A 56,321-nucleotide genomic window follows, 5' to 3' on the forward strand; every position below is an offset into this window, starting at 1 on the left:
TGGATGCACTACGCTTATCCATTCTACAAAAAATTATAAGATATTGTTTTGTTTAATTTATCCCTAAAGCTAAACGAACTGTCGCAACAAGGCTTGTACCGTTCAAGGCGTATCGTCGAATCCCCGCAAGGCATTAACCTGATTTGTGACGGCAAGCCCGTCATCAATTTTTGCAGTAATGATTACTTGGGCTTGGCTAACCATCCTGATGTCATTAATGCTTTCAAATCAGCGGTGGACAAATACGGCGTAGGTAGCGGTTCGGCGCATTTGATTTGCGGTCATAGCAAAGCGCATCATGCTTTGGAAGAAGAGCTCGCGGCCTTTACCGGACGTGACCGGGCGCTGCTGTTTTCCACGGGTTATATGGCGAATATGGGTGCGATTTCGGCCTTGGTCGGTCGTGGCGACACGGTATTTGAAGACCGATTGAATCACGCATCCTTATTGGATGGTGGCTTGTTGTCCGGCGCAAAATTTAAGCGTTATGCCCATGCCGATACCGATCACTTGGATGCGCTCTTAGGTGATAAGGTGGTCTTTAAAAATTCAACAAGCTCCTTCTCCCTGGGGGAGAAGGCTGGGATGAGGGAATTAAAACCAAGCATTTATCCCCCTCACCCTCTCCCTAGGGGAGAGGGGACATTCAAGGATTCCCATAAGCTGATTGTTACCGATGGCGTATTCAGCATGGATGGCGATATTGCGCCTTTGCAAGCCTTATCTGCTGTCGCCAAAAAACATTCGGCTTGGTTGCTGGTGGACGATGCCCACGGGCTAGGTGTTTTGGGCGATAACGGCGGCGGAATTTTGGAGCAAACGGGCTTAAAACAAGACGATGTTCAGGTGTTGGTAGGTACGTTAGGCAAGGCATTCGGCACGTTCGGCGCGTTTGTTGCGGGTTCTGAAGAGCTGATCGAAACCTTAATCCAAAAAGCTCGACCTTACATTTATACCACCGCCTTACCGCCAGCTATCGCAGAAGCCACGCGCACCAGCTTAAAAATTATCCAGACGGAAAGCTGGCGACGGGAAAAACTCAGGAAACTAACCGAGTATTTTAGGGCAGGGGCTGGGCAGTTGAATTTGCCTTTAATGGCATCCACTTCGCCGATCCAGCCGTTATTGCTAGGGCAAACCGAAAAAGCAGTTTCTGTTAGTAACTTCCTGTTAAAACAAGGCTTTCTCGTCAGTGCAATCAGGCCACCAACAGTGCCTGCCAATGCGGCAAGACTGCGGGTGACTTTTTCCGCACTGCATGAAGAACAGCAAATTGACCAATTGCTGGATGCCCTTGCCAGAGCCTTAGCATGAGCCTTATCCATACTGAAACCTTTGGGCATGGCAAGCCCATCGTACTCGTCCACGGTTGGGCAATGCACAGCGCCCTTTGGCGCGTATTTGCCCAGGAATTGGCAAAATATTATCGAGTGACCTTAATTGATTTGCCCGGGCATGGACGTAGTAAGGCGGTAATGCCTTTTACGCTTGAAACAGTTAGTGACGCACTGGTTGATGCTGTGACGGATGAGCGCTGTTGTTGGTTAGGTTGGTCGTTAGGCGCTGCTTTTGTGTTGGAGATTGCCCGTCGCTTTCCTGAGCGTGTTGATAAATTGGTTTTGTTAGCCGGAACGCCCTGTTTTGTTAAGAAACTCGACTGGTCAGGTATGGACGAGCAAGTACTCGATAGTTTCGCGGAAAGTTTACAACAAGATAGTCAAGCGACATTACTGCGTTTCTTATCGCTTCAGATTAAGGGCTTGGTTGACCAGAAAGAAGTTTTGAAAGAATTAAAAACCGTCGTCGCTGAAAGCCAAGCTCCCGATCAAAAAGTATTGCAAGAAGGTTTAATTGTCCTTAAAAAAACTGATTTAAGGGTAGAATTTACCCGCTTGAAAATACCTGTTGCCGCTATTTTGGGGCAACTAGATACCTTGGTTCCGGTCGCAGTAGGGAAAAAGATGCAGGCGTTATTGCCCAGAGTTGATCTGACAGTGATTGACAGGGCAGGGCATGTGCCGTTTTTGTCGCATCAAGAGGCTGTGGTGGAAGCAGTCAGCCGTTTTATGGGAATGAAATAATGCTGGCAAAAACTAGGATAAAACAATCGTTTGCTACTGCCTCAAAATCTTATGACAGCGCGGCGCTTTTGCAGCGAAATGTTGGGAAGGCTTTATTACAATGTTTAGGCGTAATCGGTCAAATTGATACAATTGTCGATCTAGGGTGTGGCACAGGCTTTTTAATGAATGAGCTTTTAGAGCAAAAACTCTATACATCAGGACAGATTGTGGCGCTAGACATTGCTATGCCTATGTTACAAACAAGCCGTAATAAGCTGAAAAATAATAACTCAATCACTTATCTTTGCGCGGATGCGGAGTATTTGCCATTGAAATCACAATCGGTAGATCTAGTTATATCAAATCTTGCCGTGCAGTGGTGTAATCTTGAGAAAGTTTTGAGTGAAGTGAAACGGATATTAAAACCGGACGGTCAGTTTTTTTTTACTACCTTTGGGGTAAGTACCTTGTACGAGTTAAAGAGGGCATGGCAGGAAGTCGACGATTACAATCATGTGAATATTTTTTATAGTGCAACACAAGTAACCGATTTTCTTCAACAAGCGGATTTTCAAGGGTTTGAGCTAGAAAGCCGTTCATACACTTCATCTTACGAATCAGTTTGGGATTTGATGGCTGAATTAAAACAGCTAGGTGCACATACGGTTATGGCTGGGTGCAATAAACAGTTTACCAGCAGGTCTGCCATGCAGCGCATGACTCGCGCCTATCAACAAGATAAAGCTGGCCTGATTCCATCGACTTTTGAGGTAATTATGGTTGCGGTCAGGGCGTAAGCCAATATGGAACAAGGCTATTTTATTACCGGAACGGATACCAACGTAGGCAAAACCTGGGCTACGGTTGCTTTGATGCGGTATTTTAAAGGTAAAGAGAAGTCAGTTATTGGCATGAAACCAGTGGCCTCTGGTTGCACTGTTAACAACGGCAGGCTTGTGAATGCTGATGCGCTCTTGCTACAAGGAAATTCTACTGTCAAGCTAGATTATAGTTTGATTAACCCTTACGCCTTTGCGCTTCCGGTTTCTCCCCATATTGCAGGCAAGGATAACCCTGTCAACATGGATAAGATTGTTGCGGCGTTTAATTCCTTAAAAGAAGCAACCCAGATAATCCTGGTTGAAGGTGCGGGTGGTTGGTATTCCCCGCTTAATGAAAATCAGGATAACAGTCATCTTGCAATCGCATTAGAGCTGCCTGTGCTAATGGTGGTTTCTATTAAGCTTGGCTGTATTAATCATGCAAAACTAACGTATCAGGCGATAAGGGCTAGTGGTGCTAACTGTATTGGCTGGACAGCCGTATTTACGGATGCTAATGCGATGTATTCTAACGAGACAGTCGCCACAATAAAAAAACTGTTGGACGTGCCTTTGCTAGGCGTGTTGCCGTATATGAATATTCCCGATTTTGACGCGTTAGCCAGGAATTATTTCTTTGATTCAGTAAATTATTGAATTCAAATCGTTCTGCGCATCAAACAATCATTGATTGTTTTGTTGTTCATGATATGAATATAGATAAGTAACTAGAAGTAACTAATGCTTGCAAAGCCCTTGATATATAGAGTAAGCGTCGGTTTCAGTCAAAACTAAATCACTGGAGCTTCTGGCGCGGAAAGGCTTGATAGGTTAGAATCTACTCAACTAATTGAATTGCTGGTTACTATCAAATTTGTGCATGGATGCTGATGAATGCCGTGTTTTTTGAAGCCATGCAGACCATCCAAGAATTTATAATTTATTACAGAGGAGTTTTCTCAGTGAAGAAAACAAAGCAACTATTCGCAGGTCTGATCTTATTGATGTCAGGTTTGGGGACTGTGCAGGCGGTCGAGGAGTGTCCATCGAAGTTGATGGAGGGTAGCGTTTGCTTGCCTAAAGGCTTTCCCGTTGAAGCGACACCTGGCGGATATACGCTCAATTTGACGGAAGGCCATACCCAGGTCAGTCATGACGTTTATGACCTGCACATGCTGATCTTATGGATCTGCGTATTCGTTGGTATTGGTGTGTTTGGCACCATGTTTTACTCCATCTACCACCATCGAAAATCAAAAGGTCATGTTGCTGAGCAGTTCCACGAAAATACCACGGTCGAAATCATCTGGACTATTATCCCCGCATTGATATTGCTGGCGATGGCGATCCCCGCCACCAAAACTATGATGGAAATGGATGATGTGAAAGAGTCTGACATGACTGTCAAAGTTACTGGCTGGCAATGGAAATGGGAATACGAATATTTAGGCGACGACATTCATTTTTTTAGCAGCCTCGATCATGCCAGCAATATGGCAAGGCAATTAGATTCTAATACTGATCCACGATCTGTTTCTCATTACTTATTGCGAGTTGATGAGCCTTTAGTTATTCCTGTTAACAAAAAAATTCGCTTTGTATTCACAGCGGCCGATGTTCTTCATTCTTGGTGGGTGCCCGATCTAGGCTGGAAAAAAGATGCAATACCAGGGTTTATAAATGAAGCTTGGGCTTCGGTGGATGAGCCAGGTATCTACAGGGGGCAATGTACTGAGCTATGTGGTCGAGACCACGCCTTTATGCCTGTGGTTGTGATAGCAATGGAGCAAGCAGATTACGATGCTTGGGCAACACAAAAGCACGAGCAAGAATGCAAGGCTAAAGGCAGTGCCGATATGTCGCATGATGACTTAGTCGCCAAAGGTGCTGAAATCTATGAAAAAAATTGCAGTACTTGTCACATGCCTGACGGTGGCGGTATTGCTGGTGCGTTCCCAGCATTAAGGGGCAGTGCTGTAGTCAATGGTGATATTAATGCCCAGGCTACCTTGATATTGAATGGTAAAAATGCCATGCCAGCCTTTGGTAAACAGCTTTCCGCAACGGAACTAGCTTCCGTCATTACTTATACGCGTAATGCTTTGGGGAATACTAAAGGTGACGAAATTCAACCTAAAGCAATCAAGGCCAAACTGCCGAAATCAGATGATGAAGATGATAATTGTGCCGCTAAACCTGCAAAGGTTACTGTTGATAAGTCAGGGAAAGAAGAAGCGGCAAAAGCAGATGAGTCTAAGGCTGAAGATGTTGCAAAAACCGATGCAGATGAAACCAAAATAACAGCAAATGCTGATAAGGAGCCAGCTGCTACTGCTACAGCAAACCAACCTGATAAGAAAGCTAAGGCATCAGACAGCGATAAACCTGCTGAAAAAACTTTAGATGAATTGGTGGCTCAAGGTGAATCGGTATATGAAAAAAATTGTCAATCTTGCCATCAGCCAGAAGGCGTTGGTATGCCGCCCGTGTTTCCTGCCTTAAAGGGAAGTGCGGTAGTCACTGGGCCAATTGATACGCAGATTGAAATTATGCTCAAAGGTAAAGGTATGATGCCTGCTTTCGGCGGCACATTGAGTGCAGGTGATTTCGCGTCCGTACTCGCGTTTACGCGGAATAAGCTGGGCAATTCAACAGGTGATTTTAAGCAGCCTTCCGAAATTGAGGCTTTACAGTCGGCCAATAAATAGATTTTAAGATGTGTACGATTTTTGTTTTGCTGCCTAGTGCGAATCACTAGCGGTGATTAATTTAGGATAAAAGAGGAAATAATATGTCTGCCGTTGTAGCTGAACATGATGAACACCACGACCATGATCATGAAGATCATGATCACGGCCCAGCTAAAGGTATCCTAAGATGGATTATTACGACTAACCACAAGGATATTGGGACGCTTTACCTGTTATTTGCCTTAGCAATGTTTTTCGTGGGCGGGGTAATGGCTTTGATTATCCGTGCGGAATTGTTCCAGCCCGGCTTGTCATTTGTTGAGCCTCAGTTCTTCAACTCTATGACCACCATGCATGCGCTGGTTATGATTTTTGGTGGCGTAATGCCAGCCTTTGTCGGTTTGGCAAACTGGATGATCCCAATGATGATCGGTGCGCCGGATATGGCGTTGCCACGCATGAACAATATGAGTTTCTGGATGCTGGTTGCCGGTATCGTGTTATTGTCCAGCACTTTGTTCATGGAAGGCGGGGCTCCTGCGGCTGGTTGGACAATGTATCCACCTTTAGTTTTACAAACCGGTAAGGCATTACCGTTTGCCATTTTCTCGGTGCATTTGCTGGGGATTTCATCAATTATGGGTGCGATTAATATCATTGCAACCATCTTCAACATGCGTGCTCCCGGCATGACTTTGATGCGGATGCCGATGTTCGTGTGGACTTGGGTCATAACTGCTTTTCTACTAATTGCCGTGATGCCGGTTTTTGCCGGTGCAGTCACCATGCTGTTAACCGACAAGTTTTTTGATACTAGCTTTTTTGATGCCGCAGGTGGTGGTGATCCGGTGCTTTACCAGCATATTTTCTGGTTTTTTGGACATCCTGAAGTGTACATCCTGATTTTGCCGACTTTTGGTATCGCTTCGACTATTATCCCTGTTTTTGCCAGGAAACCGCTATTTGGTTATAGCTCAATGGTTTATGCGACGGCGGCTATTGCTTTCCTATCGTTTATCGTGTGGGCGCATCACATGTTCACGGTCGGAATGCCGCTGGCTGGCGAGTTATATTTCATGTATTCGACCATGATTATCGCCATACCTACCGCCGTTAAAGTGTTCAATTGGACGGCAACCATGTGGAAAGGGGCGATGACCTTTGAAACGCCAATGCTGTTTGCCATCTCTTTCGTAGTGTTGTTTACGATGGGCGGTTTTACTGGTTTGATGATGGCGATTGCACCTTCGGATTTGCAATATCACGATACTTATTTTATCGTCGCACACTTTCATTATGTATTGGTACCTTCGGCCGTGTTTATGATTATGGCGGCTGCTTATTACTGGTTGCCCAAGTGGACGGGCAATATGTACAACGAAAAAATCGGCCAGTTACATTTCTGGTTGTCAGCTATTTCCGTCAATATTCTGTTTTTTCCGCAGCACTTTTTAGGTTTGGCAGGTATGCCACGCAGGATTCCCGATTATGCCGTGCAATTTACTGATTGGAATATGATTTCAAGCATTGGCGGATTTATTTTCGGCTTTAGCCAGTTGTTGTTCCTCTACATTGTCGTTGACACAATTCGCGGTGGAACAGGTGAAAAAGCGACGAATCAAGTCTGGGAAGGCGCACTGCAATACGGTGGTGGCGGCACACAAGGCTTGGAATGGACGTTACCATCTCCACCTCCTTATCATACGTTTACTGAGCCACCAGTTATTGTAGTTACTGAGTACAATCATGATGCCGCACAGTAATGATTCTAATTTAGAGACTGGGTTTTTGATGGATATTAAAACAAAAAACTGGCTAACTGCATTAATATTGGGGTTGTTGGCATTAAGTTTCTATGTGTATGCGATGCCGCAAGCAGTAAGGGATCTTGTTGTCAAAGCAGTAAAGTCTATTTTTTAATGAATGAAAATTTAAGTCTAAAGCAAAAAAACACCAAGATCGTTAAGATTTTGGTGTTAGTTGTGATAGGGATGTTTGGTTTCGGCTATGCCTTGGTGCCACTTTACGATGTTTTATGCGATTTGACTGGACTTAATGGCAAAGCGGAATCAGTTGCAGCAAAAGAAATACCTTATCAGGTTGATATGACGAGGGAGGTAAATGTTGAATTTATAACATCACTCAACGAATCAACGCCGATTGTGTTTCGTGCAGAAACCAAGCAGCTAAAAGTACACCCAGGGCAATACCAAACTGTGTATTTTTATGCGAAAAACATGACCGATAAGGTCATGAATGCTACGGCAATACCCAGTTTTTCGCCTGGCATAGTTGGTGAATACTTTAAGAAAGTCGAGTGTTTTTGTTTTAATCAACAAACATTTAAGGCAGGTGAATCAAAACGTATGCCCATGCGTTTTGCGGTTAAGCCGGATTTACCGAAAGACTTAAAAACTATTACGCTTTCATATACATTTTTTGATAACACCAAAGCCGCAGTGCAAAATTAGAAGAGGAAATTATGTCTACATCGCATGGTTATTACATTCCACATAAAGCAACATGGCCGGTTATGGTTACCGCCGGTTTGTTTTGCATGTTGGCTGGTTTTGCTAGCTACCTAAATGGCTCATCATCTGGCGCAACCTTCATGTTTGTGGGGTTTGCAATTTTCATCGCCATGGTAGCGGGATGGTTTACCCTGCAAGCAAACGAAAGCGAATCAGGTACATACAATACCCAGGTCGGCATTTCCTTCCGCATGGGTATGATGTGGTTTATTTTCTCGGAAGTGATGTTTTTTGCCGTTTTCTTCGGTGCGCTCTGGTATACGCGCAACTTGTCCGTTCCCTGGTTAGGTGGTGAAGGCACGGGTGAGGCGACCAAGGCATTGCTTTGGCCGGATTATGAATCGGCGTGGCCTACCAATGGCCCCAAACATCTAGGTGGCAAACTGGTAGACGGTAAACCATCCGGCGAATTTGAACCAATGGGAGCTTTTGGTTTGCCGTTGCTAAATACCTTATTGTTATTATCCAGTGGCGTTACCTGTACTTGGGCGCATCATGGCTTGTTGGCAAAAAACCGTGACCAACTTATCAAAGGCTTGATTGCGACGGTTACCTTAGGATTTTTGTTCGTCCTTTGCCAAGCCACAGAATATCACGAAGCCTATACAGACATGGGCTTGACTTTGGGTTCAGGTATTTACGGCTCTACTTTTTTCATGCTGACTGGCTTCCACGGCTTTCACGTCTGCGTGGGTGCGATTATATTGAGCGTGGTGTTATTTCGCAGCTGGAAAGGTCATTTTAAACCGGAAAACCATTTTGCCTTTGAAGCGGCTGCTTGGTATTGGCACTTTGTTGACGTGGTGTGGTTAGGCTTGTTTATCTTTGTTTACATCATGTAGCACCTTATTGAAGCAACACTAAAAAGCGCTGCCAATTGCTGGGACAGCGCTTTTTTTACGCATGAATATTTGAAGCAATTTTTTAAGAAGGCTATGAGAAATTTATCGCAAGAATGAACGGGCAAACTGCTTGCAGAGACGATTGTCATTTCGTACTTTCACTAGCCGTGGATTTCTGCGGATGTATTTTACTACCAATACCGTGAGGCTTAATAACTCCAGTCGCCACTAAGATAAGCAAGAAAACAAATAACACGACAGACAAGCCAATCCGAATAGTTAACGCCTTGGCTGTCTTTTGGGAAGAACCGTCTTCTTTATGCCTGACGAGATGATACAGTGCTGAACCTAGGCTGAAAATTATCATCAGGAAAACAACTATAAGAATAATTTTGATCATTTTGAAAGGTACAGATTAGCCAGCATTGATCGCTATTCTCGGTTATTCAAACCGGATTTCCAATAGCTACCGATAAATAGACGGCAAATAAGAGGCGCATATACGGCAAATCAGGCTCTTTGTCGTGACTTTATAGGATATTCATAGCACAACAACCAGCGGTTGATGACTATCGCTAAGACCAGCATGATTGCCACATTCAAGCCTACTGACAGAAGCACATAACCTAATGATGTTATTGAACTTCCTGACATGATCGGTGCGAGTGCGGATGCGGCACCGGGCGGATGAAAACAACGTAACAGTAACATGGCAAGCAAGCTGCCGCTGACAGCAAAAGCCGATGCGAAAGTCGTATCAGAAACCATTTGTGAGCAAGCGATACCGATGAGTATCGATACCAATTGTCCACCGACCAGCGGCCAAGGTTGTGCAAGCGGACTGTTGGGGGTAACAAACACAATAACGGCTGAAGCTCCCATAGAAGCGGTGAGCATTGGATAGGCACTGAATAAGCTAAATTGCTGCGACACCCAAGCAATAATGAGTATTACACTGAAACACGAAACCACAGAAAGTAGCTTTCCTTTAAGACTTAAATTGACCGGATCAACCGGAATGAGGTTCATCGGGGTTGTTGTTTAATGAACAGAAATCAGGAAAGCATCGGCATAAATATCTGCGATTGCTGCACCCTTTAGAAAGGCTTGTTTTTTCATCTGGTTAACCATTTCTGGATGACCGCAGAGAAATACTCGCCAATCTTTTAGGTCAGGAATGTCGGATAAAGCGATTTCATTGACCCGACCAGCCGCAAAACCTTCAGGAACGTGACTGCCCGATAAGCACGGAGTGTAATGGAGGTTGGGATGCTGTTCGGCAAGCTGGTGCATTTCGTCAATCCGGTACAGGTCTTCTACCTCACGGCTACCGTGGAAAAGATGGATAGGGCCGGTATGCCCATTAGCCAACGCGTCGGTCAGGATACCTGCCAATGGTGCCAAGCCAGTACCCGTCCCAACCAGCAGTAGACCTTGTTCACGCCGTTCTGGCAGATAAAAGCAATGCCCGCGCGGTTCCGAAACAGCAATTGAATCACCTACGTTGATTTCATCATGCAGCCATGCGCTGAATATGCCACCGGGCAAACGTCGGATATGGAATTCCAGCGTATTCGATTGTTCCGGGATGTTGGCGGTTGAATAGCTTCGGGTCAGGCCATCGCTACGCTGCAAATTAACAAACTGTCCAGCATTAAATTCAAAGGCATCCTCAAACGCTATGATTAATAGAATAGTATTCCTGTTCAGCATTTTATTGACTACCACTGTACCCATTCGATAAAACTCCGACTGGTCGGGAAGCCTTATCTGCATGTCCTGCTCTGGGTAGCATTGACAAGCCAGAAAATAATTCTGTTTTATCAGGGTATTTTTTAAACCGGACTGGGCAGACGACGGCGGTGTTACATCGGTGCTGCGTACCATGCAGCTATGGCAGGTGCCTTTTTTACAGGCGAAGGACAGATTAATATTTTCCCGCAACAGTGCATCGAGAACAGTCTCGTCAGGCTGGCAAGGGTAATCGTTTTGGTCGATGGTTAACGTATACATAGTGAACACCTTATTATGCAAGACTCAAGGACGACCGACTGATCGCCCTTGCGACTGACTAAAGTTGTTTTACTTATCTCCCCAACACGTCATTCCGTGTGCTTTCAGCGATGGCAGCAGCCTCAGCAATAAGGTCTCCCGGCACATTCAATTCAGTCAGGGTTGCACCTAAATGTTCCATCACGGCATTAAAATGCTCTTCATTCAGCCCAGTTCTGACCATACCTGCATGGGCATTTCGCATATCTTGACCGGTATAGCTGTTAGGGCCGCCGAAAGCCATAGTAAAGAACGCTTTTTGCTTGGCAATTTGCTTATCTATGTCGGTGTTGTCAAAAAAATGGCTAACACGTTGATCGGTCAATACTTTGCGGTAAAAAATAGTAACGGCTGCATCCACGGCTGGTTCTCCGCCAATTCTTTCATAAAGTGTTTTACTCATAAGTATCTCCTGATTGGTAAGTAGGATTATCATTGCAATTGATTTAGCAACAACCATTTGTGACCAAATGATTTGGTAACGGCAAAAGGATAACGAATAAACGTAAAATATACAATATAGATATGTTAAAAGTTATTTATAAGTGGTAACTTTTCACAGACTGTGCTTTGTTATCCTGCTATGCTAGAAAGCGACATCAAATGGAGAATTTATGGCTGATCAAATCGGCTCGCGCCAACGCCAACTATTAGAACTGCTGCTTGAGCATAAAGAAGGCTTGTGCATTGATGACATTGCCAAAACCTTAAGCATTTCACGCAATGCAGTGCAGCAACATATTTCTGTTCTGGAATTAGAAGGCTACCTGCAAGCGGGAGAACTCAATAAAACAGCAGGCCGTCCGGTGCGAAGTTATGTGTTGACCGAAGCCGGCATCAATAGTTTTCCTAAGCAATATGCCTGGTTTTCTAAACTCATGCTGACTGATCTGAAAAACGAAATAGGCCACGAAGCTTTTCAACGTTATATGTATAAGCTAGGTGATAGCCTGTCACAAAGTTACAAGTATCGGTTTACGGGAAAGAAGCCTGACGAGCGCCACGAAGAATTATTGAAAATAATGGATGAGTTGGGTTTTAAGACCGGCAGCAAGACCGATTCAAATGGCAAGGATCCGACAACCATTAAAGCTTACAATTGCATATTCCATGATTTAGCGCAAAAGCATAATGAGATCTGTAAGTTTGACATCGCCCTGATGACTGCTTTATTGGACAAAGACGTGGAACTGACGGAATGTATGGCAAGAGGCAGCGGTGCTTGCTGCTTTAAAATTATCGACAAATGAAACAGTTATAAAATTCTATTGATTTTCTACGGCCATACTAAACTATCCATACTGCCTGTTAAAATCTGAACCTATTTTTTCGCAACTAGGTTTTGTTGACGTTTCGCCAATCAGGTAGAACTGGCCGACTTGGATGGCATGAACCGGATAGACACAGCGATGAGGAGTGGGGGTCGTATATTGGCAAGGTAGTTGTGCCGGGTATTCATATTGGCCTGCCGGACACCTGTAGGCAATTCATTAGTGCTTGCTTGTGGATATTACGTTCGGGTTCGCAGTGGCGGGTTTTGCCGCCGGAGCATGGCAAGTGGAACAGCATCTTCAAGCGTTTTTCACGTTGGTACGCCAATGGTACATGGGAGAAGCCCCACAACCGTTTTACTTAAAATGCTGATTTTCAAAATGTTTCTATGGATGGTGCTGTCATTAGGGCGCATGCCTGTGCGGCTGGGGCGGCCAACAGCAGCACCGAGAATGAAGCGCTGGGAAATTCAAAGGTGGATTTAGTTGTAAGTCCACGCGCTTTGCGATGCGTTGGGAATGCCGATTAAATTCATCCTGACCGATGGACAGGAGGCTGAATGCAAGCAAGCGATAGCCTTGTTGGAAAACATCAAGACTTCAGCCGTTTTAGCGGACAAGGGTTACGACACCAACGAGTTGCGGGAGTGGTTAAAAGGACAAGGCATAAAGGCCGTCATCCCGCCAAAATCGAACCGGAAAGAAGCGATTGACTGCGATTATTGGCATTATAAGGAACGGCATGCGGTCGAATGCCTGTTCGGCAAGCTCAAGCACTATCGCAGGATTGCCACGCGTTATGAGAAAAAAGCCATGTGTACATGGGGATGCTATCATTTTCCTCGTCGCTTTTATGGCTAAGATAAACCTCAACAGAACCTAGGCAAAATGCAGATTTTTACTGATTAATGAAATACAAACTCGCACTCCTATAGCTTATCTATGTTTGCTGCCTCTCCTGCTTTCACGTCTGCGTTTGGCGCAATTATCCTAAGTATGGTGTTATTCCGTACCTGGAAAGGCCATTTTAAACCAGAAAACCATTTCACCACCTGCGTATAAAGTCGGTTACGGTGGAGTAGCAACCTGTATAACCTTGTTTCTGAATGGCTTCAAATAACAACATCAAGCCAGTGCGCCGATCCCGCTTGGGGCGACGCGCATCCGCTTCTAATGCCATCAGTAGCATAGGTTCATAGGCATCAGTTTGCCACTGGTCTTGGCTCTTTAAGCCATTTCTTGATGGTGTTGCGCGACATACTTGACCGCCGCTTAATTTCACTGATTGTCAGATGTTCCCGAAAAAACATCCGGCATATTTTTGCGTACATGACCATGGTAATCACTCCAGTTTGCCCCTGCCAAAAAAAATAGGCAGGATACGTGAAATTACCTGGTCAAAATTCAATCGGTACAGACCTTTCTAAATCGCCAATATTAAACTAGCACTAACACAGAAACAGTAATAATTGGCTGCTACTGTAAATGTTACCGGATAAAATGTCTACGTTATGGTACTACGTTGGGTATAAAAAAAACCCGCTATGCCTAGTAAACATGCGGGTTTAGATTTTTTCTGGTACTTCTTGAAACGGTGTAATGGTGGAGGCGGGGGGAATTGAACCCCCGTCCGCAAGCACTCCGCCACAAGGTCTACATGCTTATCCCGAGCTTTGATTTAGCTGATGGCTACCCGTCGAGCCAAGAAAATCACCAGCGATTTCGATTGGGTTTAGCACTTTAGGCTCCGAACAAAGCCCTGGCGCGATCTTATGTAAGATGATCCCTGAGCGTCCGTTGTACCCCGAAGGATACGTCAAACTCTGGCTGCATAAGCACCACCAGTCAGAGAGGTGGTGCAGGGTTTAAGCTGCTAAAGCCACCGAGTAGTTTTCGTCATTTGCGAATACTTTTTTTCTGTAGATTTTACGAGGTGTACAGTCCTCGGCATGCACTCAAGGTTTTGCTACCCACGTCGAAGCCATGTCGCCCCCGTGAATGGTTATTCTAGTTGGTTTGACTAGGCATTGCCATGTTAATTCAAATTATTTTGCAACTTATCACCACAGGCACTGGATACGAGATTGACGACTAAAAATCGAAAACATCAGAAACCATGCTTTGTGCCTAATATTTTAATTTATCAACATCCGCGTCAATGGATTATCACTACCTGTTTTCTCTGGCTTATAGTTTTCGCCTACACTACATTCCTCGGTAATCTGGATTATCTGACGTAATTGCGCGGTATGTTGCTCTGTTACGGTTTCTACAATTTGTAATACTTCGCCGTCGATCATGTTGATAGCATTTTCCAAGCCTTTGTTAAGTCCTCTTAAGGCGCTTTTTTCCAGCGACGGCTTCAGTTTTTTCAGGATAAACCAGGGGATGAGCCAACTGATGAGGATTAACAGGCTGCTATGGATAGCGAAATCAATGCCGAGATAGTGGTCGCGTGTAGTGTTGCTGTCATAGTATCCGACGAACACTTGATAGCCTACCCAGCCGATTGCGGCTAACGGCAGGGCAATTTCACAAAACCGGACAAACTTTAAGAATGTCCGATGCAACACATTGCCGGGATGGGCTAACGCCTGCCTTACGTGTAATTCACTTTGTGCTTGAATGATTTTGGGCGCTTTGGTTCGCACGAAAGTTAACTGATTTTTCAGCGGCGCAACGGGTAAACCCAGTTCATCAACTTTTACGATAAACTCGTCCAAGGCATCGCCAAAGCGCGCTTGCGCCCAATCGTCCCATAATACCGTTACCGTTTGGTCAGTTCCCGTCGTAGGTTTAGCGATTAGATCAGCAGCATGGTCGGCATAGTATGCAGCCAGCTTCTGGATGGGCCATATAAAACCTTGTTGTAATTGACTAGACGTTGATTGCCATTGGTTTTCCCAGCGATCTTCGATCTGATTTGCGGCGGTCTTTGAGCCTAATAACTGGAGTGTGTCTTGAAGTTTTTGCCTTAATTCATCTTTACGAACTTGAGTGCCTCGTTGCTCCAGTTCTGCGACGACATGTTTGTTTGCCAAAGACAAAATAGTCGATTGTAAAGCCGTAAATTCATCCGCATAAGTGCTTTCGGCGCACACGGTTTTGAAGATGATAGGTTCAACGAACCCTGCTTTACCAAGCTGCTGTTTAAAGTCTTCAAATTGCGCTTGTTGCCCTCTATCCCATTGATTTAGGACAAATAACCAAGCATGACGATTGCCTTCCGACAACAGTAGCCGCCAGGCTTTTTCATCGCGGTAACGTTCTGGGCTGACGACGTAAATCAATACGTCGATGTGTGGCAACCACTCAAACACCAACACTTTGTTGCTTTGCTCTGTGCTGTCAAAATCGGGCATATCAATCCAGACGATATTTTTTTTGGTTTCGTCATCGTGTTGTGCAATTTTAATTTTCTCGATAGGCAATTTTTCCGGCAAGTGCTGGATAGCAATGTCTTTATGATGAAAAAGGGTGACTTCCCGTGAAGTTGGCCTTTCTATACCGGCTTTAGCAACGGCTTTACCTGCCAAACGATTCAGCAGGGAGCTTTTTCCCACGCCCGTGCCGCCCATAAAGGCGACGATAAGCGGTCTTGAGCCGTTATGGTTAAACAAGGATTCCGGCGTTCTGGCATCAAAATCGGACAATGTTTTTGCCGCTTCGGTATTTATCCATCCGGCTGACAACGCTTGCTCAGCCCAACGCTTGGTTTTTTCTACAAGTTCAGAGTAATCGTAGGCCATGACGTTTTTCTGTAAGTTGTGATTCCGCTTGCTGTAGCTGCTCAGGAGAAATATTGAAATGAGTGACGGAGGATAAATGTCCAGACAATTCCAGAAGTTTTCTCCTCATACTCTCAGTAAATAAAGTCTGTTTAACCGCTGCCAATTGGCGTTGTTTTAGTTCTTTTTCCATGCGTCCCATGTAGCTGCCTACAGCACTTTCTGCCAGCAATGATGTGACGGTCAACATGGCTGGCGCAATAATTAAATCGTGCATACCGATACCACCGGTGTGCAGTGCCAACGCAATAACGGCAGCATCGGCAGTGACCCGAGTAGCCCGTAAGCTATTGAGGATAATCGGTTGTTCTTGTAATTTATGGTAGAGCTGGTTCGCCGTATTCTCGACTTCTTCCTGAAATGCCAGATGATACCGTTGTGAGGCAGCACTAAAATCCCGAAGAATATCAGGGCGTTGCGTACGCAGCAAACTACTGAATTCCTTCCACCATTGGCTTTGCCGATTTTGCTCGGCTTGGTTTAACAACTTATCCGCCATTTGAATGAGGACATGTTCGGCAATTTGATTGAGCAAGGTGATTTCCTGGCTGCTATCGGCGATATGTAGGCGCTTTTTGCCGATGCTCATCATTTTTCTGACAGGCCAAGTGAGCATTCGGCGCGTATTCGCCAATATCCCAGCTAAACCGGGAATTTCCAGCAAATTCAACAACTCAGCAAGGGCAAGTTGGAAAGTTTCGTAATGATGCGGATGGTTGAGGTAGTCACGCTGATAACTATCCAAACCTTGTTGGATGACTTGATCGACTAAGCCGCTCCAGTCTTTCAACGATGAATGTTCGGCAAGCACGGGTTTCAGCCAAAGCTGCCAATACTTTTGCAGCAAATCTTGTTCTAATCTGGGCTGTATTTTGCGGTTGACTCGCCTTGCCAACCTTTGTAGTTGCTGGTTATCCGGCCATTGCGGTTTTCCGGTCTGCTTTTGGTAATACAAGGGTACGACTTCAGGGAAGCCATCCTTTCTGACTTGCTGCCACTTATCTTGTAAGGAATTGATTAATAGAGTTTCGGAACCCTCACTCAGCTTGTTCAAACAAATGATAGTCGGCTGTTGCATGACTTCAATATCAGCCATGATGTCCCAAACCGATTGGTCGGCGTACTTCTCTTTACTGACGACTAATATCACCAAATCAGCCAGCGCGACCGTTCGGATAACACCTTCGCGGTAACTCGCAGAATCTATGGAATCAAAATCGGGGGTATCCCACAGCACACCTTTGGGCAAAAACGCGGAATCGGTGGTGTTTTCGGTTAAGGAATAGCAATCATGCCGGTCTTTGGGTAACTGGCTTTGCAGCATTTGTTGGAATCGACCGAAATACCATTGCAATCCGCTACAAGCCGCAAGGCTTACGCCATCACAAAAACCCTGCGGGTGCATGGTATAACCCGCTAACGGGCTTACGCTGGCGACACTGCTATTCAGCAAGGCATTCACTAACGAGCTTTTACCCGCTTGCGTTGGCCCTACGACGGCAATCTGCAAGGGATAATCCGGCGTATTCGTTAGCATTTGCCCTTTCCGCAGAAACGCTTCCGCCAGAATCAAATCATCTATACGCTGTTGATAGATGGAATTATTTGACTCATCACGCTGTTGGCTTAATACTGACTGGTATCGCTGTTTTAGTAATTGTATAAATTCCAGCATAAGGCGTTTGCTTAAGTTTATAATTGACTTACATTTTAGTCGGTTTAGCGGTTTAGTGTTACCCGCAAGACCGTATTAACAGCAGCTTGATGCACCAGAACACCGCTTGGGTAGTGGCTGTTCTGATAAAAAAAACGGTGCATAGCGTCATATAATATACAGTAATAATAACCATGAATACCCTAATCATGGACAGAACCACCACACGAGGTCACACTATGAAACGAAATCCCCTGCTTTTTCTTGCCATCTTATGTTTGGCATTAACTGCCTGCGGTAAAGGTCAGCAAGTTAATGGACATACGACAAAAACCGCTTATCGATCAGTCAAAATGATAAAAGAAAAACTGCCCCTCGATAATAAAGTGGAATTTGAAGTCTCATTTTGGACGATACGCGACTCCAAAAAATCTGACGATGAATTCCTGGATACCGTTGACGGCAAAGACCCTTGGGAAATTATCGATATGGCCAAGGAAGTTTATCAACAACGCAAGGCTAGCGGGTTTAAAGGTTACGAGAAGTATAATAGCTGGGAACAAATGATTGCCCAATTTGGCAAGGAAAGAATCGATCAGGAAAAAAAACCGGGTAGCACAAAAAGAGAAGAAAACAAGAAAAATGGGACGATTTTGTACGATATGAGAGCACCTGATAAGTAAGGCTTTTAAGGGAGTCTCTAAAAATCCCCTCCCCCTCTGGGAGAGGGCTAGGGTTGTACAATGCTTGATTTTAAATCCCTCATCCCAACCTTCTCCCAGAGAGAGAAGGAGTTTTTTGAATTTTTAGAGATCCCCTTCAGTCGTCCACCTCATGCTGGGATGAAGTGGTGCTTCAATTTGGTTTACTATCACATTGAAGCTAAGCTGATAAAGGAGAAAATAATTAACAACCTCATAGCCTTCTGCGTCGCAGAGTGTTAAGTGTTGGCAATAGGTTGATTTTCCCACAGAAGCAAAAAAGCAATACCAAATGTTCAGAAAAAACTTAAGCCTAGCCGCGAATAACAAGCCTATTGCCTTTCAATAACAGTTAATTTGTCTGCCTGAATTCCAAATAACAGCTCCCCTTTCAGTAAGCCGACCAATTCTTTTCCTGCCATCGAATAACGCCAGCCATGAAGCAAGGGACAGTCATCCTCATCGTTTAACAGCAACACTTCGAGGTCTTTTCGGCTCGCCAATATGGTCGGATTGAGGGAATTTTCTTCGGCGCGGATACGCACCAAAGCCGTCAATATGTCCAGGATGGCTTCATGTTGTTGATTTTTCTTGATGGACCGCTCTTTTTCTTTAAGTGGAATCGGTTCATTATTCTTTGCGACGGCAATTAATTCGCACAGACTTTTGCCGTAACGGTGAACGGTACGTTCGTTAATGCCACGGATGTTGACCAAATCCGTCACCGTTTCCGGTTGCTGCTTGGCCATATCGAATATCAATTCATCGCGTAATAGCCAGGTTTTAGGGCGATTTTCAACTTGCGCGGTGGTTTCCCGCCACTCCGCCAAGACTTGCACAATGGATAATTGTTTGCCCGTCAGTTTGTTTTTTCCCCTGATTTTAAGCCATGCCCTTTCTGGGGATACTTGGTAAGTATTGGGATTTTCAAGTTCTTTGAAATCCTGTTTCAGCCAGTCCGCACGACCTAATGCTGCTAGTTTTTGTAGCATGATCTGATATATTTGGCATAAATAAATAACATCGTCTGCCGCGTACTGTATTTCTTCTTCGGACAATGGCCGTTTACTCCAATCGGCACGGGTGTGGGCTTTATTTAGATTGATATTCAATAAGCTGGAAACCAGCATGGCATAACCGGGATTGTCCTGATAACCGAGTAATGGCGCAGCAACTTGGGTATCAAATATTGGCCCAGGCACTTTTCCGGTCATCTGATAAAAGATTTCTAAATCTTGATGGCAGGAATGAAATACTTTGACGATAGCTGGGTTATAGATGACTTCAAAAAGGGTGCTTAAATCAGGTAATGCGATGGGGTCTACGCAAGCAACCCATTCAGGCGTTGCTATTTGTAATAGGCAAAACTTGGAGTAATAGGTTTTTTCCCTTAAAAACTCGGTGTCCAACGCTAGCCAAGGAGCTTTTTTTATATGCTCACAAAGTGCTGCCAGTTGTTCAGGGGTGTTTATGTATTGAATGTTTGTCATTTAATCCTTTATCAAGCAAAAAATACATCGCATCGGCATTATAGGCAGTTAATGCTCATTCTTTCCGATAGCAACGTTCAATCTTAGCTCACTTCTTTGGTAGGCAGTGAATTGACTGGGCGGGCACGACTATGCATACGATTACCACGTTTTTTGTTGCGCGGCTTAACGCGCCTGATGTCCAACTTCTGCTCATTGATTTCTACCGTTTTCAGGTGATGAAACATTTCCTGTGGCATTTCATCGGGCAAATCTATCAAGGTATAACAATCCTGCATTCGCAAATTGGCAATATTTTTTATATCAACCCCAGATTCTTCAACCAAAACACTTTTAATTTCATCCAGCGTTACTTTATGTTGATAACCGACATCAAGACGGTAACGGACAAGTCTAATATTCGATGCTAAATTATTAGGTAATGGCTTTTGACCTACGCTTTGTGGCTGACTGATTTTACTCGGAAGACTGTTTTTGCGGCTGTCTTCATCCAGATAGACTAAAGCGGCCGCGCAATCCAGAACAGTGATCTTTAATTCCGCCGCTATGACTTCAATCAGCCGCCGTTGATCTTCAAGGTTTTGTGAGGCAAAAACGCCTCGTAGCTGATCCTTAAGCAATTTTTCCTGATCGTTCTGCGAATTTAATGTAACCGCCTGGGTGTTTTTATTCATCCTAATTCTGTTACTCAAAGCGATTAGCTGTAACGCAAATCAAAGACGATCTTGATAGATCTCTACGGAAGATTCGTCCCGTAAACGCCGCAGCCAAAGCTCAGTTTCTTCTTCGATTTTTCGTTTACGAATAATATCCCTTATCTGGTTTTTTTTGAATTCGTTAGTATTGTCCTTGCTTTCCCTTTCCAAAACCTGGATTAAATGCCACCCGAACTGAGTTTGGACAGGCTCGCTAATTTCATTGATTGCCAGTTTTTCCATCGCTTCTTGAAACGGCTTGACCAGATCATCAGGCCCAACCCAATCAAGTGAACCACCTTTTAACGCTGATCCCTTATCGTCAGAATGAGCGCGCGCAAGTGTCGCAAAATCATCTCCATCGACCATTCGTTGCTTTAAGGCAAGCAGTCGTTTTTGGGCTTCGGCATCATCAATCAATTCATTGGTTTTGATAAGAATATGCCTGACTTTGGATTTGGTGATGGTATGCGCGCCTACGCCTTTCATCTCCAACATTTTAATAATGTGAAAACCGCTAGGGCTACGTATGGGATCAGACACATCGCCTTCTTTCATTTTGCTGACCGCATCAACGAAGAAAGTAGCCACATCGTTTTTTGTTTGCCAGCCTAAATCCCCGCCTTTTAGTGCATTTTCATCCTCGGAATCGCTTATCGCAGTTTTGGTAAAATCCTGCCCAGAACGTAGTGCCTTGACCAATTCATCCGCCTTGTTTTTGGCTTTTTGAATCACTGACGATGATGCGCCTTCTTTGACGGCTATAAGGATATGCCCGAGATGGTATTGCCCCATCCCTTCGCCGCCTTTGTCTTCAGTCTCGATAAAGTGTTCGATTTCCCTGTCCGTGACTTTAATACGATCACCAATTTCTCTTCCACGGAGCTGGTTGATGATGATTTCATTATGCATATTGTCCTGAAAGCTCTGGTAAGAGAGGCCTTGCTTTTGCAGCTCTTGTTTAAATTGCTCAAGCGTCATATTATTTCTTTGGGCAATATCCGTAGCCGAATTATTGAGCATTTCCTCACTCAGATTAATTCCCGCTTTTTCAGCTAATTGACGCTGGAGCTTTTCAACAATTATTTTCTCCAGCACCTGTTTTTTGAGTACGTAATCAGGCGGCATTGCGGTGTTGCTGGCTTGGATTCGTTGCACGATGGTGGCAATTTCACGTTGCAACTCGCTCTCAAGAATCGCCTCGCCCTCTACATTAGCGACCATTCTGTCCAATACTTCTGCGTAGGTGTTATGACTGACGACTATCAAGCCGAACAACAATACTAAATACGAGAATGGTTTTTTTAATACATTGAAATACATCATTATTCTGACTTCCGATAACCATAAATACTTTGTGCGAAAAAATCGCCCAAGTCTTGCCCAGTACCTGTTGTACCTAAGCCTTTAAATTCTATTTGAAAAAATATGCCCGCTTGGCTAGTGCCGGGCGTATCTAGCCCTGTAGCGGTCGTGGCTGCTGCTCTGATATTATTAACGTACCGTCGGCCAATAACCTGAAAACGCCAACAGCAATTTTCTTTTTCAAAGCCAAAAAATGCCTCCTGGGTTCGGTTATATAACAATGAATATTGCCAGCGCCCGACTGCAAACCAGTCATCGTAAATGGGCCAGCGAAAGGAAACATCACTCTGGATAATATCATTGCTCCTTAGGAGCTTACGATTATCTTTATAATCCTCAAGAGTCTTTTTTGATGTTCCGAGTGGGATTAACGCGTTATCAGCCAAAGCGGCATCTAATGCGTCCTCGACCAACGTGTTTTTTCTGTAGGTGTAGCCAACATTTATTATTTCACCGGGATCGTTAACAAAATGAAGCAAAGCCTTGCCCCTAATAATGTCATTGGTATGCGGATCCCATTGCAATCCCGTTTCTACGGAAAAATGCTCATTGATTTGGCTGCTTAATTCGCCAACCAAAGGCGAAAAAGAGCTAGTCTGCACCGGACTCTCCAAAAATGTTGTACCAATACGCACTACCGGTGCTATCACTTTGCGGTCTTGAAAATAAAAAATCTCACCGATGCTTAACTTTAGCCTTTCCAAGCCGGTTTTTGAATCAACCAAACGCGAGGTTAAAGCGGCAGTCACCTGATTGGCATCTTGTATTCGGTCGATACCGCTGAAACGGTTTTCTCTAAATAAGCTGTTGTACTGAAAATCGTACAATGAAGAATCAAATATAGGAATATCGTTTTGATTGACCCTAGGGATATACAGATAAAAAAGCCGAGGTTCCAAGGTATGCAATAGCGAATTTCCGGCAATATTGAGATCTTTTTCTAAAAACAGGCCACTGTCTATGGAAGCTATCGGTAATGTTCGGCTAATAGAATCAGCAACGGGAAGCCTTTGGTTATTCAATAAATATTGCGTATGCTGCAAAGAGAGTTTCGGCGTTACATAAGTGCTGGCGGTCTTTAACGGAAAACTGACAGACGGCTTGATATTAAACCGATACCCGTCCGGTACTGAAGTGTCGTCATGCTGAAAATAGACATACTCGCTTTCCAGCGCGGTGTTGACGGGTACCGACTCAAACTCATGATCCAGATTTAAATTGAGCTGAGGTAAACGTCGGTAAGGCCGTAACCTACCTCTTAAGTTTGGGTCAATGGTTTGATAGCTCTCTAAACGACCAACGAGAGAAACACCTTTATCGACATAAGAAGCATCAGCATAACTTCTAATATGACTGAAAGTTGGAAAACTCAGGGCATTGCCCAGCTCGGAGAAATACTGTTTATCCGAAACAATATTCAAGTCAAGGTTGGAGCTGATATTAGGCGTAAAACGGGTATTGTTCTTGATGGTTGCCAAGTACCTTGGCTTGTTTTCGATGCTGTCATCGGGCATGTATTCAGCGCTGACTAGGCCTTTTGATTTCTCAGTAAGGTATCGAAAATCACCAGCCAACAAGACACCTCTGTTGGAATAATAACGCGGCTTTATTGTTGCATCATAGTTGGGTGCTATATTCCAGTAAAAAGGTGCTGAGAAACTAAATCCGCCTTTTTGGGTATATCCCGGAACCGGCACAAGTAACCCCGTCTTTCTTCTATTATCTGTGGGAAAAGAAAGGTACGGCGAATAAAAAACCGGCATCCCTTTAAACTCAACCCAGGCATTTTTCGCCGCACCCTGTCCTGCCTTTTTGTTTAACTTTAGGTCGGTGGCATGAACAATCCAATCTTGGTTACCCGGCTCACAAGTTGTATAAGCGACATCCTTGTAGCGGGATAGGGATTTACCGTCCCGATAAACCGCACTGGCTTTGCCTCTAAGGGGAGTCGTTGGGGAAATAAACAGGGTGTCACGTAGACGAGCCTCATCACTGTCCAACTTTAGCGTTGCTGTGTCGGTGTACAAGGACAATTCATCCTCGCTGTAGAATACATTGCCATGTAAATCTAGCGTCTCTGAAACCGAATCATAATTTGCAGAATTAGATGAAGCCCGTTGGTCGGCACGCTTCATATCAACATTGCCTTGATAATTACCCACTTCATTGTCGTATATTTCAGAATAATTGGAATCCATATCCACATCGGCCTTATCTCTCTGGTTTTTGCCAGGCATATAATATTTCTGAGTACCCAGCTGAATAGTGCAATTAGCCCAAGGATTCGTGTTAAAGCGATCCTTTAAGGTGTTGAAAACACGTTCTTCCTTGTTATCAAACGCGGGATCGAGCAAGCTCAAGCGGCTGCGTTCTTCAGTTTCAACAACACGCGCTTCGCCCTTGGGATCTGCACCTTCCAACTGGCAATTCCACTTACCGTCTTCACCTTTGGTATCACAGTTCCAACCACGCGGTTTGCTATTGTCGCCTACCGAGGGCTTACTGGGCGCTGGCACAGGTTTTTGAGTGGCAGATATAACCGGAGGCGGTGCTTCGGAAATGACGGGAGCTTGCTTAGGTTTTGCCGAAATGGGATTGCTAACCGGCGCTGGTAGTGGTTCTACCACCTTTTCCTGTGCTTGAACTCCGACAGACTTATGGTCTTGAATGGGGTTTGCTTTGAATGGCTGCACTTTTTCCGATATCTCGATTATTTCGGGTTCAACAACCTTAGGTGGCACAGTACTCGTTGCTGCATCTTTGATAGGTTTAGATAAGTTATTTTCCTGAGCAGTCGTTGAGCTGCCCTGAGATCTAACCTGCGCTTTAGGAATCGCATTAGAAGGCGAGTTAGCTGTCGCCGCTGAACCCACGCAAACCCACTCTTTGGTGTTTTTGTCTTGCTGGCAGTTCCAGTTGGCTTCGTTAGCAAAACTTATTGGCGCAAAAAGCGATAAAAAATAGACCAGATACAATCGGACGAGCATGAGTAATGGAAGTTTAGTAGCTTAACGTGTCAAAAATCGAATAAAATGCCAACGCGAATTCTACCTCAATTTGCCTTTGCGTTATAACTAATCTACCCTCATCCTCATGATCTCTGACGACTTCCGAAAAATAACTCTGCTTGATTGGCTGGAGAATGACTTGCTTTTACCTGTCAATTGTTGCGAACCTGCTTCCAGCGATGCCAGTTTTCGACGTTATTTCAGGATTACCTTGCCAGATCAACAATTGATCGTTATGGATGCGCCGCCAGATAAGGAAAATATTAGGCAATTCATAAAAGTAGCCGAACTACTCAGCCTTTCCAACGTCAATGTGCCAACCATTTACCACCAAAACATCAATGATGGCTTCCTGGTATTGGAAGATTTTGGCTCACTCTCATTTTTAGATAAAATAAATGCAGACAATGCAACTGAGTTATATGGCAATGCATTAGACAGCTTGCTAAATCTACAAGCCAATATTGACATTAACAGTTGCGCCCTGCCCCACTACAATGAAGCCTTACTGCTAAGGGAGTTAGGTATTTTTGAAGACTGGTTTATCAAACAATCACTGGGAATAACAATTCCTACCGCAATCTGGGATAACGTCTGTAATATTTTGGTCAGTTCTGCGCTGGAACAGCCTGTAAGCTGCGTACATCGCGACTATCACTCGCGCAACCTGATGGTTTTAAAAGATAACTCTATTGGTATTATTGATTTTCAAGATGCTGTTATTGGCCCTGTGACTTACGATTTGGTGTCATTGTTACGGGATTGCTATATAGATTGGCCGCAAAATCAGGTTTATCCATGGATGTCCCAATATTACCAAAAACTCAAAAAAGCTGACATCATAGCCTGTGATTTGCCCCAATTTACACGCTGGTTTGACCTAATGGGAATGCAGCGACATTTGAAAGCTATCGGTATCTTTTCTCGGCTTAATCTTAGGGATGGTAAATCTGGCTATCTTAAAGATATTCCCCGCACCCTGAATTATGTCGTGGCACAAGCGCAGGCCTATCCAGAACTGGCTGATTTCCATGATTTTTTGCAACAACACGTCTTGCCCAAATACATAGGAATCAAATGAAAGCCATGATACTGGCCGCAGGGCGCGGCGAACGGATGCGGCCTTTAACCGACCACACCCCAAAACCTCTGTTGTCTGTTGCCGGAAGACCTTTAATCGAACACACCATAAACCAACTAGTATCGGCAGGATTTACCGAGATAGTCATCAACCATGCCCACTTAGGACAACAGATAGAAGACAAACTGGGTAATGGCGCACATTTAGGCGCGAAAATTATATATTCACCAGAAGATGAACAAGCACTTGAAACCGCTGGCGGCATCATCAATGCCTTACCGTTATTAGGAAACGAGCCGTTTCTGGTCGTCAACGGCGATATTGCCACTGATTTTCCATTCGCTGAGCTTAAAAAGATACCAGTCGATTTAGCCCATATAGTGCTGATTGACAACCCACCTCATCATCCACAAGGTGATTTTGCCTTAGATATCTCAGGCAACGTCATAGAAAACGACAAGCAACGGTACACATTTAGCGGTATCGGCCTATACCATCCCGATCTATTCAGCAAAAACCCGCCAGGAAAAAGTAAATTAGCACCTTTGCTGCGTGAAGCTATCACGGCAAAAAAAGCGACTGGGCAGCATTATTCAGGTTTTTGGATGGATATAGGTACGCCTGAGCGTCTACAGGAACTGGATAGGCATCTAAGGAAAGGTTAGGCGGTTCGCTCCCCTTAGGAAGCGCTGATTAAATTGTCATTTCGAGTGTAACGAGAAATCTTATTTACTCGGATTTATGTTATTTCAATGACTTATTAAGATTCCTCCTGATGGTCGGAATGACATAAACAATTATTCGACACTTCCATTACTTACTAAAAGCAATAAATTTCCGATAAGGCGAATCCTTTTGCCAAGTCAAACCTTCCATGTAATAGTGCATCAACGCCAGATAGCCCAGAAAACCGAGCGTGATTACCTTATAAAACTCCACACTCCATAGATAACGGGTTATAAAATTAGCCACATCATCACCGTAAGCCAGTAAAACAAAGGTCAGAGAAAATGAGATAACGGGCAAAACTATAAAAACGTGGAAATTACATCGGGCCGCATAACGGTAAATAAAATTCTGTGGTCGCCGATGATGTTTGTTGTAGTCATGCGTGACATAAAAAACATACGCAGTTGCATCATGCACAAACCGTGGAACAAGAACCGCCATAAAGTAGTGCTGCTGGAGAAATAAATAGAAACAGGTGAGTACTAAAAACACGTTAGACCAGTAAAACCATCGTCCAAATTCGGTGCTTACATGATGTTGATTTACAAATGCCGCAACCAATAGCAGCAAACAGCCCAAGGCAGCGGCATGTTTGATCCAGTAAAGTTGATCTGCTGCCAAACTGTTCCGCAAGAATATGCCAATATAGATCGCAACACCCGCAGCCACACTCAGTGTTAACAACAACTTAAACACCGACTCTGGCAATTGGCAAACGCCACGCGCTACTCCATATTGTTGCTTAAGTACATGATAAATCGTCCAAATTGCCACAAGGATAAAAAGAACCCAATAAGGTAACAGCATGTTACCCAAGATATAAGCGGCAGCAATAGCAACCGTCATGAGAATAATATGACGCTTATAATGCTTCAGATAATCTGGGTTACTTACCAACACAATATTACTGGCGATAATATGCGGGGTTCCAAACAAGATTTGGAACAAAACAAAATGAAACGGATTGCTAGGCAGGTATTCTTTCAAGAAATCCTGCCAAAACCAGTGATCAAAGCATTGAAGGGCTAAACATACCGGAATAATTCCATATAGCCCTAACAAAAGGCGAAACGAGACCGCCTGTTTTTGGTCACATAAGGAATCGTGAATGGAAACTGACGACGCGGACATGGAGCTTTACTCGTTATCTACTTTAGTTGTTATTATGATTTAAGATAAGGTTGTAAATTAAACCAAAAATATAGAAAATTTCAAGTGGATTTTTAACCCTTTCACAATTTTTTCACGCCCGAATAGCCATGACATTTCACCTCCATCCGCAACTGCAAAAAGACTGCATATTTATTGGAAAACTGACTTTATGTCGTTTGCTGCTGATGAATGACAAGCAATTTCCTTGGTTTATCCTGGTTCCTGAAGTTGAAGGGATTACGGAAGTTTATCACCTTGATAAGCAACAACAAAGCCTGTTGATTGAAGAATCGAGCTTGTTTGCCGAACGGCTAAATGAGATTTATAAGCCAGATAAGCTCAATATTGCAGCGATTGGCAATTTAGTGCCACAACTTCATGTGCATCATGTCGTGAGGTATCGTACCGATAAGGCCTGGCCTGCGCCGATTTGGGGGAAGTTTCCTGTAATTGCTTATTCCGAACAGCAATTGACAGAGACGGTAAACCTAATTACCGATGAACTTGGCTTAGTTGGCTAGATTTTTAGATAAACATCAATGAAATAAATGGTAGGCTGGATTGAGGTGCGAAATCCAGCCATGGGCTTCAGGCAAGTAAAGATTTTCGCGGTAAGTCGTTATTTTGCGGAAGCTTGTTTTGGGCATCCCAGCCCAAGCAGGCGGCAAAAAACTTAACGCGACCGCTTCGCTTAATGCCTGCGGTTGCCCCCCAGCCGTCCTGCTGCTCCCAACAAGGGGTATAAAACATCGTTGCGCAATGACTCGACGCGATTTCGTAAAGCTGCGCATTTTCACGCCGCAAACAACTCTTCGTGAAAACACAAAGATTTTCAGCGAAAGTAGTTAAGTCTGACAATTGGCAAACACCGATAAATTGAAGGAGACAACGCAATGACATCGCCCTACAAGTTCACAAAGAAAGCCACAGTTGTTCCCGCGTTGCTATTCGGGCAGATATAAAAAAACCGCTTTCATCCATGATTTAGGCGGTTTTTTTGAGATTAAAAGGCGAGTTACGCGTGACATAGCTTTTTTGTAGGCTTTCCTTTCTGCACTTGGGAACGCCTTGTAAATGGTATACGACGCGGGTATCCAACCGTAATAATAAAAAAGGGCGGTTTCCCGCCCTTTGCGTAGCTTATAAAGCCTTATTTTTTAGCAGGGGCTTCTGCTGCTGGTTTCGCAGCTTCTTTTGCTGATACTGCAGCAGCAGGCGTTGCTGTTCCGGCAGGGGCTGGTGTAGTTACAGCTTTCGGCGCTTCGTCCTTAAGTGGTACTAGAATCTCTACCTTGGCTTGTTTACGCAAACCCTCTACCATTTTCTGAATTTTTTCACGTTGCAACATGGGTGTCAGTTGTTCTTTGACGGCTTCCAGCGGTGGCGCGGCTTGTTTTCTGGAATCTTCTCTGAAAATAATATGCCAACCGAATTGGGTTTTGACAGGCGTTTTGGTGTAATTGCCCTTTTCCAGTTTGGCAACGGCTTCGGAGAACGGTGCCACCATCTGGGTGGAACTAAACCAGCCTAAGTCACCGCCATTTTGCGATTCTTTAGCATCCAAAGAATGCTTATTTGCCAGTTTGGCAAATTTTCCGCCTTTATCTAATTCGGCAATCAGTTTTTTGGCTTCGTCTTCAGTTTTCACCAGAATGTGGCTGGCTTTGTATTCGGTGCCATTTGCGCCGCCCACTTTGCTGTCATATTCTTTTTTGATTTCAGCGTCGGTGATGGGGTTGGCTTTCAAGTAAGCTTGCAAACTTGCTTGAGTCAATATTGCTTTTTTCGCAGCATCCAGCTGGGCGACAACTTCTGGCGTTTGATCGAGCTTTTTTTGCACGGCATCTTGTACCAAGATTTCGCGCTGAACCAGTTCATCAACTAATTTTTCCTTAGGAAAAGAAGGGGGCTGGCCTTGGCTGCGCTGAGCCAGATCTTTTTCCAAGTCTTCCAGTGTTTTTTTGCTGATATATTGACCGTTTACGCTGGCGATAGCATCTTCTTTTTTAACGGAAGGTGCAGACGAGCCAGTCGACCCTTTAGGGTCACAGGCGGTAAGAATGGCTGCGCTTGCAATAAATAAGGGGATAATTTTTCTATTCATTAATGGATTCCTTTGGTTTCTTCTGAGGGTGAAAGGGCATTGATGCCTAAAGCATGAATTTCTTGTTTCATCATATCGCCTAATGCTTTGTAGATTAGCTGGTGGCGTTGTACTAGCGATTTTCCGTCAAATGCGTCGGCGACTATTTTAACATGATAGTGGCCGCCGCCGCTTTTAGCGCCAGCGTGACTAGCATGGGCAGCGCTGTGGTCGATAATTTCAAGTATTTGCGGGCTAAACGCTTCATTCAACAAACGCTTAATGGTTTCGGATGTCATTGTGGAAATACCTTCTTAAATGGCTTAACGGTTACTTTGGAATAGACTTGAGCTGCTACGTAAGGGTCTGCATTAGCCCAGTATTGTGCGTCTTGTAAACTTTCAAATTCTGCTATGATCAGGCTGCCGGTGAAACCTGCCGCACCAGGGTTATCGCTATCTATTGCGGGGTGTGGCCCTGCCAATACCAGTCTTCCAGTATTTTGTAGATCTTGCAGCCTTTTAATATGGGCAGGCCTGGTGGTTAACCTCAACTCCAAGCTATTGGCGACATCTTCACTGATGATTGCGTATAACAAGGATTATTCCTCAGTTTCCGGGATGTATTTATATAAAAAAATCATCTGCAGCACAATAAACACTACCATCAATCCCGGTACGCCAAAGGTTTTAAAGGTAACCCATTGGTCTGTGGTGTAATTGAACATGACATAAACATTTATAAATCCTACGATGATGAAAAAACAGCCCCACATCAGGTTTAAACGCCGCCATACAAAATTAGGCAAGGTTAAGCTTTTTGACATCATTCGCTCGACAAAAGGTTTTTTGCCGATAAATTGACTACCGATGAAAGCAATGCCGAATAACCATTCGATGATTGACAGCTTCCATTTTATGAATTGCTCGTCGTGCAGCAATATCGTCGCGCCGCCCATAACAACGATTAACCCCAGTGTTATCCATTGCATGGTTTCCACTTTACGGTATCTAAACCAGGCATAGCTGACTTGTAAGACCGTTGCGACAATGACTACAGCAGTCGCGACATATATGTCATAAAGCTTGAACGCAATAAAAAATAGAAGAATTGGAAAGAATTCGAAAAGCTGTTTCATGAAGATGGGGGGCGTATTTAATTTTTTGACAGGTAAGTGAGGTCGAATTTTGGTTAGGCCAAAGCCAGACGAATAGTAGTACTTGCAATCCATTGGTTTATCGCCTTCCTGGAAACCATTTTAAGATATTGGGCTAATAAGGTCACTTAATGTTGGCGTTGAGAGAGCTTAACTGAACAATAGTTCAATGTCTGAACGTTTAGGTTACTTGCAACTTTCTTATAATCTTTGGTTGATAAATAGAATCAATCATCTAGCTTTGCTGCTTTTACTCTGATTATTGTAAGGCCAATTACCCTCAATGTACATGTTTTGATTGTGAATTCTGCTAAAATGGTGGTTCATTTAGGAGATGGTTCGTGGACGATAACACAAAAATCCGGCTTGAAGCGGCTGCGTTCAGGCGCTTAATTCATCACTTACAGGCGCATACGGACGTTCAAAATATCGACCTGATGATTTTGGCTGATTTTTGCCGAAACTGTCTGGCGAAGTGGTATACCGCTGCCGCCCAAGACCAAAATGTGGATATGGATTATGAGCAGGCTAGGGAATACATTTATGGTATGCCCTACAAAGAATGGCAAGCTAAATATCAGGGTGAGGCTACACACGAACAACTTGCTGCTCTAGCTAGCAAGATAGAATCGAAATCATGACCCAGCAAGCAAACTACGATGCCCTATTTTCTGGCGTTATTGGGCAAGATTATGAAATGCTCAAGCTCATTTGTCCGTTGATGACAGAAATGAGCCGCTTAGTAGGGGAAGCCGTCCGTCATTATCCAGCTTCACAAGATAAACTGAATATTGTCGAACTTGGCGGCGGTACTGGGATTACTACGTTGGCTTTGCTGTCTACCAGGGAAAACTCACATATTGCCAGCATCGACAACGAACCCACGATGCAAAATCAAGCCAAACAAAATTTAAAGGCATGGCATGAAAAAGGCCTGGTTACTTTTTATAATCAGGATGCCTTGTCGGCATTGCAAGCTATGCCTACTGCGAGTGTCGATATTGTTGCATCAGCTTACATTACATAACTTTCTCGACAGTTACCGTCAGGAGGTCATCTGTGAGTGTTATCGCATATTAAAACTCGGCGGACAATTCATAAACGGCGACCGCTATGCTTTCGACGATATTTCCCAACATACCCGCGTTATTCAGGAAGAAGTTGCGGGATATTTCAAAGTATTAACCAACATTAATAGGCTCGATTTATTAGAACACTGGATTGTTCACTTGTTTAGCGATGAATCGGAAAGCCGCGTCATGCGCGAAACTACCGCTTTGCAGCAATTACGGGGCTGCGGATTTTCGGATGTTAGCTTGACTCATAGAATCGAAGTGAATGCCTTGGTCTCGGCGATAAAGCCGATTTAGCAACAGAGCATGTGTTTTATTCAAAAGTTGAACCAAGAAAATGTCGGATAAAACCCACAACATTACTCATGCCAGGATATTGCTCGTAGAGGATCATAAAAACCTTGCCCAAGCCTAGCACCTATCTTGAAAGCAGCGGCCTCGTTATGGATTATGGCTAGATAGGCCGTGTGCGTTGCATTTTGCGACCACTCAACGTTGCGGGATTCATCTGCTCGGTTAGGCGGTTAGGAAATATGCTCACGCCTAAGCTAGGTCAGTACGCGCATTAAAAAACCGCCCTGATCTACGATCAAGGCGGTTTTCGGGATAAATAGCGATCCTTTCTTTATTTTGTACTGATGTATTTCCACAAAGCATCAACGGCTTGATCTTCACCGTAGCCCGCTTTGGTCACGGCAGCATTTTTCATGATCTCATCAATTGCTTTTGGCATACCACCACGACCATTTTTCAGTACATCTTCAAATATAGCTCTGGTGAGTGTTCCAGCCTTGATATTTGCGGTTAGTTGTGGGTTTGAAGAAATATCATGGCAAGTGCCACAGCCACGACCAAAAGCACGGTCGTAAATCTTTTTACCAATATCGGTGGATTCGTCAGCAAACGCTGCACCACTCAATGCAATTAACGCCGCACCTGCTAATGTTCCTAATGTTTTTTTCATGTTGACCTCTCTTGGTGGTTAAAAAAGAACCCAAACGTTATAAACGCTTAAGATTCGATTAATTATTCTTATTTGAAAGACAAAGGATAAGAAATATAAGCACATAATTCAAATGTTTTATTTTAAAACCCACTTTTATTTTCAGTGGAGCTATTATCGCTAAAAAATATGAACCTGAACTGAATGCCATTGAGTTAAGGAAGAGGATAGGGTAGGTATATGTTTTCATACCCACGCGGAATAACTCCACAAGGAGAGGGCAAATCATTTAACTAAAAGGCTTTGCCAAAAACCACTTAAGTTTGTCATGCAAGCTTACCACGGTGCCAATAATAATCAGTGTTGGTGCTTTAATAGATTGATTTTTAATTAAAACAGGCAAGGTTTCTAGTGTGCCGGTAATGACTTTTTGATTATTTGTTGTGCCTTGTTGTATCAAAGCGATAGGTAATTCCCTGGGGCTGCCGTGTTCAATCAGGGATTGGCAAATTTGCTCGAGCCCAACCAAGCCCATATAAATGACCACAGTCTGATTGGGCAATGCCAATTGTGTCCAGTTAAGATTTACACAATCATCTTTGAGATGCCCAGTCACGAAAACACACGACTGGGCATGGTCGCGGTGGGTTAGTGGGATGCCTGCATAGCTGGCACAACCTGATGCAGCAGTGATGCCAGGAACAACCTGAAAATGAATGCCCTGAGCCATTAAGGTTTCAATTTCTTCACCGCCGCGGCCGAAGATGAAAGGATCGCCGCCTTTTAATCGTGCCACCCGTTTCCCTGCTTTTGCTAAATCAGCCAGTAGCTGATTAATTGAAACCTGCGGTAAGCTATGGTTTTGCCGCTGTTTACCAACGTAAATTTTTTCAGCGTCCCTGCGGGCAAGATCGATAATTTCCGGTGATACTAAACGGTCATAAACCACGACATCCGCTTGCTGTAGCAAGCGCATCGCCCGAAACGTCAATAAGTCCGCGGAACCTGGTCCAGCGCCTATCAAATAGACTTCGCCGTTGTCAATGGTGTCGTTGTAATTGTTAAGTGCTTGGTTTAATAGTATTTCAGCGTTCTGATCATTTCCAGAAAAGACCTGCTCGGCAATAGTACCCTGAAATACATTCTCCCAAAAAATTCGCCTTTGTAGAGGTATTTTAATATGCTGTTTAACCTTATCCCTGAGTTTTTCAGCCAGGTTCGCTAATTGGCCATAAGCTGGCGGAATCACTGATTCTATTTTAGCCCTGAGTAAGCGTGCTAAAACTGGTGCGGAGCCACCAGAGGATATCGCAATAACAATCGGTGAACGGTCTACTATTGCTGGAAAGATAAAGCTACTAAGCTCAGGATTATCAACTACATTGACAGGAATGCTTTGTTCTTTGGCGGTTTTGGCAACTAAGGCGTTAGTTGCTATATCGTTAGTTGCGGATACGATCAACCGGAATTGTCGTAAATCAGTAGGACTAAATGCCGTTTGCTTTAGAGTCAATGGCGGTGATGTCTGCATTGTTGCTATCGTTGTGCTAATCTCATGCGCGATCACGGTTATTTTTGCCCCCGCACGAGATAACAATTCGATTTTCCGGGCGGCGACCTCGCCAGCACCCACGACAAGGCAATCTTGTCCTTTAAGGTTGAAAAAAACAGGAAAATAGTCCACTACAGGTTAATTCGTCGATTAGGATGTAAGTGCTATTATATGCAATCTCTAGCGCGGTTGAGATAGAAATTGAAATTAGTGATGTATGAATATAGTTTGGAAGTTGATGCCAGTGGCTTAAATTGTCCGTTACCGTTATTACGTTTAAAAAAAGCGCTGATGGAAGCACAAAGTGGCGACGTGATAAAAATCACAGCAACCGATCCTGCCGCGCACTTAGACATCGGTGTTTATGTTAATCAAACAGGGCATCAGCTTCTTGAATTGACAAGACAAGCCAATATACAGGTGTTTTTTATCAGGAAAAAATAAGCCATTGTTTTTTGAAACGATTAGCAAAACATCAAAAGCTCATGAGGATTAAATCAATCCGTATGCAATTTTAAGCAAATATCTAATGTATAATCAACGCATTGTGACTATTCCGGTTGGATTTTCCGTGCTTATTGTTACTCTATTGCTCCGGCCTTTTAAAGTTTTAAGTCAAGCTAATTGAATGTATTGATACGCATGGCTTTAATTCAGAAATAATTCAAACTTCACAAGGCCGAATCTATAGTAGGTATTTATACGTATATACCCACTTAGGTATCACGTAGTTAAATGTACTAGACAAAGAATTAATGGCTAGGGTTTATCCATCCGCACTGTGACACTGGTTACGATGCCTTACAAAAAAAGACTCTTTGAGGAGCTAAAAATGCTTAGTATGGAAAGAATAAGTAATAAGTCGCGTGATTTCGGGTTGGAATCGATACAAAGCTTGACTTCTTTGTTATATCGTCAAAAATGTACCTTGTCTCCAGACGATCAGGCAATCATTGACGATCTGCACCAAAATGGAGTTCATGTTACGTCGCTCGAACATTTATTCGAGGAGGCTTCGAAAAATATTATGGAGGTCTTTGCTAATGTGGCGGCTGACCTAGAAATCTCTGGTAGAAGCAATATGCCACATCACATGCAAGAAAAAGCTTGTTCTGTCGATATGGTTGGGAGTGACATTATTTCAAAATATCCTGAGATATTTTTTTTAGGTTTATCCCAAAGAATCCTGAATATTGCCGAAACTTATCTTGGCTTGCCAGCGGCTTATCATGGTGTTGCCCTGAGACGTTCATTAGTTGATGGTATGGAAACAGGCCCGCGCTTATGGCATAAAGATGCAGAAGATTTTCGGGTCGTTCGAATCGTAGTTTATCTTAATGATGTTGAAACTGCTGGCGGCGGCCCTTTCGAATATGTGCCGCGTTCGTATGGACTTAGGTATAAACAGCTCAATGGTATTGACGGAAAACTGACAGAGGAAAACATGCTAAAGGTTGTTCCTCACAATGTAATGCAGCAATGTTACGGAAAAGCAGGTACTGTTATCATTGCCGATACTGCAAATACATTTCACCATGAAAAATTACAAGTTACTCAACAAAGAAGCGTAGCTATGTTTGGTTTTTCAACTCGCTTGCCGAAGAGTCTATCTTTAGCGAAAAGCCATTTTCCTGCCGAAGCGATAGAAGATCAATTGAAACCATTGTTATCACCTAGCCAACTGCCCTATGTTTATGGATGGCGCAAATAGCCATAAGTAGTGAAATTGCATCAACTTTACAGGCATCTGTAAAATATTGGCCGATATGTTGTGTTAATTGGGGAATGTTAACTGTTCCTGAAAATGCTGGTTCGGGCAATCTTCCGTTCTCAGGCTAATAATCGGCCAATTTACAGCTTTTGCATAAGCACTGAGCTTTTCGTCGGGATCTACGGCGATGGGATTGTCCACTCGCTTTAGCAAGGGTAAATCATTGTGCGAATCACTATAGAACCAGCTATTTGCTAGCGTTTCCGAAGACTGTTCCAGCCATTCTTCCAGCTGCTTCACCTTGCCTTCCTGAAAACAGGGAATTCCAGTAAAGTTGCCTGTATATCGGCCATCTACAAATTCTGGAGTAGTCGCTAGTAAAATATCAATGCCGTATAACTTGACGATAGGTTCGGTCACAAAGCGGTTGGTGGCAGTAATTACCATCAGCGTGTCGCCATGTTTACTGTGTTTGTCGATGAGTTGTTGCGCGGGTTTTAATAGTAGTGGGCGGATGATGGTTTCGATAAATTCACTGCGCCACTTGTAAAGATCATCAGTCGTATTATCCGCCAACGGTTTCAGGGAGAAATGTAGGAACTCGGTTATGTCGAGCGTCCCTTGCTTGTAGTCACTGTAAAATTTCGCATTGGCTTCTTCGTAATAAGCTTTATCAACTAGGTTCTGGTCTACAAGAAATTGCCCCCAAAGGTAGTCGCTATCATCGGCTATCAGGGTATTGTCTAAATCAAAAATCGCTAAACTCACTGCTTTCCTATCTTGAAAAATTAAAGGGATATGCGCTATGGCATCTAGGCTTTTTTTATGGAACAATGTAAGGCAACTAATTTAATTCCATCCTGTCCTGCAATTCTAGCATACGCAAGCTGTAGGGGTAGGATAGGTGAAAGACAAAGGTTTTTTTAACATGATCGACTCAAAAGGATACCGACCCAATGTCGGCATCATCCTTTGCAATGACGAGGGTCGCGTGTTTTGGGCAAAACGGGTGGGTGTGGACTTGTGGCAATTTCCGCAAGGCGGCATCAATCAAAATGAAGATCCTGAGACAGCGATGTACCGAGAATTGTGGGAGGAAACAGGATTACAGCAGCAGCACGTCCAAGTGCTAGGCCGTACGCGCTATTGGCTGAGATACCAGTTGCCAGACCGTTACATCCGCAAAAACTCCATGCCGTTGTGCATTGGACAAAAGCAGATATGGTATATGTTGCGCTTGGTTAGCCATGAATCCAATGTGCGTTTTGATCTTTGTCGTAAGCCTGAATTTGATGGCTGGCGTTGGGTGGATTATTGGGAGCCGCTTAAGGATGTCGTGTATTTCAAGCGCAAGGTGTATCAGCGGGCAATGACTGAGTTGGGCGCTATTCTCACCATTGATTCAGTTCCGGTAGACGCGTCAGGCTATCTTGCATCGACGCTTGAGGTCAGCAAAAATAGACCTAAGCATCAATAACCCTGTGTGTTTGCCTGCACGCCTTTTAAGAATTCAGGCAAGCGGACGATATCTGAATCCATACTGCCGTCAGTGTACAGATTTATCCAGCGATAACCGGGAGATGTGTCGTCTAAACTAAAACGTTCGCTTTGGGGTTTGAATTGAAAACAGGTAGAGGGAGTGGTCAATACTCGTACACAATCGAGCTGAACATCCATAGCTTGATGAATATGACCATTGATGATGGTTTTCACCATTGGGTAAGGTTTGATAAGGTCGAATAATTCCTGGGCATTTTCAATCATCATGGTATCCATCCAACGGCTTCCCGTCGGCAGGCAATGATGATGGACGGCAATTAACGTATAAAAATTTGCATGTTCCTTTAATGTCTGTTCCAGAAATTCTAATTCTTCTTCCGGTAAATAGCCGCCTTCAGAGCCTGGGATTTGGCTATTCAGGCTAATGATTTGCCAATTTCCCAGCACCATCCGCTTACGGCAATTGACCTGTTCCGTGCAAAGCACCACTTGCATAATTTCAAGGTCATCGTGGTTGCCTGGTAAGCATACACATGGGATGTTGTACGTTTCAAGTTGGCTTAATATGTACTGATAACTTGCTGGGCAAGGGTCTTGAGCCAGATCGCCAGTAACTAAGCAAAAGTCGAAATTGCGCTTTGAGCTAAAAGCGTGTTCCAGGACTGCATTGAAATAATGGGCAGTGTTAACGCCTAACAGCTTTGCTTCCGATGTAGCCAGAATATGCGGATCGGTAATCTGCAATATCGAAAAATGAGAGGAAGATTCGCCCATATCTTTACTGTCATTCAATAATTTTACACAGCACTTTGGAGTTTCTTTCTGGGTTGTAAAGCGTTTTTAGCGATTCAGGAAGATTGTCTATCGTCGAAGGTTGGAAACCCCGCTCAATAAACCAGTGCGCCGTTTGCGTTGATAACAAAAATAGTTGCTTAAGCTTTAATTGCTTGGCTTTTTGACAGACGTGATCGAACAATCGCTGACCCCGCGCTGAGCCTTGATAATCAGGATGCACCGCAAGACAGGCAATTGCACCAAATTGACCTTGTTCATCAATATGCAGCGCCATGCAGCCGATAATAAGGCTGTCTATGTCTAGGACGATATAATCCGCGATTTCCATTTCGATTTTCTCTCGGGAGCGTTTTGCCAGCTTACCTTGCTGTTCCAAAGGTTTGATAAGTTCCAGGATACCGCCGATGTCGTTAAGCGTGGCCGGACGCAGCACCTCAAACGGCGTTGAGCTAACCAGAGTACCAATGCCGTCATGGCTGAACAGTTCCAGTAGCAAAGCGCCATCGACGGTTCTATCAATCAAATGCCCCCGCTTTACCCCTGCCTGGCAGCTTTGAATGGTGGCTTTAAGGGGCAAACCAAGGACATCGGGTGTATTTGGATGATTTTGCAAAAACAAGTCGGCTTCACCTGCTGTTATCTGACGAATAGGTTCGCCATTATCAGGATTTTGAAAACTTTTTTCCGTGAGCAATATCAACTTTTCCGCATTTAATGAAATCGCTACCGCTGTTGCGACCTGCTCGGCAGAAAGGTTGAAGACTTCACCCGTGGACGAGTAGCCAATTGGCGAAATTAACACCACATTTTTCTGCTCCAATTGTTGCTGGATGGCTTTGCTGTCAATGCGGCGCACTTCGCCAGTATGGCAATAATCAATGCCATCAATTACGCCTAAAGGTTTGGCGGTGACAAAATTCCCAGACGCGACTTTAAGTCCGCTACTTGCCATTGGCGAATTCGCCAAGCCCATCGACAATAAGGCCTCGATTTCCACGCGCACCGTACCCGCCGCTTCTTTTACGCATTGCAAGGCGATATCGTCGGTAATCCGCAGGTTACTATGGAATTGGGCAGGGTGGTTCAGCTTTTGTAAGCGCTGGTCGATTTGTGGGCGAATACCATGCACTAACACCAAACGTATGCCTAAGCTGTTCAGTAGGGCAAAATCATGGACATGATGATCGAAATCCTCAGCCAGCACCGCCTCACCACCAAAAGAAATGACAAAAGTTTTGTTTCGATGCGCGTGAATGTAGGGTGATGAGTTCCGAAACCAGCTTACAAAAGAGTTTTGAAAATCCATGTTTTGTTTATTGAAATGGGATTAATTGCGAATCACTGATGCAGTTTTACACCCTTTAATTAAGGGTAATTATAGCGGCGTTTTTGCAGGCTGTTTGTAAATATGAGGGGTGAAAATAGGTAATATTTACTTGATTTTAATAAAATCGTTAGGGCTGTTTTTATTTATTATCATGTGTATATACTCCGAACATACCTTTTTTAACTTCTTTCCAGGAAATTATATTAAATGATGTGAGCCATCACCCATTTATTATTGTATTCGCACAGCTCAGCAATGACACATAAGCTACACTTCGGTTTTCTTGCAACGCAAGTATAGCGTCCGTGTAAAATTAGTAAATGATGGGCATCTTTTTTATGCTTTTTTGGCACCCATTTGTCCAGTTTACGCTCTACTTCCAACACATTTTTGCCAGAGGCAATTTTGGTTCGGTTAGAAACTCGAAAAATATGGGTATCAACAGCAATCGTGTGATGACCAAAAGCCGTATTCAATATTACGTTAGCCGTTTTTCTGCCGACACCTGCCAAAGCTTCAAGTGCTTCGGGTGTTTCGGGTACTCGGCCATCATGTTTTTCCAATAACTGCTGGCAAAGAGTGATGATATTGGCGGCCTTGGCATTAAATAACCCAATGGTTTTGATGTAATTTTTCAGGCCATCCAGACCTAAAGCTAAAATAGTTTCTGGTGTATTGGCGACAGGGAATAATTTCACCGTTGCTTTGTTAACGCCTTTATCGGTTGCTTGGGCTGAAAGCACCACGGCGATTAAGAGTTCAAAAGATGTGGAATAATTCAGTTCGGTGGTTGGTTCGGTGATAGTTTCGGCTAATCGGTCAAAGATTGCCTGTCGTTTTTTCTGGTTCATCCGGTGTCTCTTTACACAGAAGAACGATCAATACCGCTATCAGAGCGCATTTTCAACAAGGCTTCTTTTTGCTTTTTTGACCGGTCCACTTTTTCGAGGGTCTCGTTTTCTTTACGTAAGTTACGCGCCTCATAGCGGCGCAGTGCGGTCATTTTTTGCGCGTATTTTTGCTCTGGAGAAGGCTGGATTGATAGTGGTTTCATCACGATGCAATCCACCGGACACGGCGCAACGCATAGATCGCAACCCGTACATTCCGCTGCAATCACCGTATGCATCAACTTCGCCGCACCCAAAATGGCATCCACCGGACATGCGGAGATACACTTGACGCAGCCAATACAGTCTTCTTCAACAATAAACGCGACATGCTTGAGTTTATGCGTCCCATAAGCAGGATTCAATGGTGTAGCTTTTAATCCTAATAGTGCAGCCAGTTCTAAGATGCCCTCGTCACCCCCAGGGGGACATTGGTTGATGTCAGCTTGCCCCAACGCAATTGCCTCGGCATAAGGTTTACAGCCTTTGTAACCGCATTGGCCGCATTGGGTTTGGGGTAGGATGGCGTTAATTTGGTCACACAAAGTCATGCTTGCACATTAGATAAAGATGAAAACACTCTGTTCTGTTATGTACTATCGAGGCTACTTAATGGCCAGTTAAAACCGGACACTTCCTAAGCCCTTTATATACAGGGCATCCGTTCAAATACTAACCTGATTAGCAAGATGCTTCAGCCAAACTCTGGGTAGTCCCCTTCTCCCTTCGGGAGAAGGTTGGGATGAGGGAATCTAAAAAGCAAAAAGCCTTATTGACCCCCTCACCCTAGCCCTCTCCCATGGGGAGAGGGGATCAATTCTTTTTAGCTGAAGTATCTTGCTAATCAGGAATATTAATGGCTATGGGCAGCCTAAAGTTGAGTGCGTTAATTTACCTTTGTACAGCACTAGATAAGCAATAACACTTAGCCCGACTCCAAAAGGCCGAAGTAAAAGCACTATTAAATGGAATTACTAAGGCAAACCAGGAACACCCAACCGTTGTATTTGCATGGCATTATTTCCTTGTTCGTAAGCCAGAAGTTTACCTTGTTTTTGCCAAAGTCGGAATGCCAAAGCATAAGACAACACCCTAATCGGGTAATCACGAGGGAGTAATTGTAGATAAGGTTGAATGGTAATAAAATCAGTGACACCGTATTTTTTCATGATAAAGCGAAGGCCACCATTGGCAGGGCCGATGTTATAAGCGAGCAAACCAAGAAACATATCATTCTTCATTTCCGCCAAGTAATGTTTTAGGGTTACAGCGGCAATAAAAGCGTTATGCCGGTGATCGGATAAAGATAATTGGTCGGTTTTCAAATGTTCTTTGGCTTCTTCAAGTACGGACTTAGGTATCGCAGTAATTTGGAATAAGCCGTGACCGCCGTCACGACTTTCTCTGGGCATAAAAGAAGACTCCGTTGCGGCAATTCCTTGTAAAAGGTTCTGGTCAATGTCAAATTCCGTCGCGGCTTCCGCAATGGCGGCATTATAGGGTTCTGACCGTTGCATCATTTTGTTGAGGTTGATCGAGTTATAGCGCCTGTAAGCTGCAAAAACTTGGTGGTTGAGAGTGACCCGGCTGGCTTCTTCCTTACCACCAACCAGAGTGCGAAATTGACCAATGGACTGGTTGAGCATATCTTGCCCAGAAATCAATGCAATCACCAAAACCAGAATGATTGCAGTTATCGGGATTAAAACGGCTGAATGGTTGTTTAAATAACGCCTTAGTTTCCACCAAACAACCAGAAAAAGGGTTGAAGCCACAATCAATGCCATAACACCGGCTGCAAATGGTAGTAAGTTTCCTAGGAAACTGGTTCCGGAAAATCCATTGGCAGCATTTCCGAGTACCACAACGATTCCATAGGTTACGATGATAGCAAGGAATAGCGTTTCAATCGTAAGGAACAAAAATTTTTGCCGGAAATTTTGCGGCGAAATCGTGGCTACCTGTTTTTTTGGGGACTTTTTGCGTGGGTTACGGTTGGGCAAAGAGTCAGCATTGTTACGCGCTTTTGTTGTGGGCGTTACGGGTTTATTCATTAATTTGGGTAGCAGCGGTCTGGGTCTGCTTAGCATTTAGGGTTGGTTATTAGATCCAGAAAAAATCTACGCTCCTAGGATCTGAGGCGCTTCATCTCAACCATAAAAGCACTGAGGCAAATGAGTGCATCCCCATAAGTGATTGCTCTTTTACCCCCAAAACTCGTTGGTGTCGTAGCCCTTGCCTGCATTCGGCTTTTTGGGCATCGGTCAATATGAATTTAATCCACAGGCCTAATCCATAACAAAGCGCGTGAACCTTACAAATCCAACTTTGGAATGACTGGGAGAAGGAGCTAATTCGCTTAACTTAACGGCATTGAATTCTCGTCTAAAGCGGCGTTTTCAACTGCGAACCACTATCAGCCGGTTTTGAATCCGGATCTTTTTTCGGTGAGTCGTCAATGTCATCAAAACCAAACAGCCCTTTTATTTTCTGCCACATGGTTCTTTCAATGTCCCGTTTAGGGACATCTACTGTCGTTTCATCGGAAGGTTTAATGACAGATGTTGCACTGGGTTTAAAGTCACCTTGAACTCCAGAAACCAAGCCATCTTGATTAAACAGCACGGAAACTTTTTTTTGCTGACGGTCTTCGCCGCTGGGTTGGTTGGAATACAAGTAATCCCAGCGTTTTTGGTGGAACGTGTCCACTAGCATCGGCGATCCCAAAATGTACAAGACTTGCCGTTCTGTCATGCTAGGACGAAGCTGATCTATCATCGCTTGGTCAACGATATTGCCTTGCTGGATGGGGATGGTATACACGCCCGGCAAGTTGTTAAGTATGTACGAACAAGAGGCTAGCAAAAAGCTACTCAACAGTACAATACAGAAAAAAACGCTTCTCATAAGTCTAGCGGGAAAGAATCAAAAACCAGAATCATACAGGATGTCAACCGATTATCCTATAATACAGTCATGCGCTAATGGGTAAAAAAAGGCTACAATGTGCGTCAATTTTCTAAAACCGATGCCCCAGAACGTTTAACGGGAGCTTAACTGGAGATAACTGTGGAAACTCATGATCTACGAAATGCTGGTCTGAAAGTGACTTTGCCCAGGGTCAAGATTCTGCAAATATTGGAAAATCAAGCGACTGACCGCCATCTAACCGCCGAACAAGTCTACAAGATTTTGTTGAGTGAAGACGAAGAAATAGGCTTGGCGACGGTTTACCGAGTGCTAACCCAGTTTGAGGCGGCGGGTCTGGTTACCCGACATCACTTTGAAGGCGGCAACTCGGTATTCGAACTATCTGACGGCGACCATCACGACCATATCCTGTGCATAAAATGCGGGAAAGTCGATGAATTTGCTGATGATGTTATCGAAACCCGCCAAAAAGAAATTGCTAAACGCTTAGGCTATGAGTTAACTGCTCATGGGCTTTACTTGTACGGTTTTTGCTCGCAATGCAGGAAATCCTGATTCTCCCTTTAACCAAAATCCTTCATGTTTAAACCACTTATTTTTTATATCGGCCTGCGTTATACGCGGGCAAAACGCCGCACCCAATTTATTTCCTTTATCACCTTAACCTCAGTCATGGGCATAGCGTTGGGTGTTACCGCGCTAATAACCGTGCTTTCAGTAATGAACGGTTTTGAAGCGGAGTTACGACAACGTATTCTTGGCATGACCGCCCACGCAACCTTGACGGGTAAATACGGACAGTTGGAAAACTGGTCTGCGGCGGAAAATCGCATCAAAAACACCCCGCATGTGCAAGGCTCAGCACCCTTTATTACTGGGCAGGTGATGATTAATGCTGATCGTCGGGTTAGCGGCTCGATGCTTAATGGCGTTATGCCGGACTACGAACCCAGAGTTTCTGAGGTCGGCGATCACATGGAAGAAGGTAAGCTCACCGATTTGGTGCCGGGCGAATATGGCATTATCTTGGGTTCGGAGCTTGCTAAATATCTGGGTACTTTCATGGGCGAGAAGATAACTATCATTAGCCCACAAGTCAATTCCACCCCAGCCGGCGTAGTACCAAGGATGCGGCGGTTTACCGTGGTGGGGATTTTTAAAGTTGGCATGAATGAGTATGACCGTAATATGGCGCTAATCCATATCGACGATGCCGCCAAATTGTTCAGATTAGAAAACGCAGTTTCCGGCTTGCGTATAAAGCTCGATGATGTTTTTAACGCCCCCAAAGTTACCCAAAGCCTGGGTTCAGAATTATCTGACGAGTATCTGGTCAGCGACTGGACAACAGCACATGAAAACTTCTTCAAGGCGGTCAGAACAGAAAAGATGGTGATGTTTATTATATTGATGCTAATCGTCATGGTGGCAGCGTTCAACATTGTCTCTACCTTAGTGATGGTGGTCACCGACAAACGCGGAGACATTGCCATCCTTAAAACCCAGGGACTGACTTCGGGTTCGATAATGGGCATTTTTATAGTTCTAGGCACCATTATTGGGGTCATCGGGACAGTTTTAGGGACGGTTGGCGGCGTACTTCTGGCACTTAATGCAAGCACTATCGTTAGTGCTATAGAGAAATTTTTTAAAGTCCATTTTATGCCTGGAGATATTTATCTTATCAGTGAATTACCTTCCAAATTAATATGGTCAGATGTCTACTTGATAGCGGCAATGGCATTTGTGTTGTCCCTTTTGGCTACTATTTATCCAGCTTGGCAAGCGTCCAAAATCAACCCTGCGGAAGTCCTTAGATATGAGTAATTCCACCATGCTGCAGTGCCAGGGACTTACCATGCGTTACAACCAGGGTGGGCTGGATGTTGAGGTATTGAAAGGCGTTAATTTAAACATAGGTATCGGTGAACGTGTCGCCATTATGGGTGCATCGGGTTCCGGCAAAAGCACCTTACTGCACTTATTGGGCGGCTTAGAGAAGCCCACTAGCGGCAAAGTGATCTTGAATGGCACTGACCTGAATGATGTCAGCGGTGCTAAACTCGCTAAGCTAAGGAATAGTTCTTTAGGGTTTATCTACCAGTTTCATCATCTTTTGGGTGAATTTACCGTGCTGGAAAATGTCGCCATGCCCTTACTAATCGCAGGGCAGTCAGTTGCGGAGGCGCGACACGATGCCACGCGCTTATTGCAAAGGGTGGGCTTAGGCCATCGTGTCGAGCATAAGCCCGGCGAAATATCCGGCGGCGAACGGCAACGGGCGGCGGTTGCTAGGGCATTAATCAATAAACCGAGCGTGGTGTTGGCCGACGAGCCTACAGGCAATCTCGATAGCAAAACCGCCGAGGATGTCTTTCAACTCATGTTGGAATTGAATCAGGAGCTTAATGTCAGCTTTTTGATCGTCACCCACGACCACGAATTGGCCGGAAAAATGGGCAGGGTATTACACATGGAAGATGGGGTTATTGTTTGACCTTGTCTATTTTTTGGTGTTATTCAGCAGTAATTGTTTGGACGTTTTGCTCTTAGCCATAGGTATCTACACAAGTATATGACCCTTAGCAGGACGGGCATATTGCCCCTGTCTGTATCCATTCCTGCAAAGCGCAGGCGTTTTTTGAATTATTAGAGATCCCCAATAATGTGTATTATTTGAGAAAAGTTAATGCCTTGCCGAGCCGGTATAGCCGTTAAGTAAGGTTTGTGATGTCTGTTGCCTTTCTTTCCACAAGTAATCATATCCCTGAGTCCCTGCCTAATTCAAAAAACCAGCTCCCTATTCGTCTTCTGCTTCGGTTTCAACGTCAAATTGGAACAAGTTTTTTAAGTAACGGTATAGCAACCGTGATGATTTAGGCGGAGCGTTGGTTTCAGTTTCTTTTTTAATGTTCCGTAATAGTTGCCTGATTTGTTGTAAGTCCGCAGTCGGTTGTTCGTCGAATAACGCCGTTATGGCTTCTTTGCCTTCATGGATCAACCGGTCACGCCATTGTTCGGTAATATGATGCTCTCGGACGGAGTGGGCACTCTTGTTAAGTATGCGGTCTAGTTTTTCCTGCACGGGATCTACGTCGAGTTTATGGAGCTGGCCTGCAATATATTTCAGTAAGCGTTTGCGTGCGCCTTTGTGCGGCATGTCGCCCACTTCGCTGATTGCCTTACGGATATTTTCGGGCAATTCCAAACCATTTAATTGCGCTGGCGATAATTTTGATAGCGTTTCGCCTAGCGCGAAAAGTTCTGCGATTTCTTTTTTTATCTGCGTTTTGTTGGGACGGACGGCGTAGTATTCGACATCTTCGCCAGTCTCTTCATAAGCATCGTATTCGTTCATCACGGTTTGACCATTGCGATAAGAAATAGTACAAACAAAACAACCAGCACTAATGGGATGAGCAGTCCAGGCCAGTCGGATTTGGCGGTTTTGCTTTTTTCCATGGCGGCTTTAATGCCGGGTTTCATCCAGAAAATCATTAGTAAAGCCAGTGCACCTAATAATAGGTTTTCCCAGGTTGATAAGGGTTCCATCGATCTCTCAAAAAAATAACGCTTACTTTATCACAGACTGAGCGGCTATTTTGTACGGGTTTTAGCAGTGGTTGATTTGCGGTTCGCGCTCATGCTGTATTGTGTAATAATGCCGCTCCATTTTCTCGAGGATACTTTCATACCATGTGGTTTAAAAATCTTAGCCCTTTTCGTTTAACAGAACCTTTTACTTTAAATGCCGATGAACTGGCGGAAAAGCTCGAAACCCTGCGTTTTCGACCTTGTGGCGCACATGAAGAATCCAGTTTTGGTTGGACTGCGCCTTTAGGTAAGGCGGAGCAATCGCTTGTCCATGCAGCAAACGGCTATATGATGCTGTGCGTCAAAAAAGAAGAGCGGGTATTGCCTACAGCAGTCGTTAACGAAATGATTCAGGAGAAAGCGGCTGAGGCGGAAGAACAACAAGGTCGTAAGCTATCGAAAAAAGAACGGACTCAGCTTAAGGATGAGCTTATTTTTGATTTGTTGCCACGGGCATTTACGTTTTCGCGGAAAAGTTATGCTTATATTGATCCTAAAGGCGGCTGGCTGGTGGTTGATGCGGCTTCGGCAAAAAGTGCTGAGGATTTACTGAGCTTATTGCGTAAATCGCTGGGATCATTGCCTGCTGTACTGATTAATACCGTTAACAATCCGGTTACGATCATGACGCAATGGCTGGTCACCCAGCAAACCCCTAGCGATATTGTGGTTGAGGATGAGTGTGAACTGCGGTCGCCAGGTGAGGAGGGCAGTATTATTCGCTGTAAGAATCACGATTTGTCGTTGCCAGAAATCCAAAATCATCTGGATTCGGGCAAAGAAGTGATTAAATTGGCACTGAGTTGGGCGGATCGTTTGTCTTTTGTTATCGACAAGAGTTTTTCCATTAAACGCTTACGGTTTCTGGATTTAGTCCAAGATCAATTGGAAGACATAGAGGTTGATGGCGAAGACATGCGTTTCGACGTGGATTTCTCTATCATGACCGCAGAGTTGGGCTTGTTTCTGCCGCGTTTGCTTGAGTTATTTGGCGGTGAAGCCAAGTCCTCATAAGGCTTACATAAAAAAGCCCAGTGGCATGAACCACTGGGCTTTTTTGTCTTACGTAGAGCAATAAATGATGCTTATTTCATCATTGATTTTTTGAACATATTGTCCAATTTGCTGTTGGTATCTTGTGCATATTGGGCAGCACGTTCAGCAGCAGCTTTTGCATCAGTTGCGGCAGCTTGTGCGCTTGCTGCATCGGAAGATGCTTGAGTAACAGATGTTTTCAAACCATCAATCTGTGTTTGCAGATTTTCGATGTCTGAGTTGGTAGCACAGCCAACAACTAAGCTAGCCGCCAGAGCAATCATTGAGATTTTAACTAATTTCTTCATGTTTATATTCCTTATTTCAAAGTTGTTGCTACAAAAAAAATGTATAGCCGATGAAATTCTAGCATCGTTTTTAATATTTTCCAGTATTATTTTATTTTTACTAGGGTTCCCGTATTAAGCCACTGGCTTAAACGATCAATCTGATTATTCGTCAACGCGATACATCCGTGAGTCCAATTCATCGATTTATGTATTTTTTCACTGGCGTTCCCTAATCCGTGGATGCCAATTCGACCACCCAATGGTGTATTTTGGGGGGGGACTTGATTGTAGCGGTGTGCAGCTATTATGTTGCCGTAAGTGAATTGATCAATAAGACCGCTACGGAGCGCATGCTCAGCATCCTGTATTGATGGGTAATTAAGGCCAAAAAATCGGTGAAATGAGCTTTTTTCACCTACCCAGCCAATTTTGTACTCACCGTAAGGCGTTATATTGTCGCCGCGATGGTTTTTTTGCCCTGCGCCTGATTGGCCTATCGCAATGCCTTCAATGATATCAATGGTTTTTTCGCCATTTTTTACTTCAATTTTGAGTGCATTGGTATCAACTAACAACCAAATACCGTCATAAGCAGAGGCATTTAATGCACAAAAACTGCAAATTAAAAATAAAATGATTCGTAACATATCGTAAGGTCTACACGGGATGAGAAAATTAGTGTACTTTACCTAAACAGTTTAATTACCGCACAGGATCAAGCATGCAAGTCGAAACCGTCGCCACTCAGTCTTTTAACGACCAAAACCCAGGAACTTCTGGACTGCGAAAAAAAGTGAAAGTTTTTCAACAACCTGGTTATTTGGAAAACTTTGTCCAAGCTATTTTTGATTCGCTGGAGGATTTTTCCGGTAAAACCTTGGTCTTGGGTGGTGATGGTCGCTATTTTAACCGAACTGCTATCCAACGTATTATTAAAATCGCGGCTGCCAACGGTTTCGGTAACTTAATTATAGGGCAGGGCGGCTTATTATCAACCCCAGCCGCATCAAATATTATTAGGAAATACAAGGCATTTGGCGGCTTGGTGTTATCTGCCAGTCACAATCCTGGTGGTCCTGATGAAGATTTTGGCATCAAGTACAATACTGAAAACGGTGGGCCAGCTTCCGAAAAGCACACCGATGCTTTCTTTAAGCGCAGCCAAGTCATTGATGGTTATAAAATAGCTGTTATGGATGATGTCGATTTAGACCAGATTGGTACGCAGCAATTGGATGGGATTGCCATCACCATTATTGATCCCGTCAGCGATTATGCCGAATTGATGCAATCCCTGTTTGATTTCCCCTTGCTTAAACAAAGCATTAGCAGCGGTGATATCACCCTGCTATTTGATGCTATGTCCGCGATTACAGGCCCTTATGCCAAGCGGATTTTGGTCGAATTGTTGGGAGCAAGCCCAGAATCCGTCATCAATGGCGAACCACTGGAAGATTTTGGCGGACACCATCCCGACCCTAACCTTGCCCATGCCCACGAGTTGGCGGAAACCATGTTCGGCGACACTGCACCGACGTTTGGTGCGGCCTCGGATGGCGATGGCGACCGTAACATGATTACTGGACGACAAATATTCGTGACTCCCAGCGACAGCTTGGCAATCATGGCGGCAAACGCGCAGTTGATACCCGCATATTCCAAAGGTTTGGCAGGTGTTGCCCGCTCCATGCCGACCAGCCAAGCGGTGGATCGTGTCGCCGCCAAATATAATATCCCTTATTTTGAGACCCCCACCGGCTGGAAGTTTTTCGGCAATCTGCTGGATGCAGGCAAGATCACCTTATGCGGCGAGGAAAGTTTTGGCACCGGTTCCGACCATGTGCGCGAGAAAGACGGTGTCTGGGCGGTTTTGTTCTGGTTGAATTTGATCGCCGTAAAGCGCCAGTCCGTTGCTGAAATTGTCCACGACCATTGGAAAATATTCGGACGTGATATTTATTGCCGCCATGATTATGAGGCTGTTGATTCAACCCTTGCCAAGGAAATTGTGGAGCATTTACGTAGCCAATTGCCGACCTTACCAGGGCAAATTTTCGGCGAATATGAAGTTAAATTTGCCGATGAGTTCAGCTATACCGACCCCGTAGATGGCAGTGTTAGCAGTAATCAAGGCGTACGTATTGGTTTTGTTAACGGTTCGCGGATGGTATTTCGTTTGTCTGGTACAGGGACAGTTGGTGCGACCTTAAGAATCTATCTGGAACGCTTTGAGCCCGATGCCACAAAGCATAATCAAGATGCACAAGTTGCCTTGGCGGATTTAATTGTTTTAGCTGAACAGTTTTGTGAAGTTAAAAAACGGACGGGGCGGACTGAGCCGGATGTTATCACTTAAGCAATACAGTTTCGGAGTATCCATTAAAAACGGGTCACCTTTAATTTATGGAGATTTAACTTAATTATTTGGTTTCAACTTTTTCCAGAATGCCCTAGATAAGGGCAGATTGAATGGCCGATTCACTACTTTGGTTCGCTTTTTCGAAATGTGATAGGTTGGTGATAATTGGGCGAGATGCGGGAAGGCGCGACTGCTGAGGGTTGGCGGCAAATCAAGTGGCGCAGCCAAGTTTGGCATGTTTAATGCTACTTTAATTGTGTCGGACACATGTCCGGCACAATCATTGTCCACAGTTAATTAGGAGAACGTTATGATTTCTATAGTCGTCTTCACAATAATGATGGTTCTGTTTTTGCTCGATTGGGAACATGTCGATAAAGAACATAAACCACGTTAATGCTGGAAAATGTCAATATCAACGTTAAACAAAGCAGGACGGAGGCAACTTCGTCCTGCACGATTTGATTCGGTAAGAACGCAGCTCTCCGTTAATGGATTAAAGTGGTCTTCGACCCCAAGTTACGCTATCTAAATGATTATTTGGATAATTCAGTACTGGAAAGCATAAGTGCTTCAGTTCTGGCTTGTAGCTTTTTAATCTTTGCTCAGCTCAACTTTTGGAATTTCGGATTCAATATTATGGGCTATGCCATGCAATGAACAAATCAGCAAAACCCCGGCGGCAATCAATGCGATTTGTTGCAAGGAGGTTTTCATGTCGGTTTTTTTGTGTAGGGAAGGGATTAAATCGGCGACGGCGATGTAGATAAAACTTGAAGCCGCCAGTGCCAGGAAGTACGGCAAGCTGTCGTGCAGGTCTTCTAAGCTGTAATAAGCCAGAATTCCGCCAAGCACAGTGGTTAGGCTGGCGAGGACGTTGTAAAACAGCGCTTTGCTTTTGGAATAGCCGCTGTGTAGTAAAATCGCAAAATCGCCGACTTCTTGCGGTATTTCGTGGGTAGCTACCGCCAAGCTAGTGACGATGCCCAGTTTAACATCAGTCAAAAATGCAGCGGCAATCAACACGCCATCCACAAAGTTATGGATGCCGTCGCCGAGGATAATCAACGTGCCTGCGGATTTATCGAAACCATGGTTGTGCCCGTGATGGTCGTGATCGTGGTTATGCTCGATTTCAAGCGCGTCATCGCCGTGCGCTTCGCAGGTTTCAACGTGGCAATGCCGCCAGATCAGCAGTTTTTCCAACACAAAAAAACCGAGGATTCCGGCTAAAATCGTGCCAGACAGGGTTTGGAATTGTTCGGGTTTAACGTGTTCAAAAGCTTCCGGAATCAGCCCCCAAAATGCTACGGATAATAATGCACCGATAGCAAAGCTGATGCCGTGGGGTATCACTCGATTGCGTTGTTCATCAGGTAGCAACAGGAATACGCCTGCCGCAAGTACACTAAGTACTCCGCCTACGGCAGTAAAGATGATGATTAATAACAATAAATTCAAGCTCAATCTCTCCAGATTAATGTTGCCATACGCCCTGTGTCCTTATCCCGGCGGTAGGAATAAAATCGTTCTTGGTCGGTAACGGTGCAAAAATCACCGCCGTAAATCTTACTTATACCTAACGCAGCCAAGTTAATGCGTGCGAGTTGATAGATGTCGGCTAACCATTTACCTTGGTTTTTCTGTTTAAAAGCAGAAGCATACTCAGCCGATTTTGCTACATAAGCGGCACGTACTTCATCGCCAACTTCAAAGCTGTCAGGGCCAATTGCTGGGCCTAACCAAACCAGCACATCTCGACTTTGTAAGGCTGCGATTGTATTGTCGATTACTCCATCCAACAGACCGCGCCACCCGGCATGAATTGCCGCTATTTCACTGCCATCGGCAGCACAAACCAACAGAGGTAGACAGTCCGCCGTCATCACTACACAAACCACGTTCGGCTGGTTGGTATAACTGGCATCCGCTTGCGGTAGTGTTTCTGTTCTGGTTGCTTTAACGGCAAGGTTACTATGGATTTGGTTCAACCAGACGGGTTCGGAAGGCAAGTCCAATAGCGTTTTTATGATATGCCTATTTTGGCTAACCAGTTCGGGACTATCGCCGACATGGGTAGCGGGATTTAAGCTAGCATAGTCGTCTTGGCTGACACCACCAGTACGTAAGGTCGTTGCCGCATGGATATTGGCAGGTGCTGGCCAATCCGGTTGCAGCCAGTGCTTATTAAGTCCTTCGACAAGGCTCTCCTGAGCGTAGCCGAAGGACTCATGACGAACGGTAAAGGGTTGATTCCGTTCGTGGTGAGCTTGCACCATAGGCACTTCCGTTGGTAGTCGAACCATGAATGGAATCAACTTGTTCAGAGATTCCTTAAGGTTCATTTTCTGCCAAGGCTTTAATCAACCTAACCATATCGTCAGGTAAGGGCTGTTCCCATTCGCAATATTCATCCGTCACCGGATGTTGCAAGCCCAATTTTGCTGCATGTAAGGCTTGGCGCTTAAAACTGCGGAGTTCTTTCTCTAATTCAGCGCCGCAATTAGGCGGCATTTGAAAACGTCCACCGTAAACCGGATCGCCCAACAACGGATAGCGGATATGCGCCATGTGTACCCGAATTTGATGGGTGCGCCCCGTTTCCAACATCATTTGTACCAATGTGTGATGAGCATAGCGTTGGACGACGCGGTAGTGGGTGACGGCAAACTTGCCGGACTCCCTTACCGTATAGCGTTTGCGGTCGGTAGGATGCCGTCCTATCGGCTCATCGACCGTGCCACCGGCAGTCATGCGGCCTCGTGACACCGCCAGATATTCTCGGGTAATTTCGCGCTCTTGCAGTTGTTGCGTCAGGCTGTTATGAGCTTGCAAGGTTTTGGCGACCATTAGTAAACCGCTGGTTTCCTTATCAATTCTGTGGACGATGCCCGCCCTAGGTAAGGTTTCCAGGCTTGCGTCGTGGTTAAGCAAGGCGTTCAACAAAGTTCCATTCCAATTGCCAATCGCCGGATGCACAACTAATCCGGCGGGCTTGTTGACGATTAATAAGCTGTCATCCTCAAAGATAATATCTAGCGGAATAGGTTCTGGCGTAGATTCGATAATGACTTCGGCTTCGGCATCGAGTGTGATTTCTTCCCCGCCATCCAGTTTAGCTTTAGGGCTAAGCAAGATTGCATCATTAACTTCGACCCGCCCAGATTTAATCCAGGTTTGCAATTTACTGCGGGAATAATCTGAAAACAGTTCGGCAAGTACCTGATCCAGGCGCATTCCTGCCAGTTCATAAGGCACTGTTTCTATAAATTTTGCCATAACACTACTTCTGATTAGTTCAACGATACGTTATACTCGCTTGTAAACAGTCGTTTCCAACCCTGAGAACGTGTGGCGAGTAAACCCAACATCATACAACGTGTCGTTAGTCCTATGCGATTATTTTCGTTTAAATTATTAGTTATTCTGTCTTTAGTTGTATCAATACAAGGCTGTACTGCCCTAAAGAGTTTGTATTCTGGCGATTCAGATTCCAGTAAAAATGAATGTGCGGATTGGAAAGATTATGAATCCAAAGATGACGAGGATGATTGCGTCGATTGGGATGCCAACAAATTTCGCAGTCAGGCAAAAAAAGCTGTCGATGGTGGCAATTACGAGAAGGCCATCAAAGTTTATGAAGCATTAGAAGCACGCTTTCCCTTTGGTCCAGATTCGTCGCAGACCCAATTGGATATTGCTTACGCGTATTACAAAAATTCCGACCCTGAATCCGCTATTGCTGCGGCAGATCGGTTTATCAAAATGAATCCGCGCAATCCTAATGTCGATTACGCCTATTACCTAAAAGGTTTGGTCAATTACAACCGCGATATTGGTTTCACCCAACGTTTTATACCCACCGATGCGTCGCAACGCGATCCAGGCAATGCCCGTAACGCCTACGATATTTTTGCTGAATTGGTTCGAAAGTATCCAGACAGCAAGTATGCGCCGGATTCGCGTAAACGAATGGTTGCGCTAAAAAACAATCTTGCCATGCATGAAGTTCATGTCGCCAGATACTATATGAAGCGTAAGGCATATGTTGCCGCTGCCAACCGAGCTTCTTATGTGGTTGAAAAATATCAGCGCACCACCGCCGTACCTTATGCCCTGCAAGTGATGCAGGAAGCTTACGCTAAGTTGGATATGCCGGAACAAGCCAAAGATGCGGAAAACGTCTACAAGCTCAATTTCCCCAACGGCCCACCTGTGCCTGAATACGAAAATGCGACGGTGTCTCATAAGGTCTGGGATTTTATTGGGCTTGAGAAATAATCTTTCTTATCTTTCGAGAATAATTCGCAGATTTCGTTTTTCAACTCAGTTACTCGGACGATTGAAATAACAGAGTTAAACGGTTTGTCATAAAGCATCTTCTTTATCATCATCTGCAGTCAAATCTGAAATCTCTTTTAGCCTTGAGATAGCTTTGAAATTGATGCTGTTTTCTGGATAGCTGCCTTCATCATCTAAGGTTCCGACGGTTTTGCCCGTTAATAACTCCAGCGTTTCGTCAACAGTTGCTACCGCATAAATTGAAAATAACCCTTGCGCAACGGCATCTATAACTTCTTGTTTTAACATCAGGTTGCGTTTGTTGGCGGCGGGAATGATAACCGCATGGTCGCCGCTAAGGCCTCTTGCCTGGCATAAGCGGAAAAAGCCTTCAATTTTTTCGTTAACCCCGCCAATTGCTTGCACCTCACCGTATTGATTTATTGAACCCGTCACCGCGAAAGTCTGCTTGATCGGGGTGCGGGTTAGTGCGGAGATAAGACAACACAGCTCCGCCAAGGATGCGCTATCACCGTCTATGTGTCCATAAGACTGTTCGATGGCGATGCTGGCGGAGATCGCTAAGGGGAATTGCTGTGCGTAGCAATGGCCGAGGTAGCCGGTCAATATCATCACACCTTTTGAATGGATGGCTTGACCAAGTTCCGCTTCGCGCTCAATATCGACAATGCCCCTGGAGCCAGGATATACGGTCGTAGTAATTCGTGCAGGTGCACCAAAACTGCTCCCGCCTATTTCAAGCACGGTCAACCCGTTGATTTTTCCTACCGCCGCGCCCTCGGTGTCGATAAGGATTGTGCCGTCAAGCATTTCTTCCAGCACCATCTGTGAAATTCTGCCGTTGCGG

62 protein-coding genes and 1 other RNA gene (1 of these 63 running past the window's edge) are annotated in these 56,321 nt (G+C 44.5%); 28 read left to right on the forward strand and 35 right to left on the reverse strand.

What is annotated here, in order from left to right:
* Nucleotides 1-42: 42 nt before the first annotated feature.
* From ABL924_RS02125 to ABL924_RS02165, 9 genes are all read left to right on the forward strand, one after another.
* Entirely contained in the window at nt 43-1,314 is a 1,272-nt protein-coding gene (locus ABL924_RS02125; RefSeq protein ID WP_349025483.1) for an 8-amino-7-oxononanoate synthase, read from the forward strand.
* The gene (gene bioH, locus ABL924_RS02130; RefSeq protein ID WP_349025413.1) at nt 1,311-2,081 is read left to right on the forward strand and encodes a pimeloyl-ACP methyl ester esterase BioH; all 771 of its coding nucleotides are present in this window, start codon (nt 1,311-1,313) and stop codon (nt 2,079-2,081) included. The genes ABL924_RS02125 and bioH overlap by 4 nt, the downstream gene beginning before the upstream one ends.
* Nucleotides 2,081-2,860: a malonyl-ACP O-methyltransferase BioC gene (gene bioC, locus ABL924_RS02135; RefSeq protein ID WP_349025414.1), complete on the forward strand. Its 780-nt coding sequence runs from the start codon at nt 2,081-2,083 to the stop codon at nt 2,858-2,860. The genes bioH and bioC overlap by 1 nt, the downstream gene beginning before the upstream one ends.
* 6 nt (nt 2,861-2,866) lie before the next feature.
* The gene (gene bioD, locus ABL924_RS02140) at nt 2,867-3,541 is read left to right on the forward strand and encodes a dethiobiotin synthase (protein ID WP_349025415.1); all 675 of its coding nucleotides are present in this window, start codon (nt 2,867-2,869) and stop codon (nt 3,539-3,541) included.
* A gap of 398 nt (nt 3,542-3,939) precedes the next feature.
* Complete coding sequence (coxB, locus tag ABL924_RS02145; protein WP_349025484.1) at nt 3,940-5,592, forward strand: cytochrome c oxidase subunit II; 1,653 nt, start codon at nt 3,940-3,942, stop codon at nt 5,590-5,592.
* A gap of 83 nt (nt 5,593-5,675) precedes the next feature.
* Nucleotides 5,676-7,337, forward strand: coding sequence for a cytochrome c oxidase subunit I (gene ctaD / locus ABL924_RS02150; RefSeq protein ID WP_349025416.1), 1,662 nt, complete (start codon nt 5,676-5,678; stop codon nt 7,335-7,337).
* Between the two features lie 28 nt (nt 7,338-7,365).
* Nucleotides 7,366-7,494 (forward strand): hypothetical protein, encoded by a 129-nt coding sequence (locus tag ABL924_RS02155; protein WP_349025417.1) that lies wholly within the window; start codon nt 7,366-7,368, stop codon nt 7,492-7,494.
* Complete coding sequence (locus tag ABL924_RS02160; RefSeq protein ID WP_349025418.1) at nt 7,494-8,045, forward strand: cytochrome c oxidase assembly protein; 552 nt, start codon at nt 7,494-7,496, stop codon at nt 8,043-8,045. The genes ABL924_RS02155 and ABL924_RS02160 overlap by 1 nt, the downstream gene beginning before the upstream one ends.
* A gap of 11 nt (nt 8,046-8,056) precedes the next feature.
* On the forward strand, nt 8,057-8,947 hold the full coding sequence (locus tag ABL924_RS02165; protein WP_349025419.1) for a cytochrome c oxidase subunit 3: 891 nt from the start codon (nt 8,057-8,059) through the stop codon (nt 8,945-8,947).
* A gap of 145 nt (nt 8,948-9,092) precedes the next feature.
* On the opposite strand, the gene ABL924_RS02170 is transcribed toward ABL924_RS02165, so the two are convergent.
* The 4 genes from ABL924_RS02170 to ABL924_RS02185 form a co-directional block, all read right to left on the reverse strand.
* Nucleotides 9,093-9,347, reverse strand: coding sequence for a twin transmembrane helix small protein (locus ABL924_RS02170; RefSeq protein WP_349025420.1), 255 nt, complete (start codon nt 9,345-9,347; stop codon nt 9,093-9,095).
* A gap of 110 nt (nt 9,348-9,457) precedes the next feature.
* A complete protein-coding gene (locus ABL924_RS02175; protein ID WP_349025421.1) occupies nt 9,458-9,976 on the reverse strand; it encodes an HPP family protein in 519 nt (172 codons plus the stop codon).
* Between the two features lie 12 nt (nt 9,977-9,988).
* Nucleotides 9,989-10,960 carry a 2Fe-2S iron-sulfur cluster-binding protein gene (locus ABL924_RS02180; RefSeq protein ID WP_349025422.1) on the reverse strand — a complete coding sequence of 324 codons (972 nt, stop codon included), beginning with the start codon at nt 10,958-10,960 and terminating at the stop codon, nt 9,989-9,991.
* A gap of 73 nt (nt 10,961-11,033) precedes the next feature.
* The gene (locus ABL924_RS02185) at nt 11,034-11,402 is read right to left on the reverse strand and encodes a group 1 truncated hemoglobin (protein ID WP_349025423.1); all 369 of its coding nucleotides are present in this window, start codon (nt 11,400-11,402) and stop codon (nt 11,034-11,036) included.
* Nucleotides 11,403-11,613: 211 nt separating this feature from the next.
* On the opposite strand from ABL924_RS02185, the gene ABL924_RS02190 reads away from it, so the two are divergent.
* From ABL924_RS02190 to ABL924_RS02200, 3 genes are all read left to right on the forward strand, one after another.
* Nucleotides 11,614-12,249: an HTH domain-containing protein gene (locus tag ABL924_RS02190; RefSeq protein WP_349025424.1), complete on the forward strand. Its 636-nt coding sequence runs from the start codon at nt 11,614-11,616 to the stop codon at nt 12,247-12,249.
* Nucleotides 12,250-12,341: 92 nt separating this feature from the next.
* Entirely contained in the window at nt 12,342-12,635 is a 294-nt protein-coding gene (locus tag ABL924_RS02195; RefSeq protein ID WP_349025425.1) for a transposase, read from the forward strand.
* A 154-nt stretch (nt 12,636-12,789) separates the two neighbouring features.
* Nucleotides 12,790-13,131 (forward strand): transposase, encoded by a 342-nt coding sequence (locus ABL924_RS02200; protein WP_349025426.1) that lies wholly within the window; start codon nt 12,790-12,792, stop codon nt 13,129-13,131.
* Between the two features lie 184 nt (nt 13,132-13,315).
* Here ABL924_RS02200 and ABL924_RS02205 read toward each other — a convergent pair whose 3' ends face one another.
* The 4 genes from ABL924_RS02205 to ABL924_RS02220 all read right to left on the reverse strand — a co-directional run bounded on the left by ABL924_RS02205 (nt 13,316) and on the right by ABL924_RS02220 (nt 17,733).
* Nucleotides 13,316-13,552 (reverse strand): hypothetical protein, encoded by a 237-nt coding sequence (locus ABL924_RS02205; protein ID WP_349025427.1) that lies wholly within the window; start codon nt 13,550-13,552, stop codon nt 13,316-13,318.
* 318 nt (nt 13,553-13,870) lie between these two features.
* Nucleotides 13,871-14,264: a transfer-messenger RNA gene (ssrA, locus tag ABL924_RS02210) on the reverse strand.
* Between the two features lie 141 nt (nt 14,265-14,405).
* The gene (locus ABL924_RS02215; RefSeq protein ID WP_349025428.1) at nt 14,406-16,019 is read right to left on the reverse strand and encodes a GTPase; all 1,614 of its coding nucleotides are present in this window, start codon (nt 16,017-16,019) and stop codon (nt 14,406-14,408) included.
* A complete protein-coding gene (locus tag ABL924_RS02220) occupies nt 16,000-17,733 on the reverse strand; it encodes a GTPase domain-containing protein (RefSeq protein WP_349025429.1) in 1,734 nt (577 codons plus the stop codon). The genes ABL924_RS02215 and ABL924_RS02220 overlap by 20 nt, the downstream gene beginning before the upstream one ends.
* Nucleotides 17,734-17,951: 218 nt before the next feature.
* Here ABL924_RS02220 and ABL924_RS02225 point away from each other — a divergent pair, with 218 nt between their 5' ends.
* On the forward strand, nt 17,952-18,395 hold the full coding sequence (locus tag ABL924_RS02225) for a hypothetical protein (RefSeq protein WP_349025430.1): 444 nt from the start codon (nt 17,952-17,954) through the stop codon (nt 18,393-18,395).
* Between the two features lie 350 nt (nt 18,396-18,745).
* Here ABL924_RS02225 and rnd read toward each other — a convergent pair whose 3' ends face one another.
* From rnd to lptD, 4 genes are all read right to left on the reverse strand, one after another.
* Nucleotides 18,746-19,903: a ribonuclease D gene (rnd, locus tag ABL924_RS02230; RefSeq protein ID WP_349025431.1), complete on the reverse strand. Its 1,158-nt coding sequence runs from the start codon at nt 19,901-19,903 to the stop codon at nt 18,746-18,748.
* 83 nt (nt 19,904-19,986) lie between these two features.
* A complete protein-coding gene (locus tag ABL924_RS02235; RefSeq protein ID WP_349025432.1) occupies nt 19,987-20,577 on the reverse strand; it encodes a DbpA RNA binding domain-containing protein in 591 nt (196 codons plus the stop codon).
* A 39-nt stretch (nt 20,578-20,616) separates the two neighbouring features.
* Nucleotides 20,617-21,924 carry a peptidylprolyl isomerase gene (locus ABL924_RS02240; RefSeq protein WP_349025433.1) on the reverse strand — a complete coding sequence of 436 codons (1,308 nt, stop codon included), beginning with the start codon at nt 21,922-21,924 and terminating at the stop codon, nt 20,617-20,619.
* Nucleotides 21,924-24,950, reverse strand: coding sequence for an LPS assembly protein LptD (gene lptD, locus ABL924_RS02245; protein ID WP_349025434.1), 3,027 nt, complete (start codon nt 24,948-24,950; stop codon nt 21,924-21,926). The genes ABL924_RS02240 and lptD overlap by 1 nt, the downstream gene beginning before the upstream one ends.
* A gap of 106 nt (nt 24,951-25,056) precedes the next feature.
* Here lptD and ABL924_RS02250 point away from each other — a divergent pair, with 106 nt between their 5' ends.
* Entirely contained in the window at nt 25,057-26,052 is a 996-nt protein-coding gene (locus tag ABL924_RS02250) for a phosphotransferase (RefSeq protein WP_349025435.1), read from the forward strand.
* Entirely contained in the window at nt 26,049-26,717 is a 669-nt protein-coding gene (murU, locus tag ABL924_RS02255; RefSeq protein ID WP_349025436.1) for an N-acetylmuramate alpha-1-phosphate uridylyltransferase MurU, read from the forward strand. The genes ABL924_RS02250 and murU overlap by 4 nt, the downstream gene beginning before the upstream one ends.
* A 148-nt stretch (nt 26,718-26,865) precedes the next feature.
* On the opposite strand, the gene ABL924_RS02260 is transcribed toward murU, so the two are convergent.
* On the reverse strand, nt 26,866-27,912 hold the full coding sequence (locus ABL924_RS02260; protein WP_349025437.1) for a hypothetical protein: 1,047 nt from the start codon (nt 27,910-27,912) through the stop codon (nt 26,866-26,868).
* Nucleotides 27,913-28,040: 128 nt separating this feature from the next.
* Here ABL924_RS02260 and ABL924_RS02265 point away from each other — a divergent pair, with 128 nt between their 5' ends.
* On the forward strand, nt 28,041-28,454 hold the full coding sequence (locus tag ABL924_RS02265) for an HIT domain-containing protein (protein WP_349025438.1): 414 nt from the start codon (nt 28,041-28,043) through the stop codon (nt 28,452-28,454).
* A gap of 67 nt (nt 28,455-28,521) precedes the next feature.
* On the opposite strand, the gene ABL924_RS02270 is transcribed toward ABL924_RS02265, so the two are convergent.
* From ABL924_RS02270 to ABL924_RS02290, 5 genes are all read right to left on the reverse strand, one after another.
* Nucleotides 28,522-28,737, reverse strand: coding sequence for a hypothetical protein (locus ABL924_RS02270; protein ID WP_349025439.1), 216 nt, complete (start codon nt 28,735-28,737; stop codon nt 28,522-28,524).
* 346 nt (nt 28,738-29,083) lie between these two features.
* Entirely contained in the window at nt 29,084-30,037 is a 954-nt protein-coding gene (locus ABL924_RS02275; RefSeq protein ID WP_349025440.1) for a peptidylprolyl isomerase, read from the reverse strand.
* Nucleotides 30,037-30,315, reverse strand: coding sequence for a BolA family protein (locus tag ABL924_RS02280; protein WP_349025441.1), 279 nt, complete (start codon nt 30,313-30,315; stop codon nt 30,037-30,039). The genes ABL924_RS02275 and ABL924_RS02280 overlap by 1 nt, the downstream gene beginning before the upstream one ends.
* On the reverse strand, nt 30,312-30,614 hold the full coding sequence (locus ABL924_RS02285) for a YciI family protein (RefSeq protein ID WP_349025442.1): 303 nt from the start codon (nt 30,612-30,614) through the stop codon (nt 30,312-30,314). Before ABL924_RS02285 ends, ABL924_RS02280 begins: the two co-directional genes overlap by 4 nt.
* 3 nt (nt 30,615-30,617) lie before the next feature.
* Nucleotides 30,618-31,154, reverse strand: a complete 537-nt coding sequence (locus tag ABL924_RS02290; protein WP_349025443.1) for a septation protein A — start codon at nt 31,152-31,154, stop codon at nt 30,618-30,620.
* Between the two features lie 359 nt (nt 31,155-31,513).
* Here ABL924_RS02290 and ABL924_RS02295 point away from each other — a divergent pair, with 359 nt between their 5' ends.
* Genes ABL924_RS02295 through ABL924_RS02305 form a run of 3 tightly spaced genes read left to right on the forward strand, consistent with a single transcriptional unit; the run spans nt 31,514 to nt 32,542 of the window.
* Entirely contained in the window at nt 31,514-31,813 is a 300-nt protein-coding gene (locus tag ABL924_RS02295) for a DUF1244 domain-containing protein (protein ID WP_349025444.1), read from the forward strand.
* Complete coding sequence (locus ABL924_RS02300; RefSeq protein WP_349025445.1) at nt 31,810-32,199, forward strand: methyltransferase domain-containing protein; 390 nt, start codon at nt 31,810-31,812, stop codon at nt 32,197-32,199. Before ABL924_RS02295 ends, ABL924_RS02300 begins: the two co-directional genes overlap by 4 nt.
* Nucleotides 32,177-32,542 carry a hypothetical protein gene (locus ABL924_RS02305; RefSeq protein WP_349025446.1) on the forward strand — a complete coding sequence of 122 codons (366 nt, stop codon included), beginning with the start codon at nt 32,177-32,179 and terminating at the stop codon, nt 32,540-32,542. The genes ABL924_RS02300 and ABL924_RS02305 overlap by 23 nt, the downstream gene beginning before the upstream one ends.
* 328 nt (nt 32,543-32,870) lie before the next feature.
* Here ABL924_RS02305 and ABL924_RS02310 read toward each other — a convergent pair whose 3' ends face one another.
* A complete protein-coding gene (locus ABL924_RS02310; RefSeq protein ID WP_349025447.1) occupies nt 32,871-33,209 on the reverse strand; it encodes a cytochrome c in 339 nt (112 codons plus the stop codon).
* A gap of 268 nt (nt 33,210-33,477) precedes the next feature.
* Nucleotides 33,478-34,872, reverse strand: a complete 1,395-nt coding sequence (gene cysG, locus ABL924_RS02315; protein ID WP_349025448.1) for a siroheme synthase CysG — start codon at nt 34,870-34,872, stop codon at nt 33,478-33,480.
* A gap of 81 nt (nt 34,873-34,953) precedes the next feature.
* Here cysG and ABL924_RS02320 point away from each other — a divergent pair, with 81 nt between their 5' ends.
* Together ABL924_RS02320 and ABL924_RS02325 are read left to right on the forward strand one after the other, a co-directional pair.
* Complete coding sequence (locus tag ABL924_RS02320; protein WP_349025449.1) at nt 34,954-35,184, forward strand: sulfurtransferase TusA family protein; 231 nt, start codon at nt 34,954-34,956, stop codon at nt 35,182-35,184.
* A gap of 388 nt (nt 35,185-35,572) precedes the next feature.
* Nucleotides 35,573-36,451 carry a hypothetical protein gene (locus tag ABL924_RS02325; protein ID WP_349025450.1) on the forward strand — a complete coding sequence of 293 codons (879 nt, stop codon included), beginning with the start codon at nt 35,573-35,575 and terminating at the stop codon, nt 36,449-36,451.
* 63 nt (nt 36,452-36,514) lie between these two features.
* On the opposite strand, the gene ABL924_RS02330 is transcribed toward ABL924_RS02325, so the two are convergent.
* A complete protein-coding gene (locus ABL924_RS02330; protein WP_349025485.1) occupies nt 36,515-37,219 on the reverse strand; it encodes an HAD family hydrolase in 705 nt (234 codons plus the stop codon).
* A gap of 160 nt (nt 37,220-37,379) precedes the next feature.
* On the opposite strand from ABL924_RS02330, the gene ABL924_RS02335 reads away from it, so the two are divergent.
* Nucleotides 37,380-37,928 (forward strand): RNA pyrophosphohydrolase, encoded by a 549-nt coding sequence (locus ABL924_RS02335; RefSeq protein ID WP_349025451.1) that lies wholly within the window; start codon nt 37,380-37,382, stop codon nt 37,926-37,928.
* On the opposite strand, the gene cpdA is transcribed toward ABL924_RS02335, so the two are convergent.
* From cpdA to bamE, 6 genes are all read right to left on the reverse strand, one after another.
* Entirely contained in the window at nt 37,922-38,743 is an 822-nt protein-coding gene (cpdA, locus tag ABL924_RS02340) for a 3',5'-cyclic-AMP phosphodiesterase (protein ID WP_349025452.1), read from the reverse strand. The genes ABL924_RS02335 and cpdA overlap by 7 nt on opposite strands.
* A complete protein-coding gene (gene argA, locus ABL924_RS02345; protein WP_349025453.1) occupies nt 38,736-40,052 on the reverse strand; it encodes an amino-acid N-acetyltransferase in 1,317 nt (438 codons plus the stop codon). The genes cpdA and argA overlap by 8 nt, the downstream gene beginning before the upstream one ends.
* A 224-nt stretch (nt 40,053-40,276) precedes the next feature.
* A complete protein-coding gene (nth, locus tag ABL924_RS02350; RefSeq protein ID WP_349025454.1) occupies nt 40,277-40,924 on the reverse strand; it encodes an endonuclease III in 648 nt (215 codons plus the stop codon).
* A gap of 11 nt (nt 40,925-40,935) precedes the next feature.
* On the reverse strand, nt 40,936-41,514 hold the full coding sequence (rsxB, locus tag ABL924_RS02355; protein WP_349025455.1) for an electron transport complex subunit RsxB: 579 nt from the start codon (nt 41,512-41,514) through the stop codon (nt 40,936-40,938).
* A gap of 423 nt (nt 41,515-41,937) precedes the next feature.
* Nucleotides 41,938-43,017 (reverse strand): transglycosylase SLT domain-containing protein, encoded by a 1,080-nt coding sequence (locus ABL924_RS02360; protein WP_349025456.1) that lies wholly within the window; start codon nt 43,015-43,017, stop codon nt 41,938-41,940.
* A gap of 331 nt (nt 43,018-43,348) precedes the next feature.
* Nucleotides 43,349-43,786: an outer membrane protein assembly factor BamE gene (gene bamE, locus ABL924_RS02365; protein WP_349025457.1), complete on the reverse strand. Its 438-nt coding sequence runs from the start codon at nt 43,784-43,786 to the stop codon at nt 43,349-43,351.
* A 246-nt stretch (nt 43,787-44,032) separates the two neighbouring features.
* Between bamE and fur the strand changes: the two genes are divergently transcribed.
* Genes fur through lolD form a run of 3 tightly spaced genes read left to right on the forward strand, consistent with a single transcriptional unit; the run spans nt 44,033 to nt 46,391 of the window.
* Nucleotides 44,033-44,449, forward strand: coding sequence for a ferric iron uptake transcriptional regulator (gene fur / locus ABL924_RS02370; protein WP_349025458.1), 417 nt, complete (start codon nt 44,033-44,035; stop codon nt 44,447-44,449).
* 24 nt (nt 44,450-44,473) lie between these two features.
* Nucleotides 44,474-45,721, forward strand: coding sequence for a lipoprotein-releasing ABC transporter permease subunit (locus ABL924_RS02375; protein ID WP_349025459.1), 1,248 nt, complete (start codon nt 44,474-44,476; stop codon nt 45,719-45,721).
* Nucleotides 45,714-46,391: a lipoprotein-releasing ABC transporter ATP-binding protein LolD gene (lolD, locus tag ABL924_RS02380; RefSeq protein ID WP_349025460.1), complete on the forward strand. Its 678-nt coding sequence runs from the start codon at nt 45,714-45,716 to the stop codon at nt 46,389-46,391. Before ABL924_RS02375 ends, lolD begins: the two co-directional genes overlap by 8 nt.
* A gap of 303 nt (nt 46,392-46,694) precedes the next feature.
* On the opposite strand, the gene yjgA is transcribed toward lolD, so the two are convergent.
* On the reverse strand, nt 46,695-47,252 hold the full coding sequence (yjgA, locus tag ABL924_RS02385) for a ribosome biogenesis factor YjgA (protein WP_349025461.1): 558 nt from the start codon (nt 47,250-47,252) through the stop codon (nt 46,695-46,697).
* Nucleotides 47,252-47,446 carry a hypothetical protein gene (locus tag ABL924_RS02390; RefSeq protein WP_349025462.1) on the reverse strand — a complete coding sequence of 65 codons (195 nt, stop codon included), beginning with the start codon at nt 47,444-47,446 and terminating at the stop codon, nt 47,252-47,254. Before ABL924_RS02390 ends, yjgA begins: the two co-directional genes overlap by 1 nt.
* A gap of 144 nt (nt 47,447-47,590) precedes the next feature.
* Here ABL924_RS02390 and rdgC point away from each other — a divergent pair, with 144 nt between their 5' ends.
* Nucleotides 47,591-48,502, forward strand: coding sequence for a recombination-associated protein RdgC (gene rdgC, locus ABL924_RS02395; RefSeq protein WP_349025463.1), 912 nt, complete (start codon nt 47,591-47,593; stop codon nt 48,500-48,502).
* A gap of 71 nt (nt 48,503-48,573) precedes the next feature.
* On the opposite strand, the gene ABL924_RS02400 is transcribed toward rdgC, so the two are convergent.
* Nucleotides 48,574-48,831, reverse strand: coding sequence for an Lpp/OprI family alanine-zipper lipoprotein (locus ABL924_RS02400; RefSeq protein ID WP_349025464.1), 258 nt, complete (start codon nt 48,829-48,831; stop codon nt 48,574-48,576).
* Nucleotides 48,832-48,917: 86 nt separating this feature from the next.
* Nucleotides 48,918-49,460 carry a L,D-transpeptidase gene (locus ABL924_RS02405; protein ID WP_349025465.1) on the reverse strand — a complete coding sequence of 181 codons (543 nt, stop codon included), beginning with the start codon at nt 49,458-49,460 and terminating at the stop codon, nt 48,918-48,920.
* Nucleotides 49,461-49,534: 74 nt separating this feature from the next.
* On the opposite strand from ABL924_RS02405, the gene ABL924_RS02410 reads away from it, so the two are divergent.
* Nucleotides 49,535-51,169 carry an alpha-D-glucose phosphate-specific phosphoglucomutase gene (locus ABL924_RS02410; protein WP_349025466.1) on the forward strand — a complete coding sequence of 545 codons (1,635 nt, stop codon included), beginning with the start codon at nt 49,535-49,537 and terminating at the stop codon, nt 51,167-51,169.
* 597 nt (nt 51,170-51,766) lie between these two features.
* Here the strand turns inward: ABL924_RS02410 and ABL924_RS02415 are convergent.
* Genes ABL924_RS02415 through rluD form a run of 3 tightly spaced genes read right to left on the reverse strand, consistent with a single transcriptional unit; the run spans nt 51,767 to nt 54,451 of the window.
* Entirely contained in the window at nt 51,767-52,633 is an 867-nt protein-coding gene (locus tag ABL924_RS02415) for a ZIP family metal transporter (protein ID WP_349025467.1), read from the reverse strand.
* A gap of 2 nt (nt 52,634-52,635) precedes the next feature.
* A complete protein-coding gene (gene pgeF, locus ABL924_RS02420; protein WP_349025468.1) occupies nt 52,636-53,478 on the reverse strand; it encodes a peptidoglycan editing factor PgeF in 843 nt (280 codons plus the stop codon).
* Between the two features lie 28 nt (nt 53,479-53,506).
* Nucleotides 53,507-54,451 (reverse strand): 23S rRNA pseudouridine(1911/1915/1917) synthase RluD, encoded by a 945-nt coding sequence (gene rluD / locus ABL924_RS02425; protein ID WP_349025469.1) that lies wholly within the window; start codon nt 54,449-54,451, stop codon nt 53,507-53,509.
* Nucleotides 54,452-54,565: 114 nt separating this feature from the next.
* Between rluD and ABL924_RS02430 the strand changes: the two genes are divergently transcribed.
* Entirely contained in the window at nt 54,566-55,453 is an 888-nt protein-coding gene (locus tag ABL924_RS02430; protein WP_349025486.1) for an outer membrane protein assembly factor BamD, read from the forward strand.
* 87 nt (nt 55,454-55,540) lie between these two features.
* On the opposite strand, the gene ABL924_RS02435 is transcribed toward ABL924_RS02430, so the two are convergent.
* Nucleotides 55,541-56,321, reverse strand: the final stretch of a protein-coding gene (locus ABL924_RS02435) for an ATP-binding protein (RefSeq protein WP_349025470.1). It continues 1,607 nt past the right edge of the window; the window shows 781 of its 2,388 coding nt (coding positions 1,608-2,388); its start codon lies off the right edge, out of view — the gene reads right to left on this strand; its stop codon occupies nt 55,541-55,543.

The sequence above is a fragment of the Methyloglobulus sp. genome (genome assembly GCF_040079455.1).
Lineage (GTDB): Bacteria > Pseudomonadota > Gammaproteobacteria > Methylococcales > Methylomonadaceae > Methyloglobulus.

What these genes read in the sequence shown, in the direction of transcription:
- bioH (WP_349025413.1), top strand. Translation starts at nt 1,311, where the DNA reads ATGAGCCTTATCCATACTGAAACCTTTGGGCATGGCAAGCCCATCGTA.
- bioC (WP_349025414.1), top strand. Translation starts at nt 2,081, where the DNA reads ATGCTGGCAAAAACTAGGATAAAACAATCGTTTGCTACTGCCTCAAAA.
- bioD (WP_349025415.1), top strand. Translation starts at nt 2,867, where the DNA reads ATGGAACAAGGCTATTTTATTACCGGAACGGATACCAACGTAGGCAAA.
- coxB (WP_349025484.1), top strand. Translation starts at nt 3,940, where the DNA reads ATGGAGGGTAGCGTTTGCTTGCCTAAAGGCTTTCCCGTTGAAGCGACA.
- ctaD (WP_349025416.1), top strand. Translation starts at nt 5,676, where the DNA reads ATGTCTGCCGTTGTAGCTGAACATGATGAACACCACGACCATGATCAT.
- ABL924_RS02155 (WP_349025417.1), top strand. Translation starts at nt 7,366, where the DNA reads ATGGATATTAAAACAAAAAACTGGCTAACTGCATTAATATTGGGGTTG.
- ABL924_RS02160 (WP_349025418.1), top strand. Translation starts at nt 7,494, where the DNA reads ATGAATGAAAATTTAAGTCTAAAGCAAAAAAACACCAAGATCGTTAAG.
- ABL924_RS02165 (WP_349025419.1), top strand. Translation starts at nt 8,057, where the DNA reads ATGTCTACATCGCATGGTTATTACATTCCACATAAAGCAACATGGCCG.
- ABL924_RS02170 (WP_349025420.1), bottom strand. Translation starts at nt 9,347, where the DNA reads ATGATCAAAATTATTCTTATAGTTGTTTTCCTGATGATAATTTTCAGC.
- ABL924_RS02175 (WP_349025421.1), bottom strand. Translation starts at nt 9,976, where the DNA reads ATGAACCTCATTCCGGTTGATCCGGTCAATTTAAGTCTTAAAGGAAAG.
- ABL924_RS02180 (WP_349025422.1), bottom strand. Translation starts at nt 10,960, where the DNA reads ATGTATACGTTAACCATCGACCAAAACGATTACCCTTGCCAGCCTGAC.
- ABL924_RS02185 (WP_349025423.1), bottom strand. Translation starts at nt 11,402, where the DNA reads ATGAGTAAAACACTTTATGAAAGAATTGGCGGAGAACCAGCCGTGGAT.
- ABL924_RS02190 (WP_349025424.1), top strand. Translation starts at nt 11,614, where the DNA reads ATGGCTGATCAAATCGGCTCGCGCCAACGCCAACTATTAGAACTGCTG.
- ABL924_RS02200 (WP_349025426.1), top strand. Translation starts at nt 12,790, where the DNA reads ATGCCGATTAAATTCATCCTGACCGATGGACAGGAGGCTGAATGCAAG.
- ABL924_RS02215 (WP_349025428.1), bottom strand. Translation starts at nt 16,019, where the DNA reads ATGGCCTACGATTACTCTGAACTTGTAGAAAAAACCAAGCGTTGGGCT.
- ABL924_RS02220 (WP_349025429.1), bottom strand. Translation starts at nt 17,733, where the DNA reads ATGCTGGAATTTATACAATTACTAAAACAGCGATACCAGTCAGTATTA.
- ABL924_RS02225 (WP_349025430.1), top strand. Translation starts at nt 17,952, where the DNA reads ATGAAACGAAATCCCCTGCTTTTTCTTGCCATCTTATGTTTGGCATTA.
- rnd (WP_349025431.1), bottom strand. Translation starts at nt 19,903, where the DNA reads ATGACAAACATTCAATACATAAACACCCCTGAACAACTGGCAGCACTT.
- ABL924_RS02235 (WP_349025432.1), bottom strand. Translation starts at nt 20,577, where the DNA reads ATGAATAAAAACACCCAGGCGGTTACATTAAATTCGCAGAACGATCAG.
- ABL924_RS02240 (WP_349025433.1), bottom strand. Translation starts at nt 21,924, where the DNA reads ATGATGTATTTCAATGTATTAAAAAAACCATTCTCGTATTTAGTATTG.
- lptD (WP_349025434.1), bottom strand. Translation starts at nt 24,950, where the DNA reads ATGCTCGTCCGATTGTATCTGGTCTATTTTTTATCGCTTTTTGCGCCA.
- ABL924_RS02250 (WP_349025435.1), top strand. Translation starts at nt 25,057, where the DNA reads ATGATCTCTGACGACTTCCGAAAAATAACTCTGCTTGATTGGCTGGAG.
- murU (WP_349025436.1), top strand. Translation starts at nt 26,049, where the DNA reads ATGAAAGCCATGATACTGGCCGCAGGGCGCGGCGAACGGATGCGGCCT.
- ABL924_RS02260 (WP_349025437.1), bottom strand. Translation starts at nt 27,912, where the DNA reads ATGTCCGCGTCGTCAGTTTCCATTCACGATTCCTTATGTGACCAAAAA.
- ABL924_RS02265 (WP_349025438.1), top strand. Translation starts at nt 28,041, where the DNA reads ATGACATTTCACCTCCATCCGCAACTGCAAAAAGACTGCATATTTATT.
- ABL924_RS02275 (WP_349025440.1), bottom strand. Translation starts at nt 30,037, where the DNA reads ATGAATAGAAAAATTATCCCCTTATTTATTGCAAGCGCAGCCATTCTT.
- ABL924_RS02280 (WP_349025441.1), bottom strand. Translation starts at nt 30,315, where the DNA reads ATGACATCCGAAACCATTAAGCGTTTGTTGAATGAAGCGTTTAGCCCG.
- ABL924_RS02290 (WP_349025443.1), bottom strand. Translation starts at nt 31,154, where the DNA reads ATGAAACAGCTTTTCGAATTCTTTCCAATTCTTCTATTTTTTATTGCG.
- ABL924_RS02300 (WP_349025445.1), top strand. Translation starts at nt 31,810, where the DNA reads ATGACCCAGCAAGCAAACTACGATGCCCTATTTTCTGGCGTTATTGGG.
- ABL924_RS02310 (WP_349025447.1), bottom strand. Translation starts at nt 33,209, where the DNA reads ATGAAAAAAACATTAGGAACATTAGCAGGTGCGGCGTTAATTGCATTG.
- ABL924_RS02320 (WP_349025449.1), top strand. Translation starts at nt 34,954, where the DNA reads ATGTATGAATATAGTTTGGAAGTTGATGCCAGTGGCTTAAATTGTCCG.
- ABL924_RS02325 (WP_349025450.1), top strand. Translation starts at nt 35,573, where the DNA reads ATGCTTAGTATGGAAAGAATAAGTAATAAGTCGCGTGATTTCGGGTTG.
- ABL924_RS02335 (WP_349025451.1), top strand. Translation starts at nt 37,380, where the DNA reads ATGATCGACTCAAAAGGATACCGACCCAATGTCGGCATCATCCTTTGC.
- argA (WP_349025453.1), bottom strand. Translation starts at nt 40,052, where the DNA reads ATGGATTTTCAAAACTCTTTTGTAAGCTGGTTTCGGAACTCATCACCC.
- nth (WP_349025454.1), bottom strand. Translation starts at nt 40,924, where the DNA reads ATGAACCAGAAAAAACGACAGGCAATCTTTGACCGATTAGCCGAAACT.
- rsxB (WP_349025455.1), bottom strand. Translation starts at nt 41,514, where the DNA reads ATGACTTTGTGTGACCAAATTAACGCCATCCTACCCCAAACCCAATGC.
- ABL924_RS02360 (WP_349025456.1), bottom strand. Translation starts at nt 43,017, where the DNA reads ATGAATAAACCCGTAACGCCCACAACAAAAGCGCGTAACAATGCTGAC.
- ABL924_RS02375 (WP_349025459.1), top strand. Translation starts at nt 44,474, where the DNA reads ATGTTTAAACCACTTATTTTTTATATCGGCCTGCGTTATACGCGGGCA.
- lolD (WP_349025460.1), top strand. Translation starts at nt 45,714, where the DNA reads ATGAGTAATTCCACCATGCTGCAGTGCCAGGGACTTACCATGCGTTAC.
- yjgA (WP_349025461.1), bottom strand. Translation starts at nt 47,252, where the DNA reads ATGAACGAATACGATGCTTATGAAGAGACTGGCGAAGATGTCGAATAC.
- ABL924_RS02390 (WP_349025462.1), bottom strand. Translation starts at nt 47,446, where the DNA reads ATGGAACCCTTATCAACCTGGGAAAACCTATTATTAGGTGCACTGGCT.
- rdgC (WP_349025463.1), top strand. Translation starts at nt 47,591, where the DNA reads ATGTGGTTTAAAAATCTTAGCCCTTTTCGTTTAACAGAACCTTTTACT.
- ABL924_RS02400 (WP_349025464.1), bottom strand. Translation starts at nt 48,831, where the DNA reads ATGAAGAAATTAGTTAAAATCTCAATGATTGCTCTGGCGGCTAGCTTA.
- ABL924_RS02405 (WP_349025465.1), bottom strand. Translation starts at nt 49,460, where the DNA reads ATGTTACGAATCATTTTATTTTTAATTTGCAGTTTTTGTGCATTAAAT.
- ABL924_RS02410 (WP_349025466.1), top strand. Translation starts at nt 49,535, where the DNA reads ATGCAAGTCGAAACCGTCGCCACTCAGTCTTTTAACGACCAAAACCCA.
- pgeF (WP_349025468.1), bottom strand. Translation starts at nt 53,478, where the DNA reads ATGGTTCGACTACCAACGGAAGTGCCTATGGTGCAAGCTCACCACGAA.
- rluD (WP_349025469.1), bottom strand. Translation starts at nt 54,451, where the DNA reads ATGGCAAAATTTATAGAAACAGTGCCTTATGAACTGGCAGGAATGCGC.
- ABL924_RS02430 (WP_349025486.1), top strand. Translation starts at nt 54,566, where the DNA reads ATGCGATTATTTTCGTTTAAATTATTAGTTATTCTGTCTTTAGTTGTA.